Source organism: Clostridium sp. Marseille-QA1073, from assembly GCF_054863625.1.
On record NZ_JBSVQM010000002.1, the window covers coordinates 173,015 to 230,685 of the forward strand.

The window sequence follows — 57,671 nt, forward strand, 5'->3', positions numbered from 1 at the left end:
TAAAAATGCAGAATAGAATCCTACTCCAAACTGACCAATTATGTCATATCCATCTTTTAATTCGTTTTCTTTTTTAAATTGTAAAGATCCACTTTTTGCTATAACTCCAAGATTATCATCAAGTTCTTCTTTGGTCATTCCAATACCAGTATCAGAAATTCTTACTGTTCTAGTTGTTTTATCAGAAGCTACCTTAATGTAATAATCATCTTTCTCAAAAGTCAAAGATTCGTCCATTAATGCCTTATAATAAATTTTATCAATTGCATCGCTGGCATTAGAAATAAGTTCTCTTAAAAAAATTTCCCTATGAGTATAAATTGAGTTAATCATAAGATCTAGAAGTCTTTTAGACTCTGCCTTAAATTGTTTTGTTTCCAAATTTAATCTCTCCCTTCACAATAAAAAACATATACAAATAAACGTCTTTCATCCCGTTTTTAAAGAATGTGATCTTTCAGCTAATTATTATAAAATTTTGAAAACAAGTTATAATAGCATTTAAATTATTTTTTAAAAAATTAATTTAACTATTATTAAGCATTTTGCTGTTTTCATATAGCATGATTATTAGCACTCTTTTCCCTTGAGTGCTAACAGCTATTATTTTTATAACATATTTTACATGTTATGTCAATATTACTTATAAAACTAATGAATACTTTCTATATAACTAGTATCAAACTAATTTACCTAGCCTATCATTATTTATTTAAGTTTTAAAACTCTATATTACATATTCATTTATCTTAAACTAATAGTTATAGCTCTGCCCTAGGCCAGCAATATTAAGAAAAGCGTCACTAATTTGTGACGCTTTTTAAATTTGTTCTCATTAATGATATTTTAATGTCTATAAAAGTTTTTCTCTATTATTTTATAGCAGTTCCTTTTATAGATAGTTTACCATACTTTGTATCTGCAACAGCATTTAAGATATCTCCTTCAATTTTTATTTTATATACTATAAACAATTATTGTACTCATTATATTTTTTCTGTATTATACTATTTTTTAAAAGTAGATTTGAATATCTAACTCCTTTAAATACTTAATTATTCCCGTTTAAAAGTTTTATTTTTTATAAATAAATATATATTTAGGTACTTCTTATGAGGTCTACCTCCTTTACAAAGTAAGGCTGAGTTTACAACTCTTATGCAAAATAATAAACTCTTTGTTAATGAAACTTCTTCTTTTATATTAAAATTGATACAAAAAAGAATCCTTTTAAATGGATTCTAAATTTTTCAATATAAGTATTTTTTAATATTTAAGTTTTTTCAATGTATTTAAGAAACAGTTCATAACTATATTTTAATTAAAAATAAAAATGAACTGTCCCTCATTTATCTCTAGTTCTTTTTAATAACCGCAACAAACATAAACATATTTTCTTTATCTATTACTTGTTAAGAAGTGTTAACTTACATGACTAAATGAAAAACATAAAGTCATTATCTTCTCTTTGTTTTTCGTATTCATTTGCTAATTCATATAATGTAATTTTTTTTAAACTTGTTTCAATTGCATTATCAAGTGGTTCAAAGACGAATGACTGCATAGCAGATTCTAATGCTGATACTTTATTCTCAACAGTTTCTTCTGTTTTTTCAAACAAAGAAGTTTCAATGGCTGACAAAACCTCAAATACAGTTATATATCTAGGCATTCGTGTCAATCTATATCCTCCTTGAGCACCTTTAATAGAAGTAACTATTTCTGCTCTTTTTAATAATGAAAATGTCTGCTCTAAATAAATTTTTGATAGACCAAGTGCTTCTGATATTTTTACAATCGTAATGTATTCTCCATTTTGATGAAGTTGCGCCATATAAATCACTGCTGCTAAACCATAACGTCCTTTTGCTGATATTCTCACTATATTCACCCATTTCATAGTTGTTTAATATTATTTATATGTTACATATAAATGATACCAAAGTCAATATCATACTAATCATATATGTATTATATACCTTAATTTTGAAAACCTATTGACTTTTCATCTTTGCAGAGCTACAATCTTAATCATATTAAACATATATGCATTATATACTTTAATTTTAGGAGGTGAGTTATATGGATATTGATTTTATTTTAAAAAACATTCCCCTTTACATAAAAGCTACAGAACTAACCCTTACTCTAGCTTTTTTTGGTGTTGTATTATCAGTATTTATCGGATTTATCTGTAGTTTAATCATTTATTACAAAGTGAAAGTTTTAAGGCATATTGTTAGCGGTTATATTGAACTTTCACGAAATACTCCTCTTTTAATCCAACTGTTCTTCCTTTATTATGGATTGCCTAAGATGGGTATAAAGCTTGAAGCGTATACCTGTGCTGTCATTAGCCTTGTCTTTCTAGGTGGAAGCTACATGGCGGAAGCATTTCGTAGTGGATTTGAAGCAGTAAGTAAAATTCAAATTGAATCTGGTCTTAGCATTGGACTTACTAAGATACAATTGATTCGATATGTAATATTGCCACAAGCTTTTACAGTTGCCATACCTGCTCTAGGCGCTAATGCAATCTTTATATTAAAAGAAACATCAATTGTCAGTGCTATTGCCCTTGCTGATTTAATGTTTGTAACTAAAGATTTAATTGGAATGTATTACAAAACAACAGAAGCCCTAGTTATGCTTATAGGAGCTTATTTGATTATTTTATTGCCATTATCACTCCTACTTACCCTAATTGAAAGGAGAGTACGTTATGCAGAACTTGGGAATTAATGTTTTTTTTCAGGGAACTAATTTATCTAGACTTTTTGGAGGGCTATGGGTAACTGCACGAATTGCACTTATTTCCATTATCATTTCCTCCATACTTGGTATTATTTTAGGTATTCTTATGACCTCTAATAATAAATTCATAAAATTTATACTAAGAATTTATCTAGAAGCAGTAAGAATTATTCCTATATTAGTATGGTTGTTTATTTTTTACTTTGGACTTACTAAGATATTAAATATTCATTTAGATGGTGAATTTGTTTCTATAGTTGTGTTCACTCTATGGGGAAGTGCTGAGATGGCTGATATTGTGAGGGGTGCTATTACTTCACTCCCAAAACATCAAAAAGAAAGCGGTAGAGCACTTGGACTTACTGATAATCAGGTTTACTTATATATTATTATTCCACAAGCATTACGTCGTCTAATTCCTGCGGCTATCAATCTTGCTACCCGTATGATAAAAACAACATCTTTAGTAGTACTTATTGGAGTTGTTGAAGTCCTCAAAGTGGGTCAGCAAATAATAGAAGCATCAATTATTAAAAATCCGTCAGCATCATTTTGGGTTTATGGATTTATATTCTTTTTATATTTTATAATCTGCTATCCTATATCTCTTTTCTCAAAAAGATTAGAAAAGAAGTGGCAAAACTAAGGAGGTGATGTTATGACATCCCAAAATAAATTATTAGAAATTCAAAATTTAAATAAGCAATATGATGATACAAAAGTGTTATCTGATATTTCTTTTAATATTCATAAGGGAGAAGTTGTTGTTCTTTTAGGCCCATCTGGCTGTGGTAAGAGTACCTTATTAAGATGTATTAACGGATTAGAAGAAATTCAATCAGGTCAAATCAAATTAAATGGCCAAGCAATTAATGAGAACGGTACAGAATGGCATTCAATTAGACAAAAAATTGGAATGGTCTTTCAAAACTACGACCTATTCCCTCATATGACTATAATGGAAAACATTCTACTTGGACCTTTAAAGGTACAAAAAAGAGACAAGTCAGAGGCAACTAATCAAGCATTGAAATTATTAGAAAGAGTTGGGCTACTAGATAAAAAAGATGCATATCCAAGACAGCTCTCAGGTGGACAAAAACAAAGAGTAGCCATTGTTAGATCTCTTTGTATGAATCCAGAAATCATGCTATTTGATGAGGTAACTGCATCATTAGATCCAGAAATGGTACGCGAAATACTTGATGTTATGTTAGAACTTGCTAAAGAAGGTATGACAATGATTATTGTTACTCATGAAATGGAGTTTGCAAAAGCTGTAGCTAATCGGATTATATTTATTGATAAAGGAAAAATTGCTGAAGAATCAACTGCTGAAGAATTTTTTACTAATCCTAAAACAGAACGTGCACAACGTTTCTTAAATATATTTAATTTTGAAAGAGGTGCTTTATAATGAAAAAATCTAATAAAATATTATACATATTATCTACTCTTATTCTTGTAATGGGTATATTAGCTGGTTGCTCAAACTCTAATACTGCAACTGGAATTGAGCAAATTAAGAAAAATGACAAAGTCAGAATTGGTGTATTTAGTGACAAACCACCCTTTGGTTATGTAGATTCTAATGGAAAAAATCAAGGTTTTGATGTGTACATTGCAAAACAATTTGCAAAAGATTTACTTGGTGATGAAAATAAAGTTGATTTTGTATTAGTTGAAGCTGCAAGCAGAGTTGAATATCTTGAATCTAATAAGGTTGATATTCTTCTTGCTAACTTTACTGTAACTGATGAAAGAAAAGAAAAAGTTGATTTTGCTAATCCTTACATGAAAGTATCACTAGGTGTTGTTTCTCCTGATGGAGCACCTATAACTAATGTAGACCAATTAAAGGGTAAAAAACTTATTGTAAATAAAGGTACAACTGCTGAAGCATATTTCACAAAAAATTACCCAGACATTGAATTATTAAAATATGAACAAAATACTGAAGCATTTCAAGCTTTAAAAGATGGTCGTGGTGCTGCACTTGCTCATGACAACACACTACTATTTTCTTGGGCAAAAGAAAACAAAGGCTATACAACAGGAATTACTAGTCTTGGAAATCAAGATACAATTGCACCTGCTGTAAAAAAAGGAAATACAGAACTTCTTAATTGGATTAACGATGAATTAACAAAGCTTGGTAAAGAAAACTTTATTCAAAAAGCTTATGACGAAACTTTACTTCCTGCCTATGGAAAAGACATTGATCCTAAAGAAGTTATTATTGAAGGCGGTAAACTTCAATAATTTACTTAGTACAAAATAAGATGCTCCACATTCTTAAGGAGCATCTTATACAATTGAGAATTGAGAATGGATAATTGACAATTATGGTTGAAATTAATTTTTTATAAATTAATTTCTTTAAGTAGATTTTTCAATGAAAGTGACTCTGTCACTTTTAAAATAAATGAATTTAAAACTTCTCTTGTAAAAGAGAAGTATCCATAATTCTCCATTGTTAATAATCAATTTTCAATTGTATAAAGTTTATCTATATTATGCCTCCCACAAACACCCTTTGTGAATATTCCATTTATCATTTTCATATAAGATTATACTATTATTGTATCCAATTGCTCCTTTTGGACCACACCATCTAGTAATAGAATATTTAAATCCCTTACCACTTGGTTCATTGCTCACTTTATCAATTTTAATTAAGACTCCATCTTTAAATCCTTTTTCATTTATATATCCATCCTCTTTTAGCTGTTTTTTATTTTTTAGATTTATTTCACTTGAATAATCTTTTGAAAGTCGTTCCAATAATATCTTCTTATCTTCTTCATTGAGATTTGTAGCTTGTTCCAAATCTAAGGCAATTACTTTCAAGACATCATCTTTCGGTGGATAAATAGCATGAATAATTGTAATATATCCTTCTATAACATCATTCTCTGACTGCTTTGAGGTACATGAAATTAAAAATAATATGGAAAATATACAAAGTAGCAGTAAAAAAGAAGTACCTCTTCTTTGGCATGTTTTATTTTTCCTTATAGCACTTTTTAACCATTCTTTCATCACCTACACCTCTTTCATATCTTCTATAAGGGACGGTTCATAATCATATTTTATAAGATTATATTGTTTAATGAAAATAAAAATGAACTGTCCCTTAAATTCATTTAAACTTATTTGAATGAATTTACATAGATAAATTGTTTGTCGAATTTTTTTCAAGATTTATCCATTAAAATAGTACCCTCTTCTTTATAAATGAATATTATGGTAATGGAAGGAGATGGTAAAAAAATGGTTTCAGAAAATAATAATTACTACAGAGACTTACAGGATTTACAGGATTTACAGGATAGATGTAAAAGATATATGAACTATCATGTTATTTTAACAATGACAGATGGAAGTACATTGGATGGATTTATTGAAGATGTAGATATGGATGGCATCATCATGTGGGTTGCCGAGGATGTAATAGAGGAAGATGATGAAAATCAATATGATCAATACCGACAATTTCAAAGACCTCGTCGTCGTAGAAGAAGATTCAGACGATTTAGACGTAGAAGATTTCCGCTTAATCTTTTAGCTAGATTATTCTTATTACGTTTCCCTCATTGGGATCATTGGAATCCACCGTATCCTTACGATCCTAATTATCCTTATTATGATTACTAATGAGAGATGCTTAATAGCTATAAGATATAGTAGTATTGTTGATTCTTTATAATTCAGTGGAATATCTTGTTTAATAATAAAGTTTCTAATGATGGTAAAATTAACCGTTTCTTAAATTTTAAGGTACATTCTAAAAAATATATAAGGGACGGTTCATAATTATATTTTATATATTTTATAAGATTATATTGTTTAATGAAAATAAAAATGAACCGTCCCTTAAATTTACTACTTCAACGAAGTAAGTGGTAGCAATCATATAGCTTTAAATGAAATAAATAGATAAATTATTTGTCGAATTTTTTTCAAGATTTATTTATTAAAATTGTACCATCCTTCTTACAAATGTATATTATGGTATTAGAAAGGGGTTGGTAAAAAATGGTATCAGAAAACAATAATTATTACAGAGACATGCAAAGTTTACGCGACAGATGTAACATGTATTTAGGCTTTCACGTTATTATAACACTGACAGATGGAAGTATGTTTGACGGAATTATTGACGATGTAGATATGGATGGCGTTACTATGTTGGTTGGTGAAGATATGATGGAAGACAGTCCAGATCCAGATCCAGATCAATATCGACAATTCAGACCTCGCCGTCGTAGAAGAATGTTCAGACGATTTAGACGTAGAAGATTTCCATTTGCTTCTATAGTTGCATTATCTTTATTACCATTTCCATTCTTTTTTTAATTAGTAAGAAATACTTAAACAAATGGAAATATCAGAAAACTTAAAAACCGTTCCTTAAAATTTAAGATACATTCTAAAAAATAAGATTGATTTACATATTCGTAAGTCAATCTTATCTTAAAAGCTTCTACACTCTATTTTATATAGGTAATAGTATTTTCCCTTCTTGCAGGTGCATTAGTTAAAGTATTTCTCTTATAGCCAAGTGCTACTGCATGTATCTGTCTAAATCCTTCTGGTATTTTAAGTTCATTAATAAAATCTTTTCCTTCATCACTATTTAATAAGTATTCAATAAATCCAATCCAACATGAACCAATTCCTAAGGACTCTCCAGCTATTAGCATATTCTCTACTGCTGCTGCAGAGTCAATTGAAGCATATCTATTATCTATTTCTCCAGAAACTAATATTACCGTTGGCGAGTTATAAAACACATGAAACTTTTCATTACTTCCAAACTTTCTCATATAATCATTATCAGATTTTTTAGCAAATTCTTTAAAGCTATAATTTAGTCTATCTATTAGATCTTTATTCTGAACTACTGTAAAATGCCAAGGCTGTTTATTTGTAGCACTAGGTGCATAAATCCCAGCTTCTAATATAGCATTTAGTTCTGATTCTTTAATTTGTTCTGGTAGAAAATTTCTAGTACTTCTTCTATTTCTTATAGTTTTTAAAATTTCGTTCATAATTAATCCTCCCTACTTGATATACTTTTATTTAATTCCATTTTTAATATATGTTATACTATATGTTTATTATAATTAATATGATATAAGCTTTAAAGTATGCACTTTTAAGTAAGATACTATACAAAAGGAGAGAAATAGAATCTATGCCTGTTCAGAATAAAAATAATCATATATGTCCAATAGAATATACTTTAAGTACTATTGGAGGTAAGTGGAAAATACTTATACTATATCATATAAGTATAGGCAAAGTTATGAGATATGGAGAGTTAAAAAAAAGACTTAATAGAATTACTCATAAAATGTTAAGTCAGCAACTAAAAGATTTAGAAAAGGATGGTTTAATTAATCGTAAAGAGTATCATGAAATTCCTCCTAAAGTTGAATATTCCTTAACAAAGAAGGGTGAAACCTTATTCCCTGTTTTAGAAATTATGAATAAGTGGGGAGAGGAAAACTTATAGATAATTATAAAGCTCTTTAACTTAATATTATAATTTCTATACCCTTTAATACTCTTCTAATAAACCTTTAATAAACAAATTTCTCAATAACTAACATAATACATATGTTTAAGGGACAGTTCATAATTATATTTATATATCTATAAAACTGCATTATTTAATAAGAATAATAATGAATCGTCCCTTAAATTTAATATATTTAATTACATGTATTTTTATATTAAAGTACAAATACTTTTATTGCTCTTTAAAATAATGAATGGCATTTTAAGCATATGCATATGGAAACATCCTACTAAGCTCTTTTCTCTATAGACTTGAGTTAAAATAAAAATGTCTATTACATATCTTTTATATAGTAAAAAATACTGAGAAATACTAACGAGTTCTCGGTTTTTATCTTTATTCCTTATAAACTAATTTATTTTAGATCTTTACTTTTCTTTAGAGGTAAATAGATATCAAATTGCAGTTTATCCCTAAAAGAATTTATTGTACTGTGTTCGTTTTTATATATCTCTAAACTTAAGGCATGATAGTCTTGCTCATATCCATGTTCCTTCATCCATGAGAACATTTGTAAATAGGTATTTTCAACTTCACTAGGCCCTCCATTATGAGTAGCAAAAATATATTTTTTGCTAGGAATAACGAAACCTATCATTCCATTAGGAATATTTTCAATTTTTTCTACTGGTACTGTCACATAATAAGTAAATTCTGTTTCTCTACTATGAAAAGGAGCAATAAAAATAGATTCCTTTGTTTTGTGTAATATTTCTCCTATTCGTTCCTCTATCTGATCAAATAAAATAGGAATATTGCTCATTTGAGAATAGGAACTATTCAATGCAAGACCAATAACTCTTATCTCTTCTTTTTTAACTACTTGAATATTCATAATTTTCACTCCCTTAAAGTTAATTTAATTTTTCATTATATCTTTTACCATTCTGTTAGTCATATTATTGTCCACTTTTCATCTGATTTAGTATTTATTCTTTCAACTCTTTTGTATAGTTTGTACTTTTTATAAATTATCTCTAATTACTTTTTTCATTATATCTAATTTTAAAGCAATTGTTCAAGCATTATTAGCGACTTAAAATAATCACTAAATTTATCTACTAAAAATTTAATCTTGCTATAATTTTCTTTCATATATCTCAGTTACCTATACTTAAACTCTTTTGGTGGTTCGTAGGAGTTAAGATTATTGTAATAATCAGTATTGAAAATAAATTTATCTCTATGCATTTCACCTTTTGAAGAATTATAATTCCATGGATAAATAATTATCAAGTAATCATAACAATTTTGTCAACCAATAGTTGCATTTTAATTTTTCTACTATTGTTATATACCTTATTTAAGCATTCCAAGAAAACATCTTATTACTTCAAAACTTACTATATTAATTTGATTTAAAATTTAAACAATCTTTTAAATCAAATTGTTCTGTCTTTTATGCTTTATGGTCGTAATTATTTGATTATGACTACATGCAATATAAAATATATTATAGATATACCACTCCTAAATTTAATCTATCTCTGAAAATAATTAACATCTATTGGTATTGTCACTAAAACTACTAAATTCACAATTCACAATTTAGGAAATGCGTAATCTTATAACACATATAATGTTATCTAACAAATTATACTTAAATTTAATGAGAATAAAAATAAATCGTCCCCAAATAAAGTTAAATTTGACGTAAAGTAATATTTTTAATAAAATGTAAAATATATGTATAAATCACTTGTGTTCTAAGCAAAATATTTTATTATTTATGGGGGAGAGTTATGAGAAAATTAGAAGGTAAAGTGGCACTTATAACTGGTGCTTCTAAAGGAATTGGTGAAGGAATTGCAAAGGTATATGCAAAACATGGTGCAAAAGTTGTTTTAATTGCAAGGTCTTCTTCAGTAGAAACCTTAGCAGAAACATTAAATAAAGAAGGTTTTGAAGCATTAGCCATAAAAGCTGACGTATGTGATATGGCCAGCATTAATAATGCAGTAAAAAAAGCTACTGATAAGTTTGGAAAAATAGATGTACTTGTAAACAATGCTGGTGTATGTAAACTAGGTAAATTTTTAGATATGTCAGATGAAGACAGAGATTTTCATATAGATATAAATATTAAAGGAGTCTGGAATGTTACAAAGGCTGTCCTACCATTAATGGTAAAAGAGAAATATGGTAAGATAGTCATAATGTCCTCTGTTACAGGAGACATAGTAGCTGACCCTTTAGAAACTGCTTATGCTACTACTAAAGCAGCCTTAATTGGATTCACTAAATCTTTAGCAAGAGAAGTAGCAGAGCATAATATAACCGTTAATGCCATTTGTCCAGGATATGTTAACACTCCAATGGCTCAAAGTATCGCAGTTCAATCTAATTCTGAAGATCCTGATTCTGTTATTAATGGAATTGCAGATGCTGTTCCATTAAAAAGATTAGCAGAACCTGAAGAAGTAGGAGAACTTGCTGCATTTTTAGGATCTGATGAATCTTCTTACATTACAGGAACACAGATAGTTATAGATGGTGCAAGCACTCTTCCTGAGACAGTTAGTGTTGGAGTATAAAGTTTTTATTTCATTATACAAAGTTTTGGAAGAAAAATTTAAGATTTAATAGTTTAAAACTAAATTCCTATATTTTTATATAATATTAAATATCAAACACTAAAATATGTGCTTGACCTTTATAAGCATATATTAAAATTAAGTAGTACTTAATTTTAATATATTATAGCTTTTTACGTCAAGCACATATTTTTATAGCATTTGTAATTTGTAATTTACATAAAAGTTAGTTTTAAAAATATCTCCAAAATGGATCATTTAATTTTAAAATTTCTATACCAGTTTCAAATTATGAATTATAGCTTTATCATACTTCATATTAACTAATAAATATTTTTACTAAAATACCGATCTCCTCTATCAGGGAGAACAGTAATTATATTACCTTTATCAATTTGTTTAGCCAGCTTTAAGGAGGCAGCAACAGCAGCCCCAGAAGAACTTCCAACAATAAGCCCTTCTTTTAAAGCTAGAACCTTAACCATTTCATAAGCTTCCTCATCAGTAACTTTTATAACCTGATCCACTAAACTCATATCCATAGTGTTAGGTATGAAGTTATTACCAATACCTTCAATATCGTAACAACCTTCCCTTCCACCACCCATAATAGAGCCCTGAGGGTCAGCTAAAATTCCTTTAATATTTGAATTTTTTTCTTTAAGAAATTTTGTAACTCCTGTAAAAGTTCCTCCACTACCAGCTCCAGAGACAAAATAATTTATCTTCCCATCCATAGCTTTATATATTTCTGGACCAGTGGTTTCATAGTGAGCAAATGGATTCGATTGATTTTCAAATTGTCTTAAACTTATTGAATTTTCTATAGTCTTTAATAATTCTTCAGCTTTTTCAACGGCACCTAGCATGCCAGCTTCTCTAGGTGTATTTATTATGGTAGCTCCTAGTGCTCTCATCAATGCTTGCTTTTCAATTGAAAATTTTTCTGGAACTACAAAGATTATATTATAGCCCTTATTTATTGCAGCAAGAGCCACACCGATTCCAGTGTTGCCAGCAGTAGCTTCAACTATTGTATACCCTGGTCTTAGCCTTCCTTCTTTTTCAGCCTGCTTAATCATGTACACTCCTATTCTGTCCTTAACACTTCCACCTGGATTATAATTTTCAAGCTTTGCAAAAATATTAACTCTAGGGTTAATATCTAAATTGTTAAGCTTTATAATAGGGGTATTACCTATAAGCTCTTTAACACTATCTAAATATTTCACTGCTAATGCCCTTCTTTAAAACATGTTTTGCGTATTCCTTTGCTGAGAATAGAGAGTGATCTCTATAATTTCCACATTGAACTGCATTAGTTGCAGGAACTTCTTCTGTTTCTATAACTTTATTTAATGCGTAATTTAATGCCTCAATAACAGTGTCAACTTCAACTTCTCCCCAAGCTATCATATAAAATCCTGTTCTACATCCCATTGGAGAAATGTCAATGATATTATCCATCTTTTCTCTCATATAGCCTGCTAGTAGATGCTCTAGGGTATGGACTGCTGCTGTTGGCAGTTCTTCTTCATTAGGTTGCAAAAATCTTAAATCAAACTTAGAGATTGTATCTCCCTTTTGTCCTTGTTGAGTTCCACATTTTCTTACGAAAGGTGCCTTCACTTTTGTGTGATCTAATAAAAAGCTCTCTACTTTAACCATTTTATCTACTCTCCTCTAATGCATTTTCTAAATCTTTTATTAAATCTTCAGGATTTTCTATTCCTATAGATAATCTTATTAAATTATCTACAATACCAATCTTTTGTCTTAGTTCATAAGGTATAGAACCATGAGTCATGGAAGCAGGGTGGCAAACTAAAGACTCAACTCCTCCTAGACTTTCTCCAAAGGTTATTATTTCAAGACTTTCAAGGAATTTTTTATAATCATAACCTTCTTTAAGAACAAAGGATAACATTCCACCATAACCATTAGCCTGTCTTGATTGAATTTCATAACCTGGATGATCCTCAAAACCAGGATAATATATCTTTTCTATTTCTTCTCTATTTCTTAGGAATTCAGCAACAAGCTTTGCATTTAAGTTATGTCTATCCATTCTTACTGCTAAGGTTTTAATCCCTCTTATTAAAAGAAAAGAATCAAAAGGAGCTAAAACTCCGCCAGTAGAATTCTGAACAAAATGAAGTCTTTCTGATAGTTCCTTGCTATTTACAACAACAACACCTGAAACTATATCGCTGTGACCTCCAAGATATTTAGTTGCACTATGAATAACTATATCTGCTCCAAGAGTTATTGGCTTTTGTAGATAAGGTGTCATAAAGGTATTATCAACGATTGTATATATACCCTTTTCCTTAGCTATCTTTGATACTGCTTCTATATCAGTTATATCCATAAGAGGATTTGTGGGACTTTCTATATATATAGCCTTTACAGTTTCATCAATACCATTTCTTACTTCATCTAAATCTGAAGTATTAATTATAGAATATTCAATATCAAAGTTGTTAAATACCTTATCTAGAACTCTAAATGTTCCACCATATACATTGCTTGAAATTGCTATCTTATCTCCTGATTTAAATAGTGAAAGTACTGCAGTTGTAGCAGCCATTCCTGAAGCAAAGGCAAAACCTGCATAGCCTTCTTCAATATCTGCAACAAGCTTTTCTAATGCTTCTCTTGTGGGATTGCCTGTTCTTGAATATTCATATCCTTTATTTACACCAAATTGAGGTTGTTTATAAGTTGAAGTCTGATAAATAGGCACATTTACCGCTCCTGTATGCTCATCTCCATCTATTCCGCCGTGAATTAATAATGATTCAAATTTCATTTTTTATTCCTCCTAATTAAATATAATTATAATTTTACTGCGCTAGCTAAGAAAATTCCTGTTTCAGTGTATTCTCCTTTGCTTGAATAACCTTTACAGCTTAAATCTGTATTTTCTATTTTTATATTCTTAAAGCCAGCATCTTCTAGCCATTCTGCTATTTGCTCATTTGAAAAGCCAAGCCATTCATCGAACATTTCTTCTCTTGCCCATTCTCCTTTATGCTCCATGACATCTGAAATAACAACTACTCCATCTTTTTTTAGAACTCTATACATCTCCTCAATTGCCTTTTTAGCATCTTTTATATGATGAAGTGCCATATTTATAAACACTGTGTTTAGTGACTCATCAAATAGCGCTAAATTATCAAGTAAAGATTTTATAGGGTAGACATTTTTATAACCTTTTTTTAAAGCAGTAGTTGATAATTCCTTAAGCATATTCCTAGAACTATCAACGGAAAATATTATGCCTGCTTCATTAGCCAATGCCAGAGAAACAAAACCTGTGCCGCAACCTAAGTCAGCCACAACTTTATCTTTTACATTTGTTATTGATAATATCTTATACTTTAGTCTTTCTTCAAAGTATTCGCTTCGTATAACGTTCCAACTTTCAGCTATGGAATCAAAGTACTGTAAAGAATTCATAATAATCCTCCTATATATTATTTTTTAAAAATAAAAAAACTCCTACCTCTAAAAACTTAGAGGCAGAAGTTATCTTCCGCGGTTCCACTCTAATTATCATGTATATAATAAAAATATACAATGACATCTCATTTTTGGTACAATCATACCTCAACGCTGTAACGGGCGTACACGCTGTCGTCTACTATATTTCGAGACAGTGCTCAAAGATGCATTCACATAAGTTACACTTAAAATCCCTTTCAGCTAGGAGGACTTCTCTCTGTTAGTTTACCTTATGCTACTATTTCTTATCATAGCATTTATTAAATCATAGTATTTTACTCTGAATAACAATTTAGTATCATGATATGTCATTATAATAATTTTGTCAACCCAAATATTATAAAAATTTTAATATTATTTTTAGTATCAATCAACGCTCTGTTGAAATTATATTATGCTTATTTAAGAAATATTGTGCTTATAAAGCACAATTATCATCTATTAAATGGTATTGTGAAGAATATAAAAAATTAAAACAAAAAGTATAAAAATAAACTCATTATAATTAACTTATGCTAAAATATAACCACTATAGTAAAGTTAAATAATGATAAAATAACAGGAAGTGATGAATATATTGAAAAAACATCGTTTTATTTTAGTTTATCTACTGCTAATTTTTTCTCTTTTATTTACTAGCTGCCATTCTACTTCTCAACATCCAGCTTCCAAAAGAGGCCTGTCAGCTACATTTTATCCAGTAGGTAAAGGTGACTGTATTCTCTTGCAATGTGAAGGCGAGGCTATGTTAATTGATGCAGGCTATTCCGAAAATGCTGATGATATACTTTCTTATCTTTCTGAGCAAAATATAGTAAGCCTTTCTGCTATTATCACAACTCATCCTGATAAAGATCATATCGGCGGGATACCCGGGATTATTTCCAGTGGAATGGATATAGGTGTTCTATATAAGACGGACGTAGTCAAAAACAATTCCGATGACTATTCTGCAATGCTTTCAGCTATAGAAAATTACAATATTCATGTGGAAAATCCTAAACCAGGAAGTCATTTTTTACTGGGTAGTGCCACAGTTACCTTTCTTGCACCTTTATCAAATGATTATAATGATGTAAACAATACGTCAATTGTCGTAAAGGTAGATTATGCCGGAAAATCAATGTTGTTTACCGGTGATATTTTAAATGACGCAGAAAATGATTTATTATATACAGGAACAAATTTATCCTCCGACATACTAAAAGTAGCATATCATGGCCGTTCCGGTTCTTCATCTAAAAAGTTTCTTGAAATGGTACATCCTAAGTATGCTGTTATTACCTGTGATGAAAATAATGGCAATGCTCCTTCAACGAAAGTTCTAGATAGGCTAAAAAAATTAAATGCAACTGTCTTACGAACTGATACGGATGGCATCATTATTATTACCGTTACTCCTAACGGCGAAATTGTTCTAGTAAAGGATATGTAAAAATATACTATAGCTATACCAGTGCTAATATTAACATATAAGTAAAAATAATTGTTATTTTTTAGTAGCATAGTTGAAACTTTAAATTCACAATTTTAGAAAATAAAAGGCATAAAATTAAGATATAAATCTAAATTTCACGCCTTTTTTTATTTTCTATTTATCTATCGCTTAGCAAGAATATCCTCTTTTATTATGGAGTTCTGCACTTAATATTTCTTCTTTCCTATCAAGAATCTCATTATCTAGTATAGCCTTTGAAACTTCTTCAAATCCAATTCTATCTATCATATCTCCAAATCTTTCTCCAGTTTTACCCTTTTCTCTATAATATAAAACTGCTTTTTCTATTATGTCCATAGCTTCATCATAGGAGTAAATTTCTTCAATCATTTGTCCTCTTTTCGGAACTTTTCCCCATTTCCCACCTATAAATAATTTAACGCCTTCTTTTCCACATTCTATTGAATCAAAGTGGCACTTATCTATACATAATCCACAGTTATTACATTTTTCCATGTCTATATTAAGCTTTCCATCAATAACTTTAGCTGCACCTTTTCTACAGGCTTCTTCCACTGAACATTTTTTGCACCCTGAGCATAACTCTTCATCATATGCTGGAACTCTTTGTCCCATTATACCAAAGTCATTTAAGTCAGGTTTTATACAATTATTTGGACATCCTCCTATACCTATTTTAAACTTATGTGGTAAAAGTACATCATAATATCCTTTGTAAAATCTCTCATGTATTTTTCTTGCTAACTCTTGCGTATCTAAAAGTCCAAATACACATACTGTCCCTTTACAAGAAACTACCGGTCTAACTCTTGGTCCTGTTCCTCCCGCTTCAAGCCCAGCATCTTTCAATTCACCCTTTATCTTTGGAATATCTTCATAGTTTAACCATGGTATCTCCACTGTAAGTCTTGTAGTGTAGCTCATATATCCTCTTCCATATTTCTCAGCTATATCAGAAAGAACCCTCGTTTCATTAGAATTTAAATTCCCATCTTCCGTGATTACTCTACAAGCAAAATGTTTTCCATCTCTTTGAGGAATAAATCCTTGTCCCTTTAATTTTGATTTTTCTTCTGCTGAAACTTTTATTGTCATTCTCTTCACTACCCTTCCCTATATTTGTGGTATTGTCATTCCACCTTCTAATATTTTTACATCTTTATATCCTAAAGCTTTAAGCTTTTTATAAGCTACATACGCTATTTTACCAACTCTACAAACTAAAACTAAATTTTCATTCTTTCCAATATCATTTATGTGATCATTAATATTATCAAAAGGAATATTGATTGCACCTTCAATATGCTTTTCTTCAAACTCATCTTCACTTCTTAAATCAATTACCCTATACTTATTTTTATCTCGCCAAAATTCTATAGGAGTTACTGTATCAACCTTTCCATTCATTTTGTTTAAAAGTACATTTGCAGCCACTATAGTTGATGCCATTGCCATGGAAAATGGTGGTGCATATGCAAGGTCTAAATTTTCTATATCTTCAACTTTTGCTCTAAAAGTTATTGCAGTAGCCAATATGTCAATAGGTTTATCTATCACTCCTGGACCTATAATTTGTGCTCCTAATATTCTTCTAGAATCTTTATCTGCAATAAGCTTTGTAATAATATTTTTAGCTCCTGGATAATAATGAGCTCTATCATTAGTTGGAACTAATATGCTTATGGGATTAAACCCTGAAGATTTTGCATCTTGTTCTGATAATCCAGTTTTACCTGTATTTAGATCAAAAATTTTTACTACAGTAGTACCTAAAACTCCATCTAAAGCTATTCTCTCTCCTGATATATTAAGTGCTGCAATACGTCCCATCTTATTTGAGGTTGAACCCATTGGATACCATGCTTTGCTTTCTGTAATAATATTTATATTCTCTGCACAGTCCCCTACTGCATATATATCCTTCTCACTGGTTTCCATATATTCATTGACCCTTATGGTATTTCTTTCTCCAAGGGTTATTCCTGCTCTTTCTGCAATCTCTGTATTAGCCCTTACTCCTATTGCCATAACTACCATATCTGCCTTTATCTTTCTTTTATCTGTTATTACTTTCTCTACTCTATTTGTACCTTCAATAGAAATTACTTGTTCTTCCATAAGAGGCATTATTCCTTTATCTAAAAGATGTTCTTGTGCTATATGAGATATCTCCATATCAAATCCTGGTAATATTTGTGGTGCCATTTCTATTAATGTAACTTTTACTCCTTGTTCTATAAGATTTTCTGCTATCTCTATTCCAATAAAGCCTCCACCTATTACAACTACTCTTTTCACATCACCTTGTTCTATAGCTTCCCTTATCTCTACTGCATCTTCAGGAGTCCTAATAGTAAAAACTCCCTCTAAATCTTTTCCTTCCATTGCTGGCACGAAGGGAGATGCTCCAGTAGCAATAACTAATTTATCATAGTTTAATTTTTTTATTTCTCCACTACTTAAATCCTGTACTTCTACCTCTTTTGAATTCTTTAATATTTCCTTTGCTTCCAATTGTGTAAATACCTGAACACCAGTAAATTTCTCAAATTCTTCAGGCGTTTTAACTATAAGATCTTTTTTATCTTCAATGACTCCACCAATATAATAAGGAAGTCCACATCCTGCATAGGATATATGCTTGTCTCTTGTTATTAAAGTTATATCGTAATTTTCATCTTCTCTCTTAAGCTTTGCAGCAGTCTTGGTTCCTGCGGCAACCCCTCCTATAACAAGTATTTTCACATTACCCCCACCTTTAACTTAATTTGTTAATTTATAAACATAATAGGTTAAATTGAAATTTTTGTAACATCATCATATTTATTATATCGCTGCTATGGTATAAACTGAACTTAAGAATAGTTATAGTAGAATAAAAATTCTTTATATTAAAATTAATTAAAGCAGCATAAAATCTCTATAAGAAAAGGCTGAACTAGAGGGTTTCTTTCCCTAGTTCAGCCTTATTACATTCCTTTTTGCAAAAATCAATAAAATTCTTTATGAATTCCATATTTGAATTCTTTAAATATATAAAATTAAATTCTCTTTTTATTGTTAAATTTTTAATTGGCAATATCTTAATTTTTCTACTTATCACTGAAGACTTTAAGGCTTCACAAGATACTACCGTGGCCCCTAATCCCGATTCCACAAGAGATATGATTGCAGTTATATCCCCAATTTCCATGTATGGAATAATTTTCTTAGGATCATATCCCTGCTCAGCTATATAATCTTCGAAAACCTTTCTTGTACCAGATCCTCTTTCTCTCAATATAAGCTTTTCCGTAAGAACCTCTTCAATAGTTATACTTCTTCTTTTAGCCAATTGATGTTTTCTTGAAATTGCAAATACAAGTTCATCATCTTTGAGCTTTTCATAAATAACTTTATTCTTATCAAAAGGTCCTTCGATAACTCCTAAAATAATCTCTCCACTAAAAAGCTTTTGAATTATAGTTTCCGTATTTTCCACTTGAAGTATTATATCTATATTTTTATTATTCATTTTATAATTGCCTATAATAGGAGGTAGTACGTATCCTCCAATGGTAAGAGTAGCCCCTACATTATATCTTTTTATAGTACAAGCCTCATTAGTTATTTGATTCTTAACCAGCTTACTTATTTTATCTACCTCTAAGGCATATTTATACAATATATTCCCTGCCCTAGTAAGTTCCATAGTCTTATGCTTTTTTTCTATTAACTTTACATTATAATATTCCTCTAAAAGCTTTATATGGTGAGAAATTGCAGGCTGGGTCATATTTAATATATTAGCAGCCCTTGTAAAGTTTTTTGTATTAGCCACAGTTATAAATGTTTCAAGCTTTATATCAATCACAACCTACATTCATTCCTTCCTATTTGACATAAGTAAGCATTAAAAACCTCTAATTTTTCTAATTTCATATTTCTTCTTTGCCGTTACATTGAAAGTATATAAAATAATTTTAGGTATATGAAACTAAATAATAAGTCAAAGATGCAAAATAAACTAGTACACTGACTTATTTATTTTTTCATGTGCCTTATATCTACTATAACGTTAATCAATTCTCCTGCTTTCTTTGGAATTTATATAAAAATAATCATATTTTCCATTACTCATTTAACATAAAAATGTTTATATAAAATCAAAACTATAGTAGAGTTATTTTTCATTCTCTCCCTTCATTATGGTGTATGCACCACTAAATGCTCCGAAAAGCACACCGGTAATAGGAAATACAATCCAGCAAATTCTCCATGCACCAAACGCCAACCCCCAGATAAGGAATATTGCAGTAGCAAGTGGCCATACAACTGCTGCAACAGCACCAATTACTCTATTATTCTCCTTACTTTTCTTAGAATATTCTTCAATTTGTAAAAGTATGCTATAACTACCGTTTATATTCCCAACCCTTACAAACATAAATACAGCAATTGCTACCATTACTAATAATATAACTACTCCATAACTGGATAATTTATCTTCATTTCCTGTTATTGAAGATAAAATAATTAATGACACAGGCGATAACACGCAAAGAATAACACCAGCAATGATATTCGTAGTGAAAGTCGATGAGAATTCTTCTTTTTTCTGTTGAACTCTATTTTTTACATGGTATGGAATACTAAAATCCCCTTCTAAATACTTGTACTTTTCAAGCTTAGTACCAGAATAGATAAACAAACCAACAGCAATGGCAATTAAAAGAAGTAGTGGTATAATACTAATTGCATTGAAAATTCCCTCATAAATGCTTATTCCAGATATATTATTTGCTACAAGCTGTTCAATAAATATTAATGCTGCTGGTGCTAAAATACATAAAAATACTCCAATAGCAATCATATTTCCATACTTCTCTTTGTCAACCATATATCTTTCTGCTTCTTCCATAGAAATTGTTCTAATATTATTTGCTTCCTTTGTAGTATCAATGCCAAATTCCTCAATCAGTTCATCAATATTACCGAATTCTGAGATAACAATACCAATGGCTTCATTTTCTGTCTTTCCACTTTTTTTGAGCTCATTATATTTATCTTCCATATTGTATAACAGCTCTTTTTTTAGCTTCATAGTTTCAGCATTCTTCGGCAAACTTGCAAAGATATTATCTAAATAATTTTTAATTGTCTCCACTTTCATTCATCTCCTTAATAAATTTACTCATTACTTCTTTTATAACTTTCCACTCTTCACATTTATCCTTATAATACTCACGACCTTTTGAAGTGATTCTGTAATAAGTTCTCCTCTTTCCAAAAGTCTCATCTCCATAAAAAGACTCTATATATCCATTGTTTTCTAATCTAGTAAATGCAGAGTATAATGTTGTCTCCTTGATGATATATTTTTCTTCTGAAAGCTTTTTTATTGTTTTAGATATCTCATATCCATAGGATTCTTTATCTAAGAGTGTAAAAAGAATAATTGTATCATTATAACCTCTGATGACATCACTACTTATCAAATGTTATTCTCCCTTCTATTCAATAACTATGCTAATTTGTTTTATTAGATAGCTATTATTCCTACTATATTAAGGCACATTCAATAAAATAACCAACTAGTATAGGTCATATATTTTCTTCATATGCTTTATGCTATTACTCCGTCTAACGTACTTCATCTGTCGTAGTAATTATACTATACCATAATTACTACGACAGATAAAGTACTTTTTTCATATTTTCTAAATTATTTTTTTATAATATCTTTTGTATACTTTTACTTTAAAAATAAAAAAACTAAGAGTTTCCCTTAGTTATATTATGATTTAAATATATTTGCTATTTTTATCAAATAATAAACTTACTTTATTTAATTATTCCATATTGGCCTGTTATACCATCTCTAAAAATCGGTAAATGAGGTGGATAAAATGTAAATACCATAAAAATTAAAATTAAAAATATAAAAATATACATAGAAATATGTGAATTTATACCTTTAGAATATTTATAAAAATGAAATGCTAGTAATTGACCAAATAAAATACTTACAAATAATATAATAATATCCACAATTAATACCTCAACTCCAAATGCCTGAGTGTAAAAATAATATAGCATTGGAGTTGTTATAATGGATGTTACTAATGCTATCAAAGCGGCAGTAAACCATTTATTTTTATCAATATTATCTTTTTTACACTTTATTAGATAATAAATTCCCCACCAACAGATTACAGGTAAAAGTATCATTTTTAAGTGTTCCCAAATACTTTCATTTATAGGAGAGATGAGGCCAATTATTATATTTTTCCCACTAAAATCATAAAAAAAGTGCATAAAGCTACCAATTAAGAAAAGAATGGGGATACCTTTTAGAATCCATTTTTGTGCTGCTGATAATGACTTATATTCCATAAAATACCTCTATATACAATAATATTTCATTAATTTATATGATAGAAGTATTTTATTTATTCCTTTATTTCCTTAAAATTCATATAATATTTGTTTACATCCATTTAAAATAATTACATAAATAGTGAAAATAGATATAAAATAATAATATTGAGATTTAATATAATATTTATTTATAATTTGAATATTTTATAGACTTAAAGAAAACCCAAAGGATATCTAATATAGCTATTATTAATATAATAATAATACATGCATTTAACATATTACCCCAGTTTATTATAGGGAAATTTTGTATAACTGATAATCTTGATATTTCAGTTATAAAATTTGCGTTCCAAATCTTTGGATTTAATAAGAATATAATTAATAGTGCTGTAGATACTCCACTTAGAATTGAATAAATTACAGCTGATTTTATGGTCCATTTACCAGCAATAAGTTTTACTAACTCCTTGGAGATTCCTAAAATAAATAGGATAATTATAATAAAACCTAAACTTTTTATCGCATCTAAATTAAAAATAGGAATTATTCTTATCTCATCATTAATAGCTATATATGCACTTAAATATTTAGGCATAAAATAAACTATAATAAAAAATATAGTTGTTATGACGATACCAATTATAGATTCTGAGGGCTTAATTGTAATTTTCTTGTTTGGTACTTCTGGTAAATTTGAAGGATCCCATGTGCTTTTCCCTTTACCATTCCCATCTATATTTACACCTTTATATTCAATAATTGCAAAAATTCCTGTTACCCAAACTGAACCTTGAATAGCTCCAGAGAAAAGTGAGCTATTATACACTGTAATTACTTTAGTTATTTGAGATACATTTGCAGGTCCATTAAATATTTGACCAACTATGGTTGCTACTGTTATTCCTAAAAATACTGCTAAAAGTACTATTTTTAAAACATACATATATCTATCAAAATATTTTGGTCCAATTAAATATCGTTTCTCTCCTCTATAATTATCTGCAAGTGTTTCAGGATCTCCTAATTCTTTAAGGGCTTTATATGCCTTTTCTTCATAGGTTAAATTTTCGTCATAACTGTTGATTATATCATCGATAAGCCCTCTAATTTCTTCCTCTACTTCTTTTCTTTCCTTTTCTGGTAGTTTGCAAACTACAGCATATACATATCTATCAATAACATTCATAAAACCCCTCCTACTATTCAATAAAACCATCGGTTGTTTTCACAATATCTTTCCACACATCACAAAGTCTTTTAAAAACAATTTCCCCTATTTTGCTCATCACATAATATTTTCTAGGCTTTGTTCCATCAGTATCCCATGAACTTTCTAAAATTCCTTGCCTTTCTAATCTTCTAAGTAAAGGATAAAGCGTACTTGCATCTATAGTCATTCCTTTATCTTGAAGGCTTGTAACAAGAGAATAGCCATATTGTGGTGTCTTTAATTGGCTTAATACACTCAAGACCAACGTCCCCCTTCTAAGCTCTAGAGTTAAACCTTCTATTAACTCATCTTCTGTAACCTTATCCACAATATCACCTCCTATTATAATTATACTGTATGACATACACTATTATAAATAATATATTATATGTAATTTTATAATATTTTGTTCACACAAAAAAGCCTTGATTAATCAAGGCTTTAAAAATTTATTTGTTCTTTTCATAAAAAATAGAAACTTCTTATAAGGCTCACCTTTTCTAATGTATTCAATCTATTTTCCCTCTTATGCAGTAACTTTAAATGGTTGAGTAAAGCTTACTCCACCCTCTCCTACTATTACCGCACGAACATATGGAGTAGGTGATGCAACTTCCTTTAAATTCAGAGAATTTCCTCTTCCTAACTGTCTGCTATTTGAACCTATCCATTCAATATATTGGACATTCTCCCCTTCTATTGTTATGGTATCCTTATCATTATCAACTATAATATTAGTAATAGTTGGGGCTGGAATGTTAGGATTATTTTTTCTATTATTCTCTGCACTTATATTAGCTGTAAAATAAAATTCTCCATTTTCCATAGCTCTTTTAAGTTTTTCCGCAGTATACTCTCCATCTATTAACATTTTATTATAACTTGTGTTAATCTGATTAAGACGATGTGAATCAGCATTTGCGAATCCCCATACATTTCTCTCCCCTATTATATCTGTTAATATATTATCCCATAACTTCCTATCATTGGGATATCTATCATCTCTATTTATAACTTCTAATCCAACTAAACTTGGAAATTGTTTATATAAATTCACATACCACATATGTGAATTATCATACCTTCCTGGATGATTAAAATGTGATATTGCACCTTGCCTTTCTATATACTTTAGTACTTCTTCTTCAGTTGATAACTTCTCAAATTCCTTTAAGAAAAATCCATTTATGTGATGATGCCTAGATGAAAACTCAGCACCTGGTATACCATTTAATCCTTTTGGTATAATTACATCTTTATCACCTTTTTCAGGATCATTCCAAGGATATGTTAGACGATCATGGTCAGTTATTGCTAATACATTATATCCAAGCTCTGAGTGTTTATCTAATACTTCTTGTATTGTATCTCTTCCATCACTTTTGTTTGTATGAGCATGGAAATTAGCTTTTAATTGATTTGCTGTACGCCAATCTATATTCTTATAAGGATTATCTATTGTATAATCTGTTTTCTCTACAACTTTAACTTCTATAGAAGATTGAAGTTCTCCATTCTTAGACGTAGGTATTACTATGGTTCTACTAATACCCTCAGTAGTTACAAATCTACTACCTTTTGAAGGCAATGTTTCTATTACGTTTCCTTCTTTTAACCCTATTAAACTCTCCTCATAATTTGTAGTTTCTGCGCTTTCATTGGATATTGAGTATAATGTAGATATACTTGTATCCTGTTCATTTACTATTCCTAAAGCCTTTGTTCCAATAGTTGACGCTGCTATAGTTGCCATTAAAATACACTCTATTATTTTCTTATGCTTCATATTATATCACCTATACTTTCACATGAATTTAATATTTTATTACAAAGGTCAAACTTATTATAAGACTTCAAGCAGATATCTTATAAAAATATTTTAAAATTCTTAAAGTTATAAAACCTATGTATAATTATTTTGTCCAAAAAATTAAAATATATTTTTTAGCTTTAAAAATAAAAGTAACCACCTCAAAATAAAATTTTAATATAGCCACTTTCTAAAATTACTTAATTTTATAAAAATTATAATGTTTAAATTGATATTAATTATCTAACTTTTCAGCTACGTGAAATAAATTCTATAATATCACTTTAATATTAATTTTTTATGCTGCTGTTTGCCTAGATAAAACAATAGATGCTCCAACAATGAGTATTCCACCTATAATAGAATACATAGATAGAGATTCTCCAAATAAAATAAATCCCCAAGCTGTATTGAAAAATATTCCTATATATCTTACTACTTCTACAATTACAGCATTGGCATTTCCAAATGCGCCTGTTAAGAATATTTGTGCTAATAATGACACAGCACCTAAAATGAATAACAATATAAATTCTCTTACTGTTGGTACTACAAAATTATTTCTCATTAGTATAGCAGCCACTATAGTAGATGCTGCTAAGAAATAAAACACAATTTCATAATGATGATGTTTTTTAGATTTTGCCAATTTTCTTATAGTAATTGAAGCACTTGCTGATAAAACTGCACTTAATAATCCAAAGATAGCATAAAAAGAATAAGTAGAATATCTAAAAGGATTTATAATAAGTGCCGCACCAAATAGAATAATAATTATAAATATCCATGCATTTTTCGGCAATTTTTCTTTTAGAAAAATAGATGCAAATATCATTACAAAAAATCCAGATAAGTGTGCAAGTATTGCTGCGTCTCCTAACTTCATTGTGGAAATAGCAAAGAAATAAGTTACCATATAAAGTCCTCCAAGCATACCTCTAAGTAACAATAATGGTTTTTGCTCTTTAGAAAACTTTACATTAGAAATTTTCATTAAAATTAATATTAATATTGTTCCAATTATACCTCTAAAAAATGCTATTTCATTAGATGGTATTCTAGAACTTACAGACTTCACCAAAACATTCATTATACTAAATGTAAAAGAAGACAGTATTGCTAATATAACACCTTTATTTATTTTCATTAAATCGCTCCTTAACTATAATCTTTGCATTATTTAAGATATTGTCTTTAAATATATGATTATTCATATTTTCTTTGCCTTTATCATTAATAAATCTATTCAAATGCATATCAAACACATCTATTAGGCCTTTTGTATTTTTCATCTCTATACCTAACATAGCTCCAATATTATATAAAAGTTTAATCTTTCTATAATCTTCGAAAGGCATTCTAGGTATATTCCATTTACCTAAGTTATCTTTGTAAACTTTAGGATAGGGAACCTTTGAAAACTCAAAATATCTCCCCTCCTTATCAGGGATAGAAAAGGGATCTATTAATATTGAAGAATATCTAACGTAGAGTAAATACTCCTGTTTAATTTTACTGTATTGAGTAAAGTTATTTATATCCTCTCTAGATATAGATTCTTCCAACACAGGATAATTATCATCATTTAAAAACTTAAGAAGATTCATAGGTTTAATTTTTAGATGACTATATACATTAGATATTTCTTTCCATAGAAAACACATGGTGGCAATAGTTTTCATTGTTATTGGACCCTCTGGATATAGCTTGTACACATATTTATTTGTTTTATCATAATCAAATATTTGATTTAAACTAATATCATTAATCAAGAAAGCTGGATGTACAAATACAGTTATGTTCTTACTTTCTACTTCCAATGGTTCATCTAATATTTCACAAATAACCCCGATTTCTTTTAAAAAGTTTTTAAGAACTATTGTTTTAGAACTCTTTTTAAAAGTTGAACCTATATATATCTTTTTCTTTAAAGCTTTTGTTGTTATTTCTAATAAAGATTCTTTAGAAGTATATTTTGTAGCTCCAAAATAATTTGATAAACTAATTATTTCAATATCTCTTTCATATAACTTTAAATAATTAGAAACCAAGATGCTTGACCCAAATTCTGGTGACACTAAAATGATAGTTTTGATTTTTTTTAGTTTGTTAAAATCTATTTTTTTTAACACTTCTATATAACAGTCACAAGGAACACATAATATAATAGTTTCCCAAACATCTTCTATGTCAGAATAATCTATATATAAGCTTTGTAGTTTATAACTTCCTTCCATCATAGCTAATTCTTTTTTAGCTACATTTCCTTTTAATACGAAATCATTGTTTTTTAATTGTTCTACAAAAAATATAGACTTATTACTATTTCTAATAACTATTCCAATTTCATCTGAAAATCCCTTAGATAAATTAATTATCATGTTAATTGCCACTGGCCCAGAACCTATTATTAGTGTGTTTTTTAAGCTGTTATGCATATTTTTATTTATCATAAAGTTTTCTCCAAAACTACACTTTCATAAATATACTTATTATCTTTTATTATTGTTTTTTGGCAATTCTTTATTTCTTTTATATCTAAAGGATAATTAAATATACTTTTTAATTTATTTCCATATCTCAAAATAACCTTTGTATCACCATTAATATTTTCCAATAAATATTTCACCATATCTAATTTAGGTTCAACTAAAGAAGCTATTATAATATGACTAAAACTATTTAAATCAAAATTGCTTATATCTTCTGATGAAAATGATATATTTTTAATGCCATACTTATCAGATAACTTCTCTGATAGCTCAAGTGCTTCATTATCAACATCTAAGCAAACTACTTCAGAGTTAACTTCATCATTTATAGTGAATGCTGTTATAGGCATAGCCCCAGAACCTATAAATAAAATTTTTGATTTATTATTTATATCAAATTCTAATATCTCATTTTCTACTGCAAGCCTTAATTCATCAGAATATTTAAATGAATCTAAGTTATTATTTAATATACTGCGTGCTTGACATTTTTCAACCCACCCTAAAGCCTTCGAATTAGACTCTCTCACTTCTTTTACCAAAGTATCATACTCTTCTTTTGATACATATTTGTTCCATTTTAAATCATTAGAGCTATCTAATATAAAGTCGCATACGTAGTCAAGCTTATCTTTCAAAACTACAAAACATTCACTATGCTCCTTACATAAGTTCATAATTTCATTAATATCCACATTTATTAATTTTAAATCTAATAAAAATTTATGTTTTTCCATATACATTAACCTCTCAACCTTTTATAATTTTAATATTTAAACATTAATAAAATAATGTTATATTAATACTAACTACAATTAATTGGTGTAACACTAAGATAACCTTTCTTTGTACAACAAACCTCTACTTCTACTTTATATACCTCTTTTAATAGTAATGGATCTAATACTTCTTCTGGCTTTCCTTCTTTTGCTACGTATCCTTCACTAAGTAGTATGAATTTATCACTGTATCTCGTAGATAATGCTAAATCATGAATTACTATAATAGTAATAGCATTGTTTTCTGTGGTGTATTCTCTTGCTAAATCTAAAACCTGTAATTGATGCCTTATATCTAACGCACTGGTTGGTTCATCCAGTAGTAATATCTTTGGTTTTGAAACCAAAGCTTGTGCCATAATAACAAGTTGTTTTTCTCCACCACTTAAACTAGAAAACTTATTATAGCTTAGATGACTCAAATTTATTTTCTTTAATATTTTATTTGTTTCTTCTAACTTATCTTTAGAAATTTTCCATCTTAAATCCTTCATATGTCCAAGCAGTACCATTTCAAATACAGTTAAGTTAGAGTTACTATTACTCATTTGTGGAACATAGGCCATTTTCTCTATAGGAATTTTTTCCTTTGGATTTCTGTCCATATGTATGTTTCCTTCATAATTGATCATTTTTGACATAGCTTTTATAAATGTAGTCTTTCCTGTACCATTTGGACCGATAATAGAGGTTATTTCTCCCTCATGAAAGGTAGCGGTAATATCTTTTAACACTTCTTTATTCTTAAACTTAACTGAAACTTTTTCTGCTGTAATAAAACTCATTATTCTGCTCCTTTCGATAGTAATAAAAATAATAAGAATGGTACTCCAACAATAGATGTAACAATTCCTATTGGTATTAATGCACCTGGTTTTATTATTTTAGATATTATAGACGCAACAACCATAATAAGAGCTCCAAACATGGCAGAAACAGGAGATAAATATCTTTGTTCTTCTCCAACTGATAACCTAGCAAAGTGGGGAGAAATCAATCCTATAAATCCAATAGGCCCTATAAAAGAAACTGCTCCAGTTGTTAGCAAGGTTGCAATTGTAAATACTTTTAGTTTTAGCTTGTCTACATCTATCCCAAGACTTCTTGCTCTTTCTTCACCAGCAGATAATGCTGTTATTTTCCACACTACTGTTGTGGTCAATAAAAGGCATATAATAAAAATTGACATTGTAACAAAAACACCAACCCAAGTAGATTTTAGTAAGCTTCCAAACATCCAAAATACAATTTGTTGAGATACTTCTGGTGCAGACATATATTGAACTAAGGATTGCAGTGCCTGAAATAAAAAGTGAATAACAATCCCTGTTAATATCATTATTATAGATTTCATCCCTTTATTTTTTCCTATAAAATAAATACACATGCTAGATATAAATGAAAATAAAAATGCCATCAGCGGTATAGAAAGCCAACCTATATTTCCAATAGTAAACCCTGTTAAGATAGCAAGTGAAGCTCCAAACCCTGCTGCTGAAGAAATACCAAGAGTATATGGACTTGCTAAAGGATTATTAAGTATTGTCTGCATATGAGACCCTGCAAGACCTAATGAAGCTCCAACAAATACACATGTAAGAGTCATTGGTAGTCTTATGGACCACATCACAGCTGAATGTACACTTTTATTCTTTGGTCCTTGTAACAATGTACTTATTACATCAGATAAAGACATGCCAGATGGACCCACAGCTAAATCTATGATGCAAAATACAGCTAATAATGAAATTACAATAACAAATAAAAGAAGTCTTTTTTGATTGATATTTTTGTATATGTGCTCTCCATTATTTAAATCTTCCAATGCTTCTTTTTTATTTGTCATTATCTATTCCTCCTTTATCATGAAAGTACCCTCTGGTTTTACAGGTAAATACTTTGTATAGAACTCATTTAGGTTTGCTAGTGGATCTACATCTGCAAACTTCTCTGGATAAATAGCTTTTGCAATATATTGAAGATATACGTAATCATAAAGTGTTCTAAGTCCACTGTGATCAACACCATATATTTCTTTATTTTTTACTGCATTTAAATTCTCCCAACCTGGTCTTTTCAAATACATATTCATTGTTTCCAAAGCTCTTTCACTTTTAACATCAAAACCCATTTCAAATCTTTGTTTGCCTTGATCTTTAGAATTGGTTTGTCCAGAAAAAATTATAAGCTGTGGATTGCTAGAAATAACATACTCAGGATTTAATGGTCCATAGTCTGTAACTTTTCCCTGTGCTATGTTGTTACATTTTGCAGTTTTAAGTATATTTCCCCATAGAGAATCTCCATAAGAATTTCCATAGGTTTCTGGCCCTTGGCTTGCAAGTTCAAAATAAACAGATTTAAATTCACTTTCTGGTATTTCTTTTAATTTATTTTCAACATCTTCTGTCTGCTTTTTATAGTTTTCTATAAGTTCTTTTGCTCTTTCTTCTGTTCCAAGAAGCTTACCAAGTATTTCTGTACTCTTTATATGCTTTTCTAAAGTAAATGAATTGTAATCAACCACTGCTATAGGAATTCCAAGATTTTTAATTGTGTTAATACCATCTCCTAATTTTTTTGCTTGATAAGGTGCAAGAATTACTAAATCTGGTTTAGCATCAATTAGCTTTTCCATACTGAAACTATCTAAATAAATTGAACCTGTATCTATACAGCCTTCTAAGTTTGGAATTACTTCTGCATATTTAGTCCACATTGCATTCATTAGATCCTTTGTTTCTCCTTTTGACATGGCAACGATTCTATCTAACTTAAAATCTCCAGATACAGCAAGATAATTTTCTATATAAAACCCTAAAAATATTTTTTCTGCTGGTTTTTCTAAAACAATTTTATCTCCGTTAATATCTTCTACCTCAATAACCTTACTTTCTGCAGAATCACCTTCCCCATCTCCTTGTGAGCATCCCACTAAACTTATAACCATTACTAAAATTAATATAATATTAAATATTTTTTTCATAAGTATTCCTCCTAAAATAGTTCGCTAATTTCAAATTTTTCGATAATTGCAATGTGATTAAAACTATTTCTCAAATTTTTATCATTCTTATATAATTTTAAAGCTAATGTCATTAATTGATAACGCATATTATTTGCATTATATGAACCTTTTTCTCTAAGAAAATCTTTTACCTCCTATAAAATAAATTATTTTTTCATAAATAATAGCCCTTTAACAACAGTTAAAGGGCTATTTATCGAAAAAATATTTTTCAAACATTTATACCCCCCCATCGCTCGTAGAGTTATTAGTATACTAAAATAGGCAGGTCTTCTGGCTTAAGCATCAACATTCCTACAGCCTTCCCAGTTTCCCAGTGGCATAATTGCAGGAACTCATCTATTACAGTGGCGGGACCGCGTGGGATTCAAACCCACTTCCCTTTTAATTAATAGATATTACAATATCTATTAAACCTATTTTCAATATATTCAATTTTCCAAAATCATTTTAGCATATTATGGTTACATTTAGCAAATACTTTTTAATATTCTACTATAAAAACCATACAATTTAAATTCTCAACAATCTAAATTGTATGGTTTTTTCTCTATTTAGCTGCACTTTTCATAGAAATCTAATCAAATGAATAAATTAACTACTACTTAAACTAAATATTTTTAATCAAATTAACCATTTCAATGGCTGTGCAAGCAGCATCATATCCTTTATTTCCAGCTTTTGTACCTGCTCTTTCAATAGCTTGTTCAATATTATCTGTTGTAAGCACTCCAAAAATCGTAGGAACTCCTGTTGATAAGCCTATAGAAGCAACTCCTTTTGATACCTCTGCACATACATAATCATAATGGGTAGTAGAGCCTTTAATAACTGCTCCAAGACAAATAACTGCATCATATTTTCCAGATGACGCCATTTTTTGTGCCACTAATGGAATTTCAAAAGCTCCTGGAACCCATGCAAGAGTAATGTCATCATCATTAACTCCATGACGTATTAATGCATCCTGAGTTCCCGATATTAACTTTGATACAATAAATTCATTAAATCTTGCTGCTACAACTCCTACTTTTATATTGCTTGCTACTACATTTCCTTCCAATTTTCTCATTTCTTTTCCTCCAATTATTCTTTATAATTTTCTTCCTTTAATCATGGATACTTTCACAATATCACACTAATAAGTTGTCATATGTTCCATCTTTATCTGTTTAGTCATAAGGTAAAATCTATCATCTTTGTTAGGATTAATTTGAATAGGAACACGTTTTTTTATAGTAATACCGTAATCAGCTAATCCTTTTATCTTTTTAGGATTATTTGTTAAAAGCAAAAGTTCTGTTGCTCCTAAATCATATAATATTTGAGCACTAATTCCATAATCCCTTAAATCTTCTGGAAAACCAAGCTTGATATTAGCTTCAACCGTATCATATCCTTGTTCTTGAAGTTCATAAGCCTTTAACTTATTGATAAGTCCTATTCCTCTCCCCTCTTGACGCATATACAGAATAATCCCTCTTCTTTCTTTTGCAATAGCTTTTATAGCAGCATCAAGTTGTTCACCGCAGTCACAGCGGCGTGAGCCTAATATGTCACCAGTTAAACATTCAGAATGTAGACGACATAAAACAGGTTCTCCATCAGCCACATCTCCCATTACTAAAGCTATATGCTCCTCTCCGTTTAATGTGTTTTCATAACCATAAATAGTAAATTCCCCGTACTTCGTAGGCAGCTTTGCTTTTGCACTCTTCTTTATAAAACTTTCTTCCTTTAATCGATAAGATACTAAATCTGCAATAGTTATCACCGTTAATTTATGTACTTTTGCAAATTCCAAAAGCTCTGTAGTACGCATCATCATCCCATCTTCTCTCATAATTTCACAGCATAATCCACATTCTTTAAGTCCTGCAAGTTTTACCAAATCAACAGTTGCCTCCGTATGCCCCCTTCTTTCAATTACGCCGCCTTCTTTTGACTCTAAAGGAAACATATGACCAGGACGTCTAAAATCTTCTGCCTTAGCATCATCTTCTACCGCCTTTATAGCAGTAATTGATCTTTCATAAGCAGAAATTCCTGTAGTGGTATCTACATGGTCGATAGAAACAGTAAAAGCTGTAGAATGATTATCCGTATTATTGTTTACCATCTGCTCTAATCCAAGCTTCTTAGTCAATTTGGCACTCATAGGCATACATATTAACCCTTTTCCATAACACGCCATAAAATTTACATTTTCCTGTGTTGCAAATTCTGCTGCACATACTAAATCTCCTTCATTCTCTCTGTCAGGGTCATCGATAATTAGAACGATTTTTCCACTTCTGATATCTTCTATTGCTTCTTCTATTGTGTTTATTTTTTTCATAATATTATCCTCCTAAAAACCATGTTCGATTAAAAACTGTTCTGTAATCTTGCTATTATTTCTTGATGCCTTTGATTTTAAAAGCTTTTCAATATATTTTCCTACCATATCACATTCCAAATTTACCTTATCACCAATTTTCTTATAAGATAAAATAGTTTCTTTTTGCGTATGAGGGATAATTGATACTTTAAATCCCTCTTCATCTACACAAGCAATGGTTAGACTGATTCCATCTATTGCAATAGATCCTTTTTCGACAATATAGCAAAGCTGTTTTTTATCTGTAATAATGGTGTACCAAACAGCATTGTCATCGTTTCTTATGTGTGATATATATCCTATCCCATCAATATGTCCAGATACCATATGTCCTCCAAATCTTCCATTGGCAGGCATAGCCCTTTCTAGATTTACTTTTGAACCTCTTGCAACGTTCCCAAGGGTGCTTCTGTTCATTGTTTCAGACATGACATCTACAGTAAATCCATCCTTTCCCATATCAGTTACTGTAAGACATACGCCATTGACTGCAATGCTGTCTCCAATTTTTGTTTCCTCTAGAACCTCCTTACATTCAATAGTTAAAATAGAGGATTTGCTTCCCCTTTCAACTGATTTTATAGTTCCTATCTCCTCAATGATTCCAGTAAACATAATTTCAACTCCTCAAATATCCTTCTATACAGAAATCATTCTCAAACTTTATTATTGTGGTATCTTCTAGTTGAAAGGCATCACTCATCTGTTCCCGTCCTTTACCTTCAATAGGCGTAAGTGCTTCCTTTCCTCCAATTATCTTAGGTGCTATGTAAACATACGCCTTTTTTATAATTCCTGCCTCTAGAGCTGCCTCGTTTAAGGTTCCTCCCCCTTCAAGCAAAATGCTATCAATGCCTTTTTCGCCAAGACTTTCCATAAGCTTCTTTAAATCAATTCTTTCACTATCTTGGAATTCCATAAGAGTTACCCCTGCCTTGCTAAGCTTATACTTCTTCTCCCTATCTCCTTTGCAGAAAGCAATGATTGTCTCAATTTCATGAGATGATTTTACAATTTTGCTCTCTAGTGGAATTCTTAAGTTTGAATCACATATGATTCGAATAGGATTTACTCCATGCTCTATCCTGCAATTTAGCATAGGCTCATCTGCTAGTATTGTTCCTATTCCTACCATAATTCCTGTGTATTTTTTTCGTAGATAATGCACATGTTCTCTAGCATCTTCTCCTGTTACCCATTTGGAATCCCCTGTATGAGATGCAATCTTTCCATCTAGGGTCATTGCGTACTTTAATACAACAAAAGGTTTTTTTGTGGAAATGTAATGAAAAAATACTTCATTTAATCTCCTACATTCTTCTTCCAATACTCCAATAGTTACTTCAACACCATGTTCTCTTAAAAATTTAATTCCCTTTCCACCAACTAGAGGATTAGGATCAGTGCACCCTACAATAACTCTCTTTATCCCATGTTCCACAATGGCTTCAGTACAGGGTGGTGTCTTCCCATAGTGGCAACATGGTTCCAAAGTCACATACAGTTCTGCTCCTTTCATATCTTCTATGCAGCTTAAAAATGCATCTCTCTCTGCATGGAGACCACCATATTTCATATGCCATCCTTCACCTATGATGCATCCATCCTTTACAATGACGCATCCTACCATTGGGTTTGGAGATGTATATCCAGTTCCCAGTTTTGCAAGCTCTAAAGCTCTTGCCATATAATTTTCATCCAAGCAATCCTCTCCTTTTTACTTCAGGCAATAGTTAGGAGAATTTTTCTTTTTTTAAAGCACAAAAAGCCCTGAATATAAAAATATCCAGGGCATAAAATACCATAGTTATTAAATTTAGATTGCATAATAAAACATCCGCAAAATAAATATAACGACTGTATTAAAATAAGTAGAGATATTCTCTCTGCTTCTTCTCCCATCCAGACTTTACTGTCGGCTTTGGAATTGCTAAATAATTAATTATCAGCTTCACCAAATCTGCAGTCCATGTACATGAACCACTCGCGGGCTTTACCGCCGGTAGGGAATTTCACCCTGCCCTGAAGAACTTATTTTTTATTAACTTTTACATTATTTAATATAACATTAAAAAAATAATTTGTACAGTACTTTTCTTAATTTTCTGAAAGGCAACTTTCCTCTCACTCATTAAAGTAAGTAATCCTTATACTAAAGAATTATTAAATTAATTACTCAAAAAATCCTTTATGAGTAATCTTTATATCATTATTTGCATTTATTTTTATATTAAAATTGCCACTTGCATTTTTTCCAGCAATTCTAATAATGTATTTCCCACTTTTAGGTGTAGTAAAATTTATCTCTCCACTTTCATTTGATTCATCTTTTTTAGCTATTATATTATAATCTGAATCTAACACCACAATATAAAACTTACCTTTACTAATTTTTGTATTATCATTTATAGTTATTTTATTATCTTTGTCTGAAGTAAACTCTATCATTGACCATTTACCTGTAAATTTATTAAAATCAAAGCTTTTTCCATTTTCAGTGTCTTTTTCATTTTTCATAGAGTAAACACTTTTTTTTGCTTCTTCACTTGATAGATAGCTATCTGAACTAATATAAAGTGAGCTATTTTTATATAACATACTCCCTATTAGTAAGATTAATATTATAAATGTTACACAAATATTTATTGACCTACTTCTCTTTTTCATTCCATTTTTCCTCCATTTTTATGTTATCAAACTATAAATAAGTTATTGTTATATGTAATATTACTGGATAAATATATATAATATACTTATATTATCCAATACTTATTGTATATAATATTACATATACTTTCAATGTATGAAAGTTATATGATTTCACAATGAAGATTTAACTTATGCATGATTTTAATTTTCCTAATAAAAATTCTTTTCTATGAATTAAAAATTAAAAGTTAAAGATACGAATTCTGGTTAAAACTCCATTGCTAGAGCCTTTAGAGTTTTTTTAATAAATTTTTCCCCTAATTCTTCATCCTTAATTTCTAAGGATTTAAGCTATTTTTTCGAAAAATTATTTTCCAGAGTATATTTTAAATTCTCATATCTAATATCTATAATATTAATAATAAAAATATACCCCTTAGTTCAAAGGGGTATATTTTTATTATTAATATTATTTAACTTAGCTTTCTTTTTAACCATTTAGCAACAACCGCTATTAAAATCAAAATAATACTACCACCAAACAGCCAATATTTTTCATCAAAACTGCCATTCTTCATAGACAATATATAAAAATTGCCTACATACTTATTTTTTGTGGCCATATTTAATATTAAATAGCTAATAGAAGCCATATAACCAAGTATAGTACTGCCTGATATAGACGATGAGCAAAGCCCTACACTTCCTAAAAATACAGCAGATAAAAAAGTACCTAACATGTATTTTATAAGTGGAAAATCGCAGCCCTTATGCTTTAGTATCAATGTAAAAGAACTTACTAAAACAAAAATAATTACTAGGTTTAGAATTATTCTAACTAGGTAAGGTATAAATTGCGCCATTGGTTTCGATACCACTATTTCATCAATTTCTCTTGCTTCCTCAGGAGCAAATATTGGCACAAGGAGTATGATTCCAATGACAGCCACATAATTTTCAAGACAAATTGCGCTGGACACTGTATCAAGATTTGATATTCCTTGGATGAATGGTAAAACAAATAAAAATGCAACTGAAAATACTAAGTTAGCTAATATACTTAACTTTAGATTTATTTTTATTAAAGTTAAACCATTTTCCCATTTTTCTCCCAATGTCAAGCTTCCCCCTCCTTTTCTGTTCATATATAAATACAGTCACTATAACTATTAAAATTGCAAGCCCTGCAATTACAAGTCGATTTGTCATAATTTCACTAAAATTTTCCGCAATCAACATACCCTTGCCACGATTATTATGACGAATAAACAATCCTAAAAGCGGATAATCGCCTGTAAGTTGTATATTATTTATATTGAAGAACCATATAAATAACTCTACTGCAATAGCTACTGGCGTATCTGTCAATGTAGTTAGAAACATTCCTATAGCTGTAACAATCATAAGTGTAGGTAATATCCACCATAGTATATATTTTATAAAGGCAAATAAATCAATACTCAAATTCTCACTGTTTGCAAAGGATATAAAAGTTATAGTTTCTTTAATACCTAATATTATAATTGGCAATATCATCATAAAGACAAGTGAAAAATATCTTGATAAAACAAGCTTTAAGGATGAGGTTTCCCTAAAATAAATAAGCTCCTCCATTTTACTACGTCTATCCTTAATTGATGTAAATACCACTACAAATATAGGAAATATTCCAGCAACAATCCCCATATAGTCACAGAACAATCGTGCATATCCATTGGTTAGTTTATCTTTTTGCATCATATACTCATATTCTTCAACCGCCTCTTCATAAGTAATAGGTATACGAGTAAATCTACCAATAAAATCTTCTCCATAGGCAGAGCCTCCCCCTAAAAGCTTATCAACACTTGCCATTAACTCATTAAACTTATCAAGGGTTATATCTTTGCTAACTGACAAAGATCCGGAACTACTCTTTTCCCATAATAAATTTAATACTTCTATAGGTTCTCCAGTTATCTCCTCCAAAAAAAGTTCTATTTTTTTTTCTTCATCATTATCTAACTTAACAACTTTATAAAATCCTAGAGGATAAGTACCATATGAATTTTCTTTATATTCACGATATAAGTTACCTACTACCTTTGGCATCATTTCTTCTGACATTGCAGACTCTTTTTCACCATAAGGAGCATACTGTGTTTCCATATCTATTTTAGATGGTGGTGAAAGTAATGTTTTTATATCTTCAGAAGTAGTAATACCCATTTGGGAAATATAAAATAATATTGTAACTGCAATAAAAATATAATATATATATGTTTTCAATATATTTCTACATTCCTTTAAAAATAAGCTCATTTTGCTTGTCCTCCCATCAGTAGCATATACCCATCTTCAATGGTAGAGTCACATGGTATAGCATTATCAAAAGGTTTATTATCTGATAAAATTCTAAGAGTAACATTGCTACCTTGTGAAAGCATCGAGGTTACTATATATTTATCTTTAATGTTACTTAAATCATTTTGCGATACAGTAATTGTATAAATTTTACCACTTGCAAACTCAGCAAGTTTCTCAGTTGTACCTTTGTAAATAACTTTTCCATTATTTAAAACTGCAATATTTTCGCAAGTTGCTTCAATATCTCCTACAATATGAGTAGAGAGTATAACAATTCGATCCTTTGCAATTTCACAAAGTAAATTTCTAAAACGTATTCGTTCCTCAGGATCAAGCCCTGCTGTTGGCTCGTCAACAATTAAAATCTTTGGTGCATGCATAATGGCTTGAGCAATTCCCAGTCGACGTTTCATACCTCCTGATAGTGCCTTTACTCGTACCTTTTGACAGTCATATAAATTAACCTTATCAAGTAGTTTTAAAATAATTTTTTTCCGTTGTTGTTTTGGTATTTCAGAAAGTACACCTAAATAATCCATAGCTTCATATACTGTCATATTAGGATACATAGAGAAATCCTGTGGTAAATATCCTACCATTTTACGAATATCTTTTGTATTTTCAATAGGAATACCGCATATCGTTATACTTCCTTCACTTTTAATTAGAAGTGTGGTAAGTATACGCATTAATGTAGTTTTTCCTGCACCATTTCTACCAAGTAGTCCAAACATACCACCTGGTATTTCAAGATTTATATTATTAAGTACTGTTTTATTGCCAAATTTTTTAGTAAGATTAGATATCATAATTTCCATAGGTTTTATCCTCCAATGTGTTAGTTGATAAATATTCAAAAATAAATGCAATAGACAATGCCCCAATGGTTACAGGATATATTGAATCAAAAACAAATTGTGAGCACAATATAACAAGTAAAAAAGCTATTATAGTGAAAATCACAATGCCTATGGCTTTTATAGTAAGCCTACGATTAAGAGCTTTTACACGGGCTTTTTCAAGTTCTTCATACTCTAAAATATTGACTTTGCACCACATACCATTTAAAAACTCTCGTTCACTTTTCATTTTGCATATCCTCCTTAACATATTTTTGAAGTTTGTTTCTTGCCCTATAAAGGATAATTTTTATTTGTGGTAATGACTTGTCCATAATTTCTGCAATTTCCTTGTAGCTAAATCCATAAATCTCATAAAGACAAAATGCAGTACGGTAATCAGCCTTTAGGCTATTAAGTAGCTTTGTTGAATATTTTAGCATTTCTTGCTGCTCCATTAACTCATATAAGGTTGGTTCTGTACTTACTAAGTTCACATCTTCTAGACTTACAATATTAGAATCTTTATTTTTTCGTATAAAGTCTATACACTTGTTTCTTATCACTGCAAACAGAAATGTTTTAAATGTATTTTTAGCCTTGTATCTATGACGATTTATGTATATAGCTGCAAAACTTTCTTGTACAATATCTTCTGCTATATATACATCTGTTAAAAAGCTAAATGCAAAACCAATTGCTTTTTCCCTATGTCTTAAAACAAGTTGTTCAAAAGCTTTCGTATCACCATTTTTAGTTTGCTCCATTAACATGTTGTCATCACAAATATAAATCACCACCATTCAGTAAAAAAGTTAATTCCTAACTCTTCCTTCATAAGCTTACACGAAAAAAACTTGAAGAAGTTACACTTAAATTAAAAATAATAAAATTAATTTAAGAAAATTAATTTCTTTAGATATTTAGTTAAAAAAGCCAGTAAAGATTTCAAGTTGAGATCTCTACTGACTTATATATTTAACTTATTATTCAATTCTATATTCAACTCCATTTCCATTTAAAAAACTTACAATCATCTTAAAATATACGTCTATATTACACTCCTAAATTTCCATTTCACTCTTCCAGCAAATATCTTAAGTTTTTTAATATATTCTTTTATCTATAGTTCCTTTCCATGTAAAAGTAAAAGAACTATAAAATAAAAATCTTGCAAAACAACTACGTATTTGCAAGGTTTTTACTTATTATTTCATCATGAATATATACAATACTTAAATTTCAATCGCCAGCTTTTGTAAAAATTTCTCTCTTTTCACTTGAGCGCCTTTAGAAACATCCCCACAATGAATCCACTTGGCATTTTTAATTCCAATACCTTTTAGTGTAGCATTAATAAATGTTTTCTGAATCATATTACCAGCAAAATATTTTACATACCAACGTTGAGCTTGACCTGTTGTTATCACTTTGGCAGATTTAATATGGGTTAATTTACCCTTTAAACCTGTACTTGATTCTGTATATGAGAAATTTTTCAACATAACTTTATCAATGAAACCTTTAAGGATAGCAGGGGTATTGTACCACCAAAGGGGAAATAGAAAAATAATTTCATCTGTTTTTTTTAGCATATTTTGATATTTTGTTACCAAAGGGTCCTTATGTTGTCCTTTTGAATACAAAGCCAATTCCCCTTCGGTCATAACAGGGTTAAAGTTATCTTTATTTAAGTCAATTACCTGGTATTCCTTTTTCTTTTTTTCTAAAGCAGTTGTTATTGTATCCAGTATAGCCTTATTAAAACTTCCGTGCCATGGATGAGAAAATATAATTGTTACCATCTTGAATCACCTCTCAATAAATATTATAAATATTTTAAAATGTCTGCTCCTAATGCATAGGAAGCCTTTTTATATTGATCATTTTTATAAACCTGCAATTCATATGTGCTTACATTAAGGTTTTGTATAAACTCCATACCAAGATAATTGGAAAGCATGTTGATGGATTTAACGATGTTTTCAACTCCTGCATTAGCCTCGTTGATATCGCCATAGGTAGTTAATAATACAATTTTTTTATTTAATAAAATATTATGATCTACTGCATATAACCGGTCTAAAAAAGTTTTTAACTGTCCACTCATATTAAAAACATAGACAGGAGTGGCAAGAACCAAAACATCTGCTTTTTCCACATCTTTATAAATATCCTGCATATCATCCTTTAATACACATTGACTTTGACTACTTTTTTGACAGGTGTTGCAGCCTGTACAGCATTGTATATTTTTTGACTGGAGATAAATTGTTTCTATTTGGGCTGATGATGTTAAATCCTCTACACCTTTTAAATACTCTCTTAATAAAATAGCTGTGTTTCCCTGCTTTCGGGGACTTGCTAAAACAGATAGTATATTCATATTTATTACTTCCTTTCAGTTAATCCAGTGAATAAATACTTTTATGCGCACACATGCACATTATAACGTTTTTAAAAAGGCATATCTGCCTTTTTAAATTTTATTGCTGTATTAATTTTTTTAAATTGGTTGCTGTTAATTCGAATTTTTCAAGAATATATCTATCGTTCAATTCATAAAAAACACTTCTATTCTCTTTTGTTTTATTGACTATCCCATATCTATGCATTAACTCTAAATGTCTTGAAATAACTGAACGGTCCTGTGTAAAATTTTCAGAAATATCTTTGATATTCTTAGTGCCGTTAACAGCAAGATATTTCATAATATCACATCGTACTGGGTCAAACAAAGTCTTAAAAAATTCAAAATCAATATTTTCTTCTATTTCTTTGGCACAGTCTAAAATTAAATCATTTTCATTCATATCTATCACCTAATTAAGATTATATATGCACATTCATGCATATGTCAATAATAATTTATAAATATTATTATGAACCGTCCCTTAAATATATATAATTATATAAAGTTGACAAGACGTAAATATCATGTTATGATATCAAAAATTAAAATTTCATAAAAATCCTCATCCTTAAGGGTGGGGTAGAGGCGCGATTGCTAATATTAACTATATCGAGGTCGGAAACCTATGACATATAGTGAAAGGAGCCGTCGCCGAAGTTTCAGATACCAAAATCTGATGCTGGGTCTGTATTTAATAGGTACAGGACTGTCATCATCGTATTTGCTCGATACTTTGATGTTGCGCTATCTCACATTGAGCCAGAAAGGAGAGGAATGTCTTTAGCTTTGCTATACGCATATAAGCACCTGACAGACCTGTTAGGTGTTTTTATTTTTACTATTAATTTTAATTTTTTACAATATTGTAAATTTAATGAACGGGCATTGTGATTAATTGCTTAAAAAGGAGGATGAATATATGACTAATAATTCAAATGATTTAACTCAAGTAAAGGATTCAGGTTTTAAAAAGAAATTAGTCTGTTTGGTGGGGTCAGTATTTTAGGAGGTATAATGGTAGGATCAGGTATTTTTTATCTAGGCTCATATGTATTAATGAGAACTGGAATGAGTCCTGGCTTGGCTTTATTAAGCTGGATTTTGGGAGGCTTAGTTTCTCTATTAGGTGGTATTTGTTATGCTGAGCTAGGTGCTTCAGATCCCCGTGCTGGTGGACTAACTGTATATTTAAGTGAGGCCTATTCACCTATGGTTGGTTTTTTAGGTGGTTTTAATAGTTGGTTAATCGGTGGTCCTGGCTCTATTGCTGCTATAGCAATTGCACTACCAAGTGCTTTAACCATTATTATGCCTCTTGAAGAATGGACGATTAAAATTATTGCTATCTTTTTAATCATAGCATTGACCATTGTCAATTATTTTGGTGTTAAATTTGGTTCTAGACTACAAAGTCTATCTATGATTGCAAAATTAATTCCTATTGGAATCATAATGATCTTAGGACTTTTATTTGGAAAAGTATCACCTGATTTAAACCTAGTTCCCAAGACAGCAGATGCAAGCTTTGGCTCAATTATTAGTATGGTAGCCTTTGCTGTAGTAGCAAGCTTGTGGGCATACGAAGGCTGGACTAATTTAAATACCGTAGCTGAAGAAGTAAAAAATCCTAAGAAAAATTTACCCCTTGCTATCATTATTTCTATCCTTTCCATAACAGCACTGTATACATTATTTAATTATTCTATATATAAGGTTATACCTATTGATGAAATTGAAAGTTTAATATCTAATAATCAATATTATTTAGGAACTTATGCAGCAGAAAAATTGCTAGGAAACACTGGTAGTATTTTAGTTGTAATAGGAATGGTAGTTGCTATGTTTGGAGCTTTAAATGGTTGTATACTAGCCTTCCCAAGAATGTATTATGCAATGAGTGAACAAGGTCATTTCTTTGAAAGTTTTAGAAAATTGCATCCGGTGCATAAAGTTCCTTATGCTCCTTTAATAGTACAATGTGTAATATCTGTGATACTCGTATTACTTAGAAACTTAAATCAATTAACTTCTTTAGTTGTATTCTCAGGAATGATGTTTAATACTTTAGGTGTATACGCAGTTATGATTTACAGGAAAAAACGTCCTAATGTAGAAAGACCTTATAAAGTGATTGGCTATCCTATTACAGTAATCTTAACAACTTTTATCTTTGTAGGGTTAATGGTAAATACCTTTATTGAAGATCCTCAAACCTCAATTATTGGTTTAGTCGTGCCAGCTATTGGTACATTATTCTACTTCTATTTTGATAGAAAAAATAAAACTGCACAAGAAAATATAAGGGGATGATATTTTGAAAACAATTTTAAAAAACTGCAAAATTTATGTTGAAAAAAATAATTTTCAGGAGGCAATCTTTATTGATAATGGTGTTATTCAGCAGGTTGGTACCAATGAGGAAATCTTAAAAAATATTGCTGATAATATAATAGACCTTCAGGGAAAAACTGTTTTGCCAGGTTTTAACGACAGCCATCTTCATATGTCACATATAGGAGATGCTATGAGTTCCTGTAATTTAACATCCGCTAAATCAATTGATGAAATTATTCAGTTGGGTAAAAAATTTATAGAAGAAAATAAAGATATAACAGTTTTAAGTGGTAGAGGGTGGAATCAAGATTACTTCACTTCTGGTGAAAAGCGTCTATTAAATCGCTTTGATTTAGATAAAATTTCTACAGAAATTCCAATTGTCTTTGATAGAGTATGTGGACATGTTTCAGTAGGAAATACTAAAACTTTAGAAGTACTAGGTGTAGATGAAAATACTATTGTAGATGGTGGTGTAATTGAAGTTGGAAACGACGGAAAGCCAAACGGTATATTCAATGAAAATGCTGTCCGTGTTATTCAATCAGTTATTCCCAAAAAAGATGATAAAGAGAAAGAAAACGAATTTATAAAAGCTGCAAATTATGCTTTAAGTGTTGGAATAACCTCTGTTCAGTCATGTGATATCATTGGCAATGATTTTAAAAGAATGTTCAATATAATTCATAATATTTATGATAATAAAAAATTAAAATTAAGATATAGTCACCAATACAATTTTCAAAATATAAATGATTTCAAAGCTTATCTTGAAACTGAGCATAAGACAGGACAATATGATGAAAAATTCTTATCAAAAGGTGTATTAAAACTATTTAAAGACGGTTCTCTAGGTGCTAGGACTGCTTTAATGTTAAAGGATTATGAGGATGCTCCAGGTACTAAAGGTGTAACAGCATTAAGCGATAAACAGTTACAAGATTTATGCGATTTAGCGACAGAACATAGAATTACTGTAGCAACTCACGCAATTGGTGATGGTGCCATAGAAAGTGTTATTAATGCCTATGAAAAAACTATGAAGAATGAGAAAAATCCTCTTCGTCACGGCATTGTTCATTGTCAAATCACAAGTCAGGAACAATTAAAAAGAATTGCTAAATTGAATATCCCTGTTATGTACCAACCTATTTTCTTAGACTACGATATTAAAATTGTAGAGGCACGTGTTGGAAAGGAATTATCAAGTACTTCTTATGCTTTTAATACTCTATATAAATTGGGAGCTCCAATAAGTTTAGGAACAGATTCTCCAGTAGAAGACTGTAACCCATTCCCAAATATTTATTGTGCAGTAACAAGACTAAGATTAGATGGTAATCCAGTGGGAGGTTTTTATCCAAATGAAAGGATAGCTCTTGAAGATGTTATTGATGCCTACACAATTGGTAGTGCTTTTAATGAGTTTAAAGAAGATTTTAAAGGAAGATTAAAACCAGGTTATGTTGCTGATTTAATCATATTGGATAGGGACATATTCACCATAGATGAATTTGAAATCAAAGATATTAAGGTTGAAAAGACCATGATAGATGGAGAATTTGTATATGAAAAACAGGATTAAAAGTTAAGTTAAATTAGATCTATAAATTATAATATAAAATACCCTAGTAGGTAGTTCACCTACTAGGGTTCACATATAAGAGTATATTATCTAATTAATAAAACTACTTTAAAGATAAGAGTTCCACAAAATCCATTAATAGAAATAACTTTCCATTTTTTCTAACGTCCTAAGTTTTTAATCTTGATGCCTATTTTCCCTTTTTCCGCATATTTTTTTAGATATTCCACTGCTGTCTGAGTATTACAGCTATTTTTAGCTAGAATAGGATCAATTTTCCCAATTCTTTCGGCAATTTCTAATGCAAATTCATGTAAGGGCTTTATATAAATACCTGCCATTATTACAAAATTATTCATAGAATTTTGTAATCGGATTTTTTCATTATGTATATTATTTGCTATTTTATTTAAAATGTTTTTAACTTCTTTTAAATCTATTTCACTATCATCTAATATAGTAAATAAAGTACAATAAATGGCATAGCCTGCACATACTATTAGTTCCTCACTACTATTGATCCACTTTCGTGCAATTTCAAATCCAAAGGGGGTTTTTGCTGCAACTACAGCCACACAGCGGTCACTAAGCATATCCCAATTAGCAGCTTTTATCCATTCATCCATTTGCTCAATAGAAACTTCTTTAGGATCTTCTATGAGTCCAGCAAGGTACATTGCATCACTATTGCCAGTGTTATACAATTCTAAGGCTAAATTATGATTAGTCTTAATTTTCTTTTTTAGCAATTTTAAATCACCAAGCTTTACACCATATAGAGGTTCTTTTGCCCCATGGCTTAAATAGATTTTTTTGGTTTGTTCATTGCCATGCTCTTTTAAATATATCATTACTTCATCTTTAGTCATTTTATTCTCCCCCTACCTTTTCTTAATTTTTTATTTCGATTTTACCTAATTTGCTTTTTTTCTCCTTTTTCTTTATTAAAGTTTTTATTGATTCTAGGAAATACTCTATATCAGCTCTGCTAAATTTAATAGGTAGAATAATCAATTGCTGTAGCATCCCTAAATACTACCTTACTCATATTCTTATCAATTAACATTTTCTAAAATTTGCTATAGATAAATACCCTCTTAACCTTTCCGCATTCCTCTAATTCATGTAACAACTATTAATTATTGTACACTCTAAAGTTTATCTTAAATAATTATACCTTTCTTAATATAATGTAACAATATTTTCAGTATGCATTTATGAACTTGTATTATATTTATGTATAAAAGTTTAGAAGAGAAGCTACAATAGCTCCTCTTATTTTTGTATTTATGCAGTACAAATATTTTTAAATACTCCATCCTTCCGCTGTCTTTCTTATGTCTAAAAATCTTTTATAAACACCTTTCTGATTTATTAATTCTTTATGAGTTCCTCTCTGTACAATTTGTCCCTCATCCACTACAAGTATTTGATCTGCGTTTTCAATAGTAGCAAGACGATGTGCAATTATTATAATGGTTTTTCCATGTACTAAAGTACTAATAGCCTTCTGTATTGCATGTTCATTTTCAGGATCTATGCTGGCAGTTGCCTCATCTAGAATAACAATAGGAGCATTTTTTAACATTGCTCTAGCTATAGATATCCGTTGTTTTTCCCCTCCAGAAAGAGTGGAACCACCGTCGCCAATCACTGTTTCATATCCATTAGGAAGACTCATAATGAAGTCATGACAGCAAGCTTTCTTAGCTGTTTCCACTACATCTTTAAAGGTTGCCTCTGGTTTTCCAAATCGAATATTATTAAGTACGGTGTCATGAAATAAATATACCTTTTGAAATACCATACTGATATTTTTGAGAAGACTATCACAAGTCATTTCCCTTACATTGATACCTCCTACTGATACACTTCCTTTATCAACGTCATAGAATCTAGCAATTAGATTACATATAGTTGATTTTCCACTTCCTGAAGGACCAACAATTGCTGTAGTAGTATTTTCTGGTATAGTGAATGATATATTCTTTAATATTTCTCGCTTTTCATAGGCAAAGGTAACATCTTTAAATTGAATATCATATGCGGATAATTCCATGTCCTTGCTGTTTTTATCAATAAATTCTGCATTTTCTATACTATCTAGTTTATCCAATGTGGCATCAATAATCTCCAATACATGAGCTGCATTATTTATAGCTTCAATATGCCCAAAGATGACAAAAGAGAAAATAGCCATCATAAGCATGGTAGGAATATCCATCGCTCCATTTGTAGCCATTATTGCTGATGCAATAACAATACCAACAGATGCTGCCTTAAGAGCAAATAAATGGAGACAGTTATAAGGAACATAATTCTTTTCAATTTTCATATTTATATCTTTACTCATCTTGTAGGCATTGTTAATACCTTCTATGGAAACTCCATTACGTTTAAATGCCTTAACTACGGGCATTCCTCTTATATACTCAATAGTAGCTGTAACCATGCTATCTTGTGCCTTTTGATGTATCGGTGCATTTTCACTACTCTTATTACCAAGTAATTTTAAGAATAGTGTAGATAACAATATACCTACTACTGCAATCAGAGCAATCCACAAATTATAAAATGCCAGACAAAGCACCATTGTAAATGCACTGATATATCCGTTTACTACAACATCAATCATCTTCATTCCATACATCTCAATAAAGGACAAATCTGTTGTTACTGCTGAAGCAATTTCTCCAGCACTCTTTTTGCTAAAAAAACCTAAAGATACTCTTTTTAATATATCACCAATTCTAATTCTTTGTTCTGCTGCTACTTCATGTCCAATACTTTCTTGAGTAGATGCACGAAGATAAGCAAACAAAAATCTACCCATTACAGTAAAAATCATAAATCCTAACATATAGAATACCCAATGTATTGTTAGCTTGCTATTACCCTGCATGTCCTCTATAATTAGATTTAATCCATATGCAGCTCCCATAATTGGCATGGCTGTAAACATAGTATTAAAGAAGGAGTATATAAACCCTATATATAAACGCTTTTTTCGCTGTCCAGACCACTCAATAATTCTTTTTATTGATTTAAACATCTTACTTCACTACTCCTTTCTCATTGTTAGCTGCCCATTTCTTTGCACCAATATGAGCCTCCCACATTCCCTTATAAAGTTCACATTCCTTAAGAAGTTCGTCATGAGTACCTGTATTTATAATACATCCTTTTTCCATAACGATAATTTTATCTGCATTTTTGATGGTAGATAGTCTATGAGCAATCACTAATAATGTTTTACCTTTGGTAAGGGCAGCAATAGATTTTTGAAGTTTATCTTCATTTTCTGGATCAGTAAAAGCTGTTGCTTCATCCATGATAACAATAGGTGCATTTTTTAATATAGCTCTTGCTATAGCAATTCTTTGTTTTTCTCCCCCAGATAATTTTCCTCCTGCCTCTCCAGCATTGGTATCATATCCCTTATCAAGATTTTGAATAAACTCATCACAACAAGCTGCTTTTGCTGCATTAATTACTTCCTTATCTGATGCCTTAGGATTACCAAGTCGTATATTCTCCATAATTGAACAGTTAAACAAGAAATTATCCTGAGTTACAAAGCTCACTGTATCAGCAAGTTGTGACAGTGGAAGTTTTTTTATATTAATCCCTCCAATTTTCACTTCTCCACTACTCACATCCCAAAACCTTGCAATCAATCTTGCGACAGTGGACTTTCCTCCTCCTGAAGGACCAACCAGCGCTGCAAAGTTTCCTTGTGGAAGTTTTAAATTAATATTATTAAGTACATCATTTTCTTCACTATTTAAATTATCATTTTTATCAGTATCATAGGAAAAAGAGACATTTTTTAGCTCAATATCATATTGATTAAGATTTACTGGTTCTAATGAATTTTCAAGTTCTTTCAAATTTAAAAATTCATATGCATCCTTTACAGCATATTCTATAGCTTTAATCTCATTTACAAATACAGTAAAACTAGTCAATGGTGCTACAATTCCCAAGGACAATATTAAACATATTGTAAGGTCCGCTGGACTTAAAGAGCCATTGATATAAAGATACATACCAATGGGCATAGTACCAAGTAGAGTTGATGGTAAAACTGATCCACCAAAATTCATAAGCTTCCAAGTACTTTCAAACCAGTTTAGTGTATATGCTTTAAAAGACTCTACTGCTTTTTCAAATTTTTCATAAGAGGATGAAGAACGATTAAATGCCTTAATAACTTCAATTCCTTCTACATATTCTACAACCACGCTATTTACATAGTTGCTGGACTCCATGTAATCTGCATACTGTTTATTAAATGTCTTCATCATAAATGCATAAGCTACAACTGCAATTGGCACTGTAACCATTGCTGCAAGTGCCATACGCCAGTCTATCATAATAATGTAGACAAATACCCCTATAGGCAAAAGTAGATTAGAGATTCCCTCTGGAATCAGATGAGCTAAAGGAAGCTCAATAGTTTCCACACGATCTACAATAACATTTTTCAATTTTCCTACTGACTGATTCAACACAGTACCAAGTGGGGCTTTCATTAATCTATCAGCAATCTTAAGCCGCATATTTTCTAATATGGTATATGCAGAAAAATGAGCTAACATAGTAGATATTGCATAGAAACTAAGCTTCACAACATATCCTGCAAGACATATGGCCGACCAAAATAATATACTCTTTATTGTTTGACTTCCATCGAAAAATGAAATTATGATTTGATAAACTCCTACATAAGGTACAATTCCACCTGCAACACTGATTATGGCACATATTACTGAAAGGATCATTTTCAACCTACACTCTGATGCAAAAGCCAAAACTGTTTCTAACCAATTTTTTTCTTTCATTTTACACTCTCACCTCTCACAGATTTTTTAGTTTTAAAGACTATACCTTTTTCTTGTCTTTCTATTGCAGAAGAGAAAAATTATTATATATAGATAAACTACTAAGATAATTCACAACTTTAATCAATGGATAATTAAGAATGGACAATTGACAATTGTGGTTGAAATTAATTCTTTGTGAATTAATTTCTTTAATAGATTTTTTAATAAAAGTGACTGTGTCACTTTTAAAAGAAATGAATTCAAAACTTCTCTTGTAAAAGAGAAGTCTCAATAATTGTCCATTGTCAATCGTCCATTCGTATTGTATAAGTGTAAGCTTAAATAGCTTAATAACACAATTCTATGAATGCATAGATTAAATCTAAAAGTGCTATGTCTATATAATTAGTCTTTTAAAACAATTATAGGGATTAGTCATAACTAACTAATCCCTATTTTAATCATTCATAAATATGCCTGCCACTCCGCAAGGGTTAAATATGCTCCAATTGGACATTAGAGTTAGGATACCCTAACTCTAATGTCCAATAAAAGCGCCTTTCAGCACTTATAAACACATATATGATAATATTATAACAACCTAAAGTAGAAGACCACTCCATTTATACAAAAGTTTTTCTATATTCAGAAGGTGAAATATTCATAAGTTTTTTAAATGCAGAGGCAAATTTACTTGAATTCTCGTAACCAACCTTCCCTGCAATAGTAGTAATACTTTCATTGGTTTCACGGAGCATTAACGCCGCTACTTGCATGCGATAAGATCGCATATATGCAGACATTGATGTGCCATAAACGCCTTTAAAGCAATTCTTCATAGAAGTAAGTGGTATATCAAATTGGGTGGACAATTTCTCTAAGGTAATATTCTTTTCTATATTATCAGTCATATATTTCATAATTAATTTTACTTTTTCAACTTGCTTTTTAGAAAAATATGGTCGTTCTTCAGCTTTTTCCAATACATCTACTACTGTTAAAAACAGTAGTAGTTCTAAAACCTTAATCTTAAAATAATTTATACGAATTTTATCAGGCACAGTATAGAGTTCGGAAAAGATATGTTGAATGGAGTCCTTTGCACGCATAATAAAAGGTAATTTTCCTAAACAAAATTTACTATATAATTCTTGTAAATCAATAGAAAGACTGCCAAAAATATTTGATAATGTTTTCGATGCTTCTTCAATATATATTGCTACTGTAATTCCATGATAATGTTTTAGAGGAAGTCCAAATCCTATGGCGTGATGATTTCTTGAATTAATCTGTAAATCTCCCTCCTGTAAATACATATATAACCCACCATCAAGTTCCCATTCTATACGGCCCTCTCGACAATGATCAATTCCTATCATCTTAACTTTTGGTAAAAACTCTGAGAAACAATTTTGCATATGAAAATCATTATACATCAAATCAATGCCAGGAAATACATTATAGCAGGTCATGGTACCTTCTCCAGTGATATCTTCCATTTTATATACAGTACAATTTTCATCTCTTTTTATTACAGTAATATTATTACCATAAAAAGCCTTCTCTTCCGATAATCTCTCCAATTTGACCATCTCCTCTTTTATCTTAATAAGAATCCTACTAAATAGAAAACTTGAAAATATAAAATCTTGTGTCTTCTAAAGTTTATCTTAAATAATTATATCTCTATAAAAATTATGACTTAACCCATTCCTCTTTTAAAATCCCCATAATAATTTTGTCATGAAAGTTACCATCTCTATAAAATGCTTGTCTCATAATACCTTCTGTTTTGAAATTAGCCTTAGTATAAGCTTTAAGTGCTCCTACATTTTTTTCGGAAGCAGTAAGCATTATTCTATTAAGACCTAAACTTTCAAATCCATATTTAACAATTTCTTTTGTTACAAATGTACCAACACCTTTTCCATGATAAGATTTATCTCCAATAAATATAAAATATTCACCAGATAAATTTATTTCACTGATTTGAACTATACCATCATATCCAATTAGCTTTTCATTACAGTTATCTACAATAGCCTGATTATAAGATGATTTATCCAATAAAAGTTTATCAAACCAATTTGATATCTCATCATTGCTTTTCATTTTTTGAAATGTTAATAAAGAATATCTTATTACCTCCTTATCCTTTATCCAAGAAAAGAAATATTCTTTATCAGATGGCTATAAATTTCTTAATTTAATATCCATACAATATCTCTCCTATCGGTATTCTCAAATATTTATTTAAATATTATCTATTTCTTACGTGCATTTATATAATAATATTTAGAATCGTATTTTTTACCATTTAAATAACAATAGTCTATATGGCGTATTTTTTCTATATCAAAGTTGTGAAATAAATTTAAAATATCTTCGCGATTTGCATAAAAGTGCGGTATATCTTTTTCTGCACCATCTTCTTTATTTATTACTGTATTTTCATCTATTTTAGGAAATCCAGCTTTCTCAAACTTCCAAGCTTCCTTAGAACACATTGATGTATATATTTCTCCACCTTGTTTTAGCACTCGCTCTATTTCACTTATAACCTTTTTTGCACCTAATGTGTCTGTATGTGAAATAACATGATATGCAAATACACAATCAAAAGAATTATCCATATAAGGTAAAGCATTCATATCTCCAACTCTGATATCAATATTTAAGTTTTCTTTTTTAGCCCATTCTTTTAAGTTATTCATCCCGTAATCTGATAAATCTATAGCTGATACACTAAAACCTTGTTTTGCAAAAAATATAGAATGTCGTCCTAATCCAGCACCTAAATCTAAAATATTTTTAAAATCTAATTCTAACCATTTGCTAGACAGATAATAACTATCTTGAGTCGGCTTTAACCAAGGTGATTGATTTGCTTTTTCCCATTCCCATCCTTTTGAATTTACCATTTCTATCTCCTTAATTATTTAAATTATTATTATATACCTTAATAAGATTACACCTATTTAAGCATCTCAGAAATTTCTAATATTCAACCTTTTAATCTAATATTTTTTCAAAGTTTACACTATCACACCACTTTCTATTTTGATAAATATACTTATTGTTTCGCCCTGTGAATTGAAAGCCATTTTTAATTAAAACAATTTGTGAACCTATATTGTCAAGTGATGTTCCTGCTTCTATTCTGTGAAGCTTGTACTTATTAATTGCTTCATTTAAAACAAGACTTATAGCCTTAGTTGCATATCCCTTACCAATATGCTTTTTACCTATTCTATACCCCAATTCAGCTTTATTAAAGCTTCCTCTCACTACGGATACTAGATTTATTCTTCCAACAATCCTATTACAATCATCCTTTATCAAGTACATGTATAGAAGCCCCTTTTCTTGTTCATCCATAATATCCTTTAATATGCTTTTAAAATTATTATAGTTATAATAACTATCTCCTCTAGGTAGCACCATAGTTTCAAAAAACTCTCTATTTTCACATTCAAATTCAAAGAGTTCTTCTCCATCGAATTCTTTAAGTAAATCTATAAAGATACTTGACATAATTCCCTCCCAAATAGTACGTTAAATTTATTTTATATAAACTTTCAATAATTATACCATTTATTTTATAAATATTACATTATTTTGCAGCATTTAGCTAAATTCCATGTACTATATTATTTTGTCAGAAGTACAACAATATATGAAATCTTTCTTTTCCTATTGAATTTAAAATGATAAAATTAAGTAAAATTGTTAATATATTTAAGGAGGTAGAAGTCAATGCTTTCATATCCTGCTTCAACTTCTAGGGATGAGAAATTAGAAATTATTAATCTTATAAAAAATAAATTACTATCTATTTATAAAGCCGATATAATCGCTATTGGAGTTTATGGTTCCTTAGCCTTAGGAAATGATGGACCATTTTCAGATATTGAAATGCACGTTGTAACTAAAGATGGAATTAAAATAAAAAGTTACGAATTTATTTATAAAAAATTCAAGATTGAGATTAATACAAAGCAAAAAAATGAATTTTTAAATGAAGCCATGATGGTTGATGACTCTTGGGCAATACGAGTAGGTATGTTCATAAACATTTTATCCATTTATGACCCAAATAATTTTTTCAATGACGTAAGAAAACTTCCTTTTCACGTTCCAGACGCAGCTATTAGAGAAACAATGAGAGAATTTATGATTTGGGAGCCTTATGAAACAATGGCTAAAATAAGAAATAATTACAATTGCAAAAATTTTAATTACCTACCTCTTGGTGCTAAAGATCTAACTTGGCAAACAGCAAAACTTATTGGACTTGCTAATAAGCAGTATTATAGTACAAGAGCACGAACTTTCGAGGAATCTCTAAAAATGAACAGTAAACCTTCTGGATACGAAGAATTGGTTTTTTGTGTAATGGAGGGTACGTTGAATCATAAAGAATATATTTATAAGCTCTGTGAAGGTCTATGGCTTGGCCTAAATGATTGGTACGCAGAACTTGGAATTGATTATAAAGTTACCAAACTTCCCTTTTAGATTTTATTGAATAACAAGATTTTACTTTAACAGCAAAAGAGCTTAATTATTTAGCTAAGTTCTTTTCTTAATTAAAACTAGCTCAAATTTTTTGAAGAAAAATAAAAATACTATAAAATTCATTTCTGAAAAATACAGTATTCAAGAAATTTGGAATATAATAGTATAAGGTGTTGCACTTATAACTTCTTTATAATCTCAACGATTAATTATTTTTTTCTATATTTTAATATAACATCATCCTTACTATTTTCTAAAAATATATCTAAATAAATAATTTGAGAATAGCAAAATTCCTCTATCTGCTTTTCAACTATTTCTCTTTTATAATAATCATGAGTATATCTATTTCTAAGTTTTACACATTTATATAAATAATCTTTAAGGGTTTCATCGAAGAATCCCATTTCATAGGAAACCTCTATTAATTGTAGTGCAGAGGTAGAACTATCTATTTTCCCATTATTTATTACTATATAACTTTCACACATATCAACGATATATTCAGAAAAATCTTGAAAAAAGGCAAATATAGCTCTTCTTATGATTCTGCTATTATTTTGTCTATATTCACTTAAAGAAGCTTTTAAATCTTCTAAGGTAGATGTAGCACATTTATATTTTTCTAAAAATTTTTCTTTTTTATTTATAATATGGACTCATCGATAATACCTCCAAAGTAAGTATACTGTTCATCAATTTTAAGTTTCTTTTCAAAATCTCTATTATTTCTTGCATATTTTAGTACGTAATGATGAAAGTCATGCCAAAAATCATAATCAATTATATACACTTCTTTACTATCTACAGCAATTCTAGCATATTTAGTTGTGAAATCTTTAAACATAATAAATGTTAAATGAATATTATCATAACCATAATATTCTTTTATAATCTTTTCTAAATCATCTTCTATATCTAATGTATCCTTAAAAGATATATTGGGCTTAACTACTACCGCTATATCTATATCGCTTCTACCATCAATCCAATACTCTGTTCCATGACTGCCAAATTTACTTAATGCTACTATTCCATTTATCTTTTTTAACTCTTCTTGAAACTGTAGTTTATCCAAATATACCACCTTCTTTACCTCAAACATATAATTACATTATATCCTATAATATATATATTATAAACACATTTAATGAAGATATAGCCTTAACGTTACTTCTTTATTTTATACATTAAGTTCACGAAAACATAATGTAATAGAAAAAACAAACTGCATTCACAATTTGTTTTTCCATGCTATTTGTTTAAAAACTTCTTAATTCCTTGAAAAGTTTCATCACTGATTATATGTTCAACTCTACAGGCATCTTTCTCAGCTATTTCTTCACATACATTTGCTGTTTGAACAAAAAATTCAGTCAATATTTTATGACGTTCATATATACTTTCTGCTTTCTCACGGCCCATCTTAGTCAAAGTTATATATCCTTTACTATCTACATTAATATATTTTGATTTTTTTAACAATCCCACTGCATGGCTTACACTTGGTTTGCTAAAACTAAGCGCCTTTGCAATGTCAATGGATCTTACGTTACCGTTGTTGTTTTCTAATATCAAAATTGTTTCTAGATAATTTTCTCCTGATTCATACATTGCTACCCTCCATAATATAAAATATAATATTATATTGCTAGTAAACATAATTTTCTACTAATTAATGATTGTATTCACTATGATATAATACTTAGGTAGTTTTTTCAATAAATTCAGTTATTTCTCTTGTATTCTTTATAGTAACTAAAAACTAAGAAAATGCCTAAACAATTATTATATATAAACGTTAAGTTTATATATAGATGTATTACAGAATTATCTAATATTTTTTTCTTATCTAGAATCCATATTAACTTATCTAGAATCCATATTAAATATAAGTTTCTTCAATTATTTCTTATACAATTCCTGCTCTTTCAAAATGCTTATGAAGAAGTTTTTTGCCCCATAAGCTTCCTAGATATGCAGCAATAATTGTTATAATGCTTAAGATAATCATAGTTCGAACATTTACTATATTTAAACATCTTTTTAGTATTTCTATAGATTGTGAACCCTTTGCAGATTCTTGAGTAATATATGCCTCCTTCATAAAAACAAAGGGAATATATTCTCCTAGAGCAAATCCAAGCATGTATGTAGCAAAACCTGTAGCTGCTGCTAAGAATTTTTTTCTGCCCATAACGCTAAATATAACTTCTCCAAGTACTCCTCCAAAGAAAGTACAAATCCCCATAACA

At 29.7% G+C, this 57,671-nt stretch carries 58 protein-coding genes, 2 pseudogenes, 3 riboswitches and 1 other annotated feature (2 of these 64 running past the window's edge); of the genes and pseudogenes, 12 read left to right on the plus strand and 48 right to left on the minus strand.

The genetic code is table 11. The features are described 5' to 3' along the window. Together htpG and ACY1IQ_RS02620 are read right to left on the minus strand one after the other, a co-directional pair. Positions 1-381: pseudogene (htpG, locus tag ACY1IQ_RS02615) on the minus strand (molecular chaperone HtpG); it reaches 1,499 nt to the left of the window's first position. 1,054 nt (positions 382-1,435) lie between these two features. Beyond that, the gene (locus tag ACY1IQ_RS02620) at positions 1,436-1,882 is read right to left on the minus strand and encodes an RrF2 family transcriptional regulator (RefSeq protein ID WP_039633635.1); all 447 of its coding nucleotides are present in this window, start codon (positions 1,880-1,882) and stop codon (positions 1,436-1,438) included. A gap of 200 nt (positions 1,883-2,082) precedes the next feature. On the opposite strand from ACY1IQ_RS02620, the gene ACY1IQ_RS02625 reads away from it, so the two are divergent. From ACY1IQ_RS02625 to ACY1IQ_RS02640, 4 genes are read left to right on the plus strand one after another with little or no spacing between them, the layout of a single operon-like run. Next, positions 2,083-2,742: an amino acid ABC transporter permease gene (locus ACY1IQ_RS02625; protein WP_461612495.1), complete on the plus strand. Its 660-nt coding sequence runs from the start codon at positions 2,083-2,085 to the stop codon at positions 2,740-2,742. Then, positions 2,723-3,400: an amino acid ABC transporter permease gene (locus tag ACY1IQ_RS02630; RefSeq protein ID WP_461612496.1), complete on the plus strand. Its 678-nt coding sequence runs from the start codon at positions 2,723-2,725 to the stop codon at positions 3,398-3,400. Before ACY1IQ_RS02625 ends, ACY1IQ_RS02630 begins: the two co-directional genes overlap by 20 nt. A gap of 12 nt (positions 3,401-3,412) precedes the next feature. Further along, positions 3,413-4,171 carry an amino acid ABC transporter ATP-binding protein gene (locus tag ACY1IQ_RS02635; RefSeq protein WP_461612497.1) on the plus strand — a complete coding sequence of 253 codons (759 nt, stop codon included), beginning with the start codon at positions 3,413-3,415 and terminating at the stop codon, positions 4,169-4,171. Beyond that, positions 4,171-5,016: a cysteine ABC transporter substrate-binding protein gene (locus ACY1IQ_RS02640; protein ID WP_461612498.1), complete on the plus strand. Its 846-nt coding sequence runs from the start codon at positions 4,171-4,173 to the stop codon at positions 5,014-5,016. The genes ACY1IQ_RS02635 and ACY1IQ_RS02640 overlap by 1 nt, the downstream gene beginning before the upstream one ends. A gap of 252 nt (positions 5,017-5,268) precedes the next feature. On the opposite strand, the gene ACY1IQ_RS02645 is transcribed toward ACY1IQ_RS02640, so the two are convergent. Further along, on the minus strand, positions 5,269-5,796 hold the full coding sequence (locus ACY1IQ_RS02645; protein ID WP_461612499.1) for a hypothetical protein: 528 nt from the start codon (positions 5,794-5,796) through the stop codon (positions 5,269-5,271). 204 nt (positions 5,797-6,000) lie between these two features. On the opposite strand from ACY1IQ_RS02645, the gene ACY1IQ_RS02650 reads away from it, so the two are divergent. Then, positions 6,001-6,411: a hypothetical protein gene (locus ACY1IQ_RS02650; protein WP_461612500.1), complete on the plus strand. Its 411-nt coding sequence runs from the start codon at positions 6,001-6,003 to the stop codon at positions 6,409-6,411. Between the two features lie 414 nt (positions 6,412-6,825). Continuing rightward, the gene (locus tag ACY1IQ_RS02655) at positions 6,826-7,113 is read left to right on the plus strand and encodes a hypothetical protein (protein ID WP_461612501.1); all 288 of its coding nucleotides are present in this window, start codon (positions 6,826-6,828) and stop codon (positions 7,111-7,113) included. Positions 7,114-7,247: 134 nt separating this feature from the next. On the opposite strand, the gene ACY1IQ_RS02660 is transcribed toward ACY1IQ_RS02655, so the two are convergent. Next, a complete protein-coding gene (locus ACY1IQ_RS02660) occupies positions 7,248-7,808 on the minus strand; it encodes a nitroreductase family protein (protein WP_461612502.1) in 561 nt (186 codons plus the stop codon). Between the two features lie 146 nt (positions 7,809-7,954). On the opposite strand from ACY1IQ_RS02660, the gene ACY1IQ_RS02665 reads away from it, so the two are divergent. Further along, positions 7,955-8,275 carry a winged helix-turn-helix transcriptional regulator gene (locus ACY1IQ_RS02665; protein ID WP_461612503.1) on the plus strand — a complete coding sequence of 107 codons (321 nt, stop codon included), beginning with the start codon at positions 7,955-7,957 and terminating at the stop codon, positions 8,273-8,275. Positions 8,276-8,696: 421 nt separating this feature from the next. On the opposite strand, the gene ACY1IQ_RS02670 is transcribed toward ACY1IQ_RS02665, so the two are convergent. After that, positions 8,697-9,176, minus strand: coding sequence for a GyrI-like domain-containing protein (locus ACY1IQ_RS02670; protein WP_461612504.1), 480 nt, complete (start codon positions 9,174-9,176; stop codon positions 8,697-8,699). 907 nt (positions 9,177-10,083) lie between these two features. Between ACY1IQ_RS02670 and ucpA the strand changes: the two genes are divergently transcribed. After that, positions 10,084-10,875 carry an SDR family oxidoreductase UcpA gene (gene ucpA, locus ACY1IQ_RS02675; protein ID WP_461612505.1) on the plus strand — a complete coding sequence of 264 codons (792 nt, stop codon included), beginning with the start codon at positions 10,084-10,086 and terminating at the stop codon, positions 10,873-10,875. A 323-nt stretch (positions 10,876-11,198) separates the two neighbouring features. Here ucpA and ACY1IQ_RS02680 read toward each other — a convergent pair whose 3' ends face one another. Genes ACY1IQ_RS02680 through ACY1IQ_RS02695 form a run of 4 tightly spaced genes read right to left on the minus strand, consistent with a single transcriptional unit; the run spans position 11,199 to position 14,340 of the window. After that, complete coding sequence (locus tag ACY1IQ_RS02680) at positions 11,199-12,107, minus strand: PLP-dependent cysteine synthase family protein (protein WP_461612506.1); 909 nt, start codon at positions 12,105-12,107, stop codon at positions 11,199-11,201. Beyond that, positions 12,091-12,543, minus strand: a complete 453-nt coding sequence (locus tag ACY1IQ_RS02685; protein WP_461612507.1) for an S-ribosylhomocysteine lyase — start codon at positions 12,541-12,543, stop codon at positions 12,091-12,093. Before ACY1IQ_RS02685 ends, ACY1IQ_RS02680 begins: the two co-directional genes overlap by 17 nt. Position 12,544: 1 nt before the next feature. Beyond that, complete coding sequence (locus tag ACY1IQ_RS02690) at positions 12,545-13,687, minus strand: trans-sulfuration enzyme family protein (protein WP_461612508.1); 1,143 nt, start codon at positions 13,685-13,687, stop codon at positions 12,545-12,547. Between the two features lie 26 nt (positions 13,688-13,713). Then, positions 13,714-14,340 (minus strand): class I SAM-dependent methyltransferase, encoded by a 627-nt coding sequence (locus ACY1IQ_RS02695; RefSeq protein ID WP_461612509.1) that lies wholly within the window; start codon positions 14,338-14,340, stop codon positions 13,714-13,716. Positions 14,341-14,395: 55 nt separating this feature from the next. After that, positions 14,396-14,646: a binding site (T-box leader), on the minus strand. 316 nt (positions 14,647-14,962) lie between these two features. Here ACY1IQ_RS02695 and ACY1IQ_RS02700 point away from each other — a divergent pair. Then, the gene (locus ACY1IQ_RS02700; RefSeq protein ID WP_461612510.1) at positions 14,963-15,820 is read left to right on the plus strand and encodes a ComEC/Rec2 family competence protein; all 858 of its coding nucleotides are present in this window, start codon (positions 14,963-14,965) and stop codon (positions 15,818-15,820) included. Positions 15,821-15,991: 171 nt separating this feature from the next. Here ACY1IQ_RS02700 and ACY1IQ_RS02705 read toward each other — a convergent pair whose 3' ends face one another. The 28 genes from ACY1IQ_RS02705 to ACY1IQ_RS02840 all read right to left on the minus strand — a co-directional run bounded on the left by ACY1IQ_RS02705 (position 15,992) and on the right by ACY1IQ_RS02840 (position 42,553). Then, the gene (locus ACY1IQ_RS02705; RefSeq protein ID WP_461612511.1) at positions 15,992-16,939 is read right to left on the minus strand and encodes a (4Fe-4S)-binding protein; all 948 of its coding nucleotides are present in this window, start codon (positions 16,937-16,939) and stop codon (positions 15,992-15,994) included. Positions 16,940-16,957: 18 nt separating this feature from the next. Continuing rightward, a complete protein-coding gene (locus ACY1IQ_RS02710) occupies positions 16,958-18,589 on the minus strand; it encodes an FAD-dependent oxidoreductase (RefSeq protein WP_461612512.1) in 1,632 nt (543 codons plus the stop codon). Between the two features lie 193 nt (positions 18,590-18,782). After that, entirely contained in the window at positions 18,783-19,697 is a 915-nt protein-coding gene (locus tag ACY1IQ_RS02715) for a LysR family transcriptional regulator (RefSeq protein ID WP_461612513.1), read from the minus strand. 309 nt (positions 19,698-20,006) lie between these two features. Continuing rightward, positions 20,007-20,990: a permease prefix domain 1-containing protein gene (locus ACY1IQ_RS02720; protein ID WP_039634174.1), complete on the minus strand. Its 984-nt coding sequence runs from the start codon at positions 20,988-20,990 to the stop codon at positions 20,007-20,009. Next, entirely contained in the window at positions 20,977-21,321 is a 345-nt protein-coding gene (locus tag ACY1IQ_RS02725) for a PadR family transcriptional regulator (RefSeq protein WP_039633605.1), read from the minus strand. Before ACY1IQ_RS02725 ends, ACY1IQ_RS02720 begins: the two co-directional genes overlap by 14 nt. Positions 21,322-21,667: 346 nt before the next feature. Then, positions 21,668-22,219: a DUF6512 family protein gene (locus ACY1IQ_RS02730; protein ID WP_461612514.1), complete on the minus strand. Its 552-nt coding sequence runs from the start codon at positions 22,217-22,219 to the stop codon at positions 21,668-21,670. A gap of 169 nt (positions 22,220-22,388) precedes the next feature. Next, positions 22,389-23,393, minus strand: coding sequence for a hypothetical protein (locus ACY1IQ_RS02735; protein WP_461612515.1), 1,005 nt, complete (start codon positions 23,391-23,393; stop codon positions 22,389-22,391). Positions 23,394-23,406: 13 nt separating this feature from the next. After that, positions 23,407-23,745 (minus strand): PadR family transcriptional regulator, encoded by a 339-nt coding sequence (locus ACY1IQ_RS02740; protein WP_461612516.1) that lies wholly within the window; start codon positions 23,743-23,745, stop codon positions 23,407-23,409. 198 nt (positions 23,746-23,943) lie between these two features. Further along, positions 23,944-25,203, minus strand: coding sequence for a PHP domain-containing protein (locus tag ACY1IQ_RS02745; RefSeq protein ID WP_461612517.1), 1,260 nt, complete (start codon positions 25,201-25,203; stop codon positions 23,944-23,946). 322 nt (positions 25,204-25,525) lie between these two features. Further along, entirely contained in the window at positions 25,526-26,374 is an 849-nt protein-coding gene (locus ACY1IQ_RS02750; RefSeq protein ID WP_461612518.1) for a DMT family transporter, read from the minus strand. Then, positions 26,361-27,680, minus strand: coding sequence for an opine metallophore biosynthesis dehydrogenase (locus tag ACY1IQ_RS02755; RefSeq protein ID WP_461612519.1), 1,320 nt, complete (start codon positions 27,678-27,680; stop codon positions 26,361-26,363). Before ACY1IQ_RS02755 ends, ACY1IQ_RS02750 begins: the two co-directional genes overlap by 14 nt. Beyond that, entirely contained in the window at positions 27,677-28,456 is a 780-nt protein-coding gene (locus ACY1IQ_RS02760; RefSeq protein WP_461612520.1) for a nicotianamine synthase family protein, read from the minus strand. The genes ACY1IQ_RS02755 and ACY1IQ_RS02760 overlap by 4 nt, the downstream gene beginning before the upstream one ends. A 68-nt stretch (positions 28,457-28,524) precedes the next feature. After that, positions 28,525-29,283, minus strand: coding sequence for an ABC transporter ATP-binding protein (locus tag ACY1IQ_RS02765; RefSeq protein ID WP_039633596.1), 759 nt, complete (start codon positions 29,281-29,283; stop codon positions 28,525-28,527). Next, a complete protein-coding gene (locus ACY1IQ_RS02770; RefSeq protein ID WP_461612521.1) occupies positions 29,283-30,344 on the minus strand; it encodes a FecCD family ABC transporter permease in 1,062 nt (353 codons plus the stop codon). The genes ACY1IQ_RS02765 and ACY1IQ_RS02770 overlap by 1 nt, the downstream gene beginning before the upstream one ends. 3 nt (positions 30,345-30,347) lie before the next feature. Continuing rightward, entirely contained in the window at positions 30,348-31,484 is a 1,137-nt protein-coding gene (locus ACY1IQ_RS02775; RefSeq protein ID WP_461612522.1) for an ABC transporter substrate-binding protein, read from the minus strand. Positions 31,485-31,772: 288 nt separating this feature from the next. Beyond that, positions 31,773-31,961: riboswitch (cobalamin riboswitch) on the minus strand. Between the two features lie 175 nt (positions 31,962-32,136). After that, positions 32,137-32,598 (minus strand): 6,7-dimethyl-8-ribityllumazine synthase, encoded by a 462-nt coding sequence (gene ribH / locus ACY1IQ_RS02780; RefSeq protein WP_461612523.1) that lies wholly within the window; start codon positions 32,596-32,598, stop codon positions 32,137-32,139. A 66-nt stretch (positions 32,599-32,664) separates the two neighbouring features. Beyond that, on the minus strand, positions 32,665-33,864 hold the full coding sequence (locus tag ACY1IQ_RS02785; protein ID WP_461612524.1) for a bifunctional 3,4-dihydroxy-2-butanone-4-phosphate synthase/GTP cyclohydrolase II: 1,200 nt from the start codon (positions 33,862-33,864) through the stop codon (positions 32,665-32,667). A gap of 12 nt (positions 33,865-33,876) precedes the next feature. Then, positions 33,877-34,521 carry a riboflavin synthase gene (gene ribE, locus ACY1IQ_RS02790; RefSeq protein WP_461612525.1) on the minus strand — a complete coding sequence of 215 codons (645 nt, stop codon included), beginning with the start codon at positions 34,519-34,521 and terminating at the stop codon, positions 33,877-33,879. 4 nt (positions 34,522-34,525) lie between these two features. Further along, positions 34,526-35,593, minus strand: coding sequence for a bifunctional diaminohydroxyphosphoribosylaminopyrimidine deaminase/5-amino-6-(5-phosphoribosylamino)uracil reductase RibD (gene ribD / locus ACY1IQ_RS02795; protein ID WP_461612593.1), 1,068 nt, complete (start codon positions 35,591-35,593; stop codon positions 34,526-34,528). A gap of 199 nt (positions 35,594-35,792) precedes the next feature. Continuing rightward, positions 35,793-35,940: riboswitch (FMN riboswitch) on the minus strand. A 138-nt stretch (positions 35,941-36,078) separates the two neighbouring features. Continuing rightward, positions 36,079-36,573, minus strand: coding sequence for a hypothetical protein (locus tag ACY1IQ_RS02800; RefSeq protein ID WP_461612526.1), 495 nt, complete (start codon positions 36,571-36,573; stop codon positions 36,079-36,081). 455 nt (positions 36,574-37,028) lie between these two features. After that, complete coding sequence (locus tag ACY1IQ_RS02805) at positions 37,029-37,670, minus strand: hypothetical protein (RefSeq protein WP_461612527.1); 642 nt, start codon at positions 37,668-37,670, stop codon at positions 37,029-37,031. After that, positions 37,603-38,856: a hypothetical protein gene (locus ACY1IQ_RS02810; protein ID WP_461612528.1), complete on the minus strand. Its 1,254-nt coding sequence runs from the start codon at positions 38,854-38,856 to the stop codon at positions 37,603-37,605. Before ACY1IQ_RS02810 ends, ACY1IQ_RS02805 begins: the two co-directional genes overlap by 68 nt. After that, positions 38,853-39,719 (minus strand): ABC transporter ATP-binding protein, encoded by an 867-nt coding sequence (locus ACY1IQ_RS02815; protein WP_461612529.1) that lies wholly within the window; start codon positions 39,717-39,719, stop codon positions 38,853-38,855. The genes ACY1IQ_RS02810 and ACY1IQ_RS02815 overlap by 4 nt, the downstream gene beginning before the upstream one ends. Beyond that, positions 39,700-39,990, minus strand: coding sequence for a hypothetical protein (locus ACY1IQ_RS02820; protein ID WP_461612530.1), 291 nt, complete (start codon positions 39,988-39,990; stop codon positions 39,700-39,702). The genes ACY1IQ_RS02815 and ACY1IQ_RS02820 overlap by 20 nt, the downstream gene beginning before the upstream one ends. Continuing rightward, positions 39,980-40,543, minus strand: a complete 564-nt coding sequence (locus tag ACY1IQ_RS02825) for an RNA polymerase sigma factor (RefSeq protein WP_461612531.1) — start codon at positions 40,541-40,543, stop codon at positions 39,980-39,982. The genes ACY1IQ_RS02820 and ACY1IQ_RS02825 overlap by 11 nt, the downstream gene beginning before the upstream one ends. A 432-nt stretch (positions 40,544-40,975) precedes the next feature. Next, positions 40,976-41,545, minus strand: a complete 570-nt coding sequence (locus ACY1IQ_RS02830) for an NAD(P)H-dependent oxidoreductase (protein ID WP_461612532.1) — start codon at positions 41,543-41,545, stop codon at positions 40,976-40,978. Between the two features lie 23 nt (positions 41,546-41,568). Beyond that, positions 41,569-42,126 (minus strand): flavodoxin family protein, encoded by a 558-nt coding sequence (locus ACY1IQ_RS02835; RefSeq protein WP_461612533.1) that lies wholly within the window; start codon positions 42,124-42,126, stop codon positions 41,569-41,571. 100 nt (positions 42,127-42,226) lie between these two features. Next, positions 42,227-42,553: an ArsR/SmtB family transcription factor gene (locus ACY1IQ_RS02840; RefSeq protein ID WP_461612534.1), complete on the minus strand. Its 327-nt coding sequence runs from the start codon at positions 42,551-42,553 to the stop codon at positions 42,227-42,229. Positions 42,554-42,725: 172 nt separating this feature from the next. Next, a riboswitch (Lysine riboswitch) is annotated at positions 42,726-42,908 on the plus strand. Between the two features lie 226 nt (positions 42,909-43,134). Here ACY1IQ_RS02840 and ACY1IQ_RS02845 point away from each other — a divergent pair. Both ACY1IQ_RS02845 and ACY1IQ_RS02850 read left to right on the plus strand, forming a co-directional pair. Then, positions 43,135-44,463: an APC family permease gene (locus ACY1IQ_RS02845; protein WP_461612594.1), complete on the plus strand. Its 1,329-nt coding sequence runs from the start codon at positions 43,135-43,137 to the stop codon at positions 44,461-44,463. Between the two features lie 4 nt (positions 44,464-44,467). Then, complete coding sequence (locus ACY1IQ_RS02850) at positions 44,468-46,072, plus strand: amidohydrolase (RefSeq protein WP_461612535.1); 1,605 nt, start codon at positions 44,468-44,470, stop codon at positions 46,070-46,072. Between the two features lie 161 nt (positions 46,073-46,233). On the opposite strand, the gene ACY1IQ_RS02855 is transcribed toward ACY1IQ_RS02850, so the two are convergent. The 7 genes and pseudogenes from ACY1IQ_RS02855 to ACY1IQ_RS02885 form a co-directional block, all read right to left on the minus strand. Next, entirely contained in the window at positions 46,234-46,941 is a 708-nt protein-coding gene (locus tag ACY1IQ_RS02855; protein ID WP_461612536.1) for a DNA alkylation repair protein, read from the minus strand. A gap of 437 nt (positions 46,942-47,378) precedes the next feature. Continuing rightward, entirely contained in the window at positions 47,379-49,124 is a 1,746-nt protein-coding gene (locus ACY1IQ_RS02860) for an ABC transporter ATP-binding protein (RefSeq protein WP_461612537.1), read from the minus strand. Position 49,125: 1 nt separating this feature from the next. Continuing rightward, positions 49,126-50,916, minus strand: a complete 1,791-nt coding sequence (locus ACY1IQ_RS02865; RefSeq protein ID WP_461612538.1) for an ABC transporter ATP-binding protein — start codon at positions 50,914-50,916, stop codon at positions 49,126-49,128. A gap of 605 nt (positions 50,917-51,521) precedes the next feature. Further along, entirely contained in the window at positions 51,522-52,481 is a 960-nt protein-coding gene (locus ACY1IQ_RS02870) for a helix-turn-helix transcriptional regulator (protein ID WP_461612539.1), read from the minus strand. Between the two features lie 112 nt (positions 52,482-52,593). Beyond that, positions 52,594-53,073, minus strand: a pseudogene (locus ACY1IQ_RS02875) (GNAT family N-acetyltransferase); the annotation flags it as partial. 89 nt (positions 53,074-53,162) lie between these two features. Beyond that, positions 53,163-53,819 carry a class I SAM-dependent methyltransferase gene (locus ACY1IQ_RS02880; RefSeq protein WP_461612540.1) on the minus strand — a complete coding sequence of 219 codons (657 nt, stop codon included), beginning with the start codon at positions 53,817-53,819 and terminating at the stop codon, positions 53,163-53,165. Positions 53,820-53,910: 91 nt separating this feature from the next. Further along, on the minus strand, positions 53,911-54,432 hold the full coding sequence (locus ACY1IQ_RS02885) for a GNAT family N-acetyltransferase (protein ID WP_461612541.1): 522 nt from the start codon (positions 54,430-54,432) through the stop codon (positions 53,911-53,913). A 222-nt stretch (positions 54,433-54,654) separates the two neighbouring features. Between ACY1IQ_RS02885 and ACY1IQ_RS02890 the strand changes: the two genes are divergently transcribed. After that, positions 54,655-55,416, plus strand: a complete 762-nt coding sequence (locus ACY1IQ_RS02890; RefSeq protein WP_461612542.1) for a kanamycin nucleotidyltransferase C-terminal domain-containing protein — start codon at positions 54,655-54,657, stop codon at positions 55,414-55,416. Positions 55,417-55,625: 209 nt separating this feature from the next. Here ACY1IQ_RS02890 and ACY1IQ_RS02895 read toward each other — a convergent pair whose 3' ends face one another. The 4 genes from ACY1IQ_RS02895 to ACY1IQ_RS02910 all read right to left on the minus strand — a co-directional run. Further along, positions 55,626-56,069 carry a HepT-like ribonuclease domain-containing protein gene (locus ACY1IQ_RS02895; protein WP_461612595.1) on the minus strand — a complete coding sequence of 148 codons (444 nt, stop codon included), beginning with the start codon at positions 56,067-56,069 and terminating at the stop codon, positions 55,626-55,628. Beyond that, a complete protein-coding gene (locus tag ACY1IQ_RS02900; RefSeq protein ID WP_461612543.1) occupies positions 56,063-56,494 on the minus strand; it encodes a nucleotidyltransferase domain-containing protein in 432 nt (143 codons plus the stop codon). The genes ACY1IQ_RS02895 and ACY1IQ_RS02900 overlap by 7 nt, the downstream gene beginning before the upstream one ends. Positions 56,495-56,670: 176 nt before the next feature. Next, complete coding sequence (locus tag ACY1IQ_RS02905) at positions 56,671-57,030, minus strand: metal-dependent transcriptional regulator (RefSeq protein ID WP_461612544.1); 360 nt, start codon at positions 57,028-57,030, stop codon at positions 56,671-56,673. A 298-nt stretch (positions 57,031-57,328) separates the two neighbouring features. Further along, positions 57,329-57,671 carry the 3' portion of an MptD family putative ECF transporter S component gene (locus tag ACY1IQ_RS02910; protein WP_461612545.1) on the minus strand. It continues 263 nt past the right edge of the window, so the window shows 343 of its 606 coding nt (coding positions 264-606); its start codon lies beyond the right edge, outside the window — the gene reads right to left on this strand; the stop codon is at positions 57,329-57,331.

Coding starts and splice junctions, on each gene's coding strand:
- ACY1IQ_RS02625 (WP_461612495.1), top strand. CDS start 2,083: ATGGATATTGATTTTATTTTAAAAAACATTCCCCTTTACATAAAAGCT.
- ACY1IQ_RS02630 (WP_461612496.1), top strand. CDS start 2,723: ATGCAGAACTTGGGAATTAATGTTTTTTTTCAGGGAACTAATTTATCT.
- ACY1IQ_RS02635 (WP_461612497.1), top strand. CDS start 3,413: ATGACATCCCAAAATAAATTATTAGAAATTCAAAATTTAAATAAGCAA.
- ACY1IQ_RS02640 (WP_461612498.1), top strand. CDS start 4,171: ATGAAAAAATCTAATAAAATATTATACATATTATCTACTCTTATTCTT.
- ACY1IQ_RS02645 (WP_461612499.1), bottom strand. CDS start 5,796: ATGAAAGAATGGTTAAAAAGTGCTATAAGGAAAAATAAAACATGCCAA.
- ACY1IQ_RS02650 (WP_461612500.1), top strand. CDS start 6,001: ATGGTAATGGAAGGAGATGGTAAAAAAATGGTTTCAGAAAATAATAAT.
- ACY1IQ_RS02655 (WP_461612501.1), top strand. CDS start 6,826: ATGCAAAGTTTACGCGACAGATGTAACATGTATTTAGGCTTTCACGTT.
- ACY1IQ_RS02660 (WP_461612502.1), bottom strand. CDS start 7,808: ATGAACGAAATTTTAAAAACTATAAGAAATAGAAGAAGTACTAGAAAT.
- ACY1IQ_RS02665 (WP_461612503.1), top strand. CDS start 7,955: ATGCCTGTTCAGAATAAAAATAATCATATATGTCCAATAGAATATACT.
- ACY1IQ_RS02670 (WP_461612504.1), bottom strand. CDS start 9,176: ATGAATATTCAAGTAGTTAAAAAAGAAGAGATAAGAGTTATTGGTCTT.
- ucpA (WP_461612505.1), top strand. CDS start 10,084: ATGAGAAAATTAGAAGGTAAAGTGGCACTTATAACTGGTGCTTCTAAA.
- ACY1IQ_RS02685 (WP_461612507.1), bottom strand. CDS start 12,543: ATGGTTAAAGTAGAGAGCTTTTTATTAGATCACACAAAAGTGAAGGCA.
- ACY1IQ_RS02690 (WP_461612508.1), bottom strand. CDS start 13,687: ATGAAATTTGAATCATTATTAATTCACGGCGGAATAGATGGAGATGAG.
- ACY1IQ_RS02695 (WP_461612509.1), bottom strand. CDS start 14,340: ATGAATTCTTTACAGTACTTTGATTCCATAGCTGAAAGTTGGAACGTT.
- ACY1IQ_RS02705 (WP_461612511.1), bottom strand. CDS start 16,939: ATGACAATAAAAGTTTCAGCAGAAGAAAAATCAAAATTAAAGGGACAA.
- ACY1IQ_RS02730 (WP_461612514.1), bottom strand. CDS start 22,219: ATGGAATATAAGTCATTATCAGCAGCACAAAAATGGATTCTAAAAGGT.
- ACY1IQ_RS02735 (WP_461612515.1), bottom strand. CDS start 23,393: ATGAATGTTATTGATAGATATGTATATGCTGTAGTTTGCAAACTACCA.
- ACY1IQ_RS02745 (WP_461612517.1), bottom strand. CDS start 25,203: ATGAAGCATAAGAAAATAATAGAGTGTATTTTAATGGCAACTATAGCA.
- ACY1IQ_RS02750 (WP_461612518.1), bottom strand. CDS start 26,374: ATGAAAATAAATAAAGGTGTTATATTAGCAATACTGTCTTCTTTTACA.
- ACY1IQ_RS02755 (WP_461612519.1), bottom strand. CDS start 27,680: ATGATAAATAAAAATATGCATAACAGCTTAAAAAACACACTAATAATA.
- ACY1IQ_RS02760 (WP_461612520.1), bottom strand. CDS start 28,456: ATGGAAAAACATAAATTTTTATTAGATTTAAAATTAATAAATGTGGAT.
- ACY1IQ_RS02765 (WP_039633596.1), bottom strand. CDS start 29,283: ATGAGTTTTATTACAGCAGAAAAAGTTTCAGTTAAGTTTAAGAATAAA.
- ACY1IQ_RS02770 (WP_461612521.1), bottom strand. CDS start 30,344: ATGACAAATAAAAAAGAAGCATTGGAAGATTTAAATAATGGAGAGCAC.
- ACY1IQ_RS02775 (WP_461612522.1), bottom strand. CDS start 31,484: ATGAAAAAAATATTTAATATTATATTAATTTTAGTAATGGTTATAAGT.
- ribH (WP_461612523.1), bottom strand. CDS start 32,598: ATGAGAAAATTGGAAGGAAATGTAGTAGCAAGCAATATAAAAGTAGGA.
- ACY1IQ_RS02785 (WP_461612524.1), bottom strand. CDS start 33,864: ATGAAAAAAATAAACACAATAGAAGAAGCAATAGAAGATATCAGAAGT.
- ribE (WP_461612525.1), bottom strand. CDS start 34,521: ATGTTTACTGGAATCATTGAGGAGATAGGAACTATAAAATCAGTTGAA.
- ribD (WP_461612593.1), bottom strand. CDS start 35,593: ATGGCAAGAGCTTTAGAGCTTGCAAAACTGGGAACTGGATATACATCT.
- ACY1IQ_RS02800 (WP_461612526.1), bottom strand. CDS start 36,573: ATGAAAAAGAGAAGTAGGTCAATAAATATTTGTGTAACATTTATAATA.
- ACY1IQ_RS02810 (WP_461612528.1), bottom strand. CDS start 38,856: ATGAGCTTATTTTTAAAGGAATGTAGAAATATATTGAAAACATATATA.
- ACY1IQ_RS02815 (WP_461612529.1), bottom strand. CDS start 39,719: ATGGAAATTATGATATCTAATCTTACTAAAAAATTTGGCAATAAAACA.
- ACY1IQ_RS02820 (WP_461612530.1), bottom strand. CDS start 39,990: ATGAAAAGTGAACGAGAGTTTTTAAATGGTATGTGGTGCAAAGTCAAT.
- ACY1IQ_RS02825 (WP_461612531.1), bottom strand. CDS start 40,543: ATGGTGGTGATTTATATTTGTGATGACAACATGTTAATGGAGCAAACT.
- ACY1IQ_RS02830 (WP_461612532.1), bottom strand. CDS start 41,545: ATGGTAACAATTATATTTTCTCATCCATGGCACGGAAGTTTTAATAAG.
- ACY1IQ_RS02835 (WP_461612533.1), bottom strand. CDS start 42,126: ATGAATATACTATCTGTTTTAGCAAGTCCCCGAAAGCAGGGAAACACA.
- ACY1IQ_RS02840 (WP_461612534.1), bottom strand. CDS start 42,553: ATGAATGAAAATGATTTAATTTTAGACTGTGCCAAAGAAATAGAAGAA.
- ACY1IQ_RS02855 (WP_461612536.1), bottom strand. CDS start 46,941: ATGACTAAAGATGAAGTAATGATATATTTAAAAGAGCATGGCAATGAA.
- ACY1IQ_RS02860 (WP_461612537.1), bottom strand. CDS start 49,124: ATGTTTAAATCAATAAAAAGAATTATTGAGTGGTCTGGACAGCGAAAA.
- ACY1IQ_RS02865 (WP_461612538.1), bottom strand. CDS start 50,916: ATGAAAGAAAAAAATTGGTTAGAAACAGTTTTGGCTTTTGCATCAGAG.
- ACY1IQ_RS02880 (WP_461612540.1), bottom strand. CDS start 53,819: ATGGTAAATTCAAAAGGATGGGAATGGGAAAAAGCAAATCAATCACCT.
- ACY1IQ_RS02885 (WP_461612541.1), bottom strand. CDS start 54,432: ATGTCAAGTATCTTTATAGATTTACTTAAAGAATTCGATGGAGAAGAA.
- ACY1IQ_RS02890 (WP_461612542.1), top strand. CDS start 54,655: ATGCTTTCATATCCTGCTTCAACTTCTAGGGATGAGAAATTAGAAATT.
- ACY1IQ_RS02905 (WP_461612544.1), bottom strand. CDS start 57,030: ATGTATGAATCAGGAGAAAATTATCTAGAAACAATTTTGATATTAGAA.